At 64.0% G+C, this 54,456-nt stretch carries 51 protein-coding genes, 5 tRNA genes and 1 pseudogene; 33 read left to right on the top strand and 24 right to left on the bottom strand.

The window, feature by feature from the left end:
- Positions 1-22 precede the first annotated feature (22 nt).
- From htpX to BVH01_RS22590, 4 genes are all read right to left on the bottom strand, one after another.
- A complete protein-coding gene (gene htpX, locus BVH01_RS22605) occupies positions 23-895 on the bottom strand; it encodes a protease HtpX (RefSeq protein WP_075932467.1) in 873 nt (290 codons plus the stop codon).
- Between the two features lie 228 nt (positions 896-1,123).
- Positions 1,124-1,567 (bottom strand): hypothetical protein, encoded by a 444-nt coding sequence (locus BVH01_RS22600; protein WP_075932466.1) that lies wholly within the window; start codon positions 1,565-1,567, stop codon positions 1,124-1,126.
- A 2-nt stretch (positions 1,568-1,569) separates the two neighbouring features.
- Positions 1,570-2,316: an SDR family NAD(P)-dependent oxidoreductase gene (locus tag BVH01_RS22595; RefSeq protein WP_075932465.1), complete on the bottom strand. Its 747-nt coding sequence runs from the start codon at positions 2,314-2,316 to the stop codon at positions 1,570-1,572.
- A gap of 13 nt (positions 2,317-2,329) precedes the next feature.
- Positions 2,330-3,541, bottom strand: a complete 1,212-nt coding sequence (locus tag BVH01_RS22590) for a pyridoxal phosphate-dependent aminotransferase (RefSeq protein ID WP_075932464.1) — start codon at positions 3,539-3,541, stop codon at positions 2,330-2,332.
- Between the two features lie 147 nt (positions 3,542-3,688).
- On the opposite strand from BVH01_RS22590, the gene msrB reads away from it, so the two are divergent.
- The 3 genes from msrB to BVH01_RS22575 all read left to right on the top strand — a co-directional run bounded on the left by msrB (position 3,689) and on the right by BVH01_RS22575 (position 5,139).
- A complete protein-coding gene (msrB, locus tag BVH01_RS22585) occupies positions 3,689-4,087 on the top strand; it encodes a peptide-methionine (R)-S-oxide reductase MsrB (protein ID WP_075932463.1) in 399 nt (132 codons plus the stop codon).
- 118 nt (positions 4,088-4,205) lie between these two features.
- Positions 4,206-4,694 (top strand): glutathione peroxidase, encoded by a 489-nt coding sequence (locus BVH01_RS22580; protein WP_075932462.1) that lies wholly within the window; start codon positions 4,206-4,208, stop codon positions 4,692-4,694.
- The gene (locus tag BVH01_RS22575; protein WP_075932461.1) at positions 4,687-5,139 is read left to right on the top strand and encodes a MarR family winged helix-turn-helix transcriptional regulator; all 453 of its coding nucleotides are present in this window, start codon (positions 4,687-4,689) and stop codon (positions 5,137-5,139) included. Before BVH01_RS22580 ends, BVH01_RS22575 begins: the two co-directional genes overlap by 8 nt.
- Positions 5,140-5,157: 18 nt before the next feature.
- Here the strand turns inward: BVH01_RS22575 and BVH01_RS22570 are convergent, their stop codons facing one another.
- Positions 5,158-7,467, bottom strand: a complete 2,310-nt coding sequence (locus BVH01_RS22570) for a response regulator (RefSeq protein WP_075932460.1) — start codon at positions 7,465-7,467, stop codon at positions 5,158-5,160.
- Positions 7,468-7,568: 101 nt separating this feature from the next.
- On the opposite strand from BVH01_RS22570, the gene BVH01_RS22565 reads away from it, so the two are divergent.
- Entirely contained in the window at positions 7,569-8,459 is an 891-nt protein-coding gene (locus tag BVH01_RS22565; RefSeq protein ID WP_075932459.1) for an ATP-binding protein, read from the top strand.
- Positions 8,456-8,938: a GAF domain-containing protein gene (locus BVH01_RS22560; protein ID WP_075932458.1), complete on the top strand. Its 483-nt coding sequence runs from the start codon at positions 8,456-8,458 to the stop codon at positions 8,936-8,938. The genes BVH01_RS22565 and BVH01_RS22560 overlap by 4 nt, the downstream gene beginning before the upstream one ends.
- 32 nt (positions 8,939-8,970) lie before the next feature.
- Here BVH01_RS22560 and BVH01_RS22555 read toward each other — a convergent pair whose 3' ends face one another.
- Positions 8,971-9,741 (bottom strand): hypothetical protein, encoded by a 771-nt coding sequence (locus BVH01_RS22555; protein WP_075932457.1) that lies wholly within the window; start codon positions 9,739-9,741, stop codon positions 8,971-8,973.
- A gap of 303 nt (positions 9,742-10,044) precedes the next feature.
- Between BVH01_RS22555 and BVH01_RS22550 the strand changes: the two genes are divergently transcribed.
- From BVH01_RS22550 to BVH01_RS22535, 4 genes are all read left to right on the top strand, one after another.
- Positions 10,045-10,120: transfer RNA gene (locus BVH01_RS22550), tRNA-Glu, on the top strand.
- Between the two features lie 29 nt (positions 10,121-10,149).
- Positions 10,150-10,225, top strand: a tRNA-Gly gene (locus tag BVH01_RS22545).
- A gap of 46 nt (positions 10,226-10,271) precedes the next feature.
- Positions 10,272-10,347: transfer RNA gene (locus tag BVH01_RS22540), tRNA-Glu, on the top strand.
- Between the two features lie 13 nt (positions 10,348-10,360).
- Positions 10,361-10,436, top strand: a tRNA-Gly gene (locus tag BVH01_RS22535).
- A 99-nt stretch (positions 10,437-10,535) separates the two neighbouring features.
- Here BVH01_RS22535 and BVH01_RS22530 read toward each other — a convergent pair.
- Both BVH01_RS22530 and BVH01_RS22525 read right to left on the bottom strand, forming a co-directional pair.
- Complete coding sequence (locus BVH01_RS22530; protein ID WP_075932456.1) at positions 10,536-10,946, bottom strand: PA2817 family protein; 411 nt, start codon at positions 10,944-10,946, stop codon at positions 10,536-10,538.
- Positions 10,947-11,022: 76 nt separating this feature from the next.
- On the bottom strand, positions 11,023-13,470 hold the full coding sequence (locus BVH01_RS22525; RefSeq protein ID WP_075932455.1) for an acyl-CoA dehydrogenase: 2,448 nt from the start codon (positions 13,468-13,470) through the stop codon (positions 11,023-11,025).
- Positions 13,471-13,803: 333 nt separating this feature from the next.
- On the opposite strand from BVH01_RS22525, the gene BVH01_RS22520 reads away from it, so the two are divergent.
- The 3 genes from BVH01_RS22520 (at position 13,804) to BVH01_RS22510 (ending at position 16,273) form a co-directional block, all read left to right on the top strand.
- On the top strand, positions 13,804-14,424 hold the full coding sequence (locus tag BVH01_RS22520) for a glutathione S-transferase family protein (protein WP_075932454.1): 621 nt from the start codon (positions 13,804-13,806) through the stop codon (positions 14,422-14,424).
- Positions 14,425-14,555: 131 nt separating this feature from the next.
- Positions 14,556-15,488: an ABC transporter ATP-binding protein gene (locus BVH01_RS22515; protein WP_075932453.1), complete on the top strand. Its 933-nt coding sequence runs from the start codon at positions 14,556-14,558 to the stop codon at positions 15,486-15,488.
- Complete coding sequence (locus BVH01_RS22510) at positions 15,488-16,273, top strand: ABC transporter permease (protein ID WP_139315692.1); 786 nt, start codon at positions 15,488-15,490, stop codon at positions 16,271-16,273. The genes BVH01_RS22515 and BVH01_RS22510 overlap by 1 nt, the downstream gene beginning before the upstream one ends.
- Positions 16,274-16,304: 31 nt before the next feature.
- On the opposite strand, the gene BVH01_RS22505 is transcribed toward BVH01_RS22510, so the two are convergent.
- On the bottom strand, positions 16,305-17,276 hold the full coding sequence (locus BVH01_RS22505; protein WP_075932451.1) for a magnesium and cobalt transport protein CorA: 972 nt from the start codon (positions 17,274-17,276) through the stop codon (positions 16,305-16,307).
- Positions 17,277-17,365: 89 nt separating this feature from the next.
- Positions 17,366-18,055 carry a crotonase/enoyl-CoA hydratase family protein gene (locus BVH01_RS22500; RefSeq protein ID WP_075932450.1) on the bottom strand — a complete coding sequence of 230 codons (690 nt, stop codon included), beginning with the start codon at positions 18,053-18,055 and terminating at the stop codon, positions 17,366-17,368.
- Between the two features lie 334 nt (positions 18,056-18,389).
- Between BVH01_RS22500 and BVH01_RS22495 the strand changes: the two genes are divergently transcribed.
- From BVH01_RS22495 to efp, 4 genes are all read left to right on the top strand, one after another.
- Positions 18,390-18,479 (top strand) — tRNA-Ser (locus tag BVH01_RS22495).
- A gap of 184 nt (positions 18,480-18,663) precedes the next feature.
- Entirely contained in the window at positions 18,664-20,010 is a 1,347-nt protein-coding gene (locus BVH01_RS22490) for an MFS transporter (protein WP_075932449.1), read from the top strand.
- A 33-nt stretch (positions 20,011-20,043) separates the two neighbouring features.
- Positions 20,044-21,168: an elongation factor P maturation arginine rhamnosyltransferase EarP gene (gene earP / locus BVH01_RS22485; protein WP_075932448.1), complete on the top strand. Its 1,125-nt coding sequence runs from the start codon at positions 20,044-20,046 to the stop codon at positions 21,166-21,168.
- A gap of 46 nt (positions 21,169-21,214) precedes the next feature.
- A complete protein-coding gene (gene efp, locus BVH01_RS22480) occupies positions 21,215-21,787 on the top strand; it encodes an elongation factor P (protein ID WP_013791768.1) in 573 nt (190 codons plus the stop codon).
- Positions 21,788-21,877: 90 nt separating this feature from the next.
- Here the strand turns inward: efp and BVH01_RS22475 are convergent, their stop codons facing one another.
- The 3 genes from BVH01_RS22475 to BVH01_RS22465 all read right to left on the bottom strand — a co-directional run bounded on the left by BVH01_RS22475 (position 21,878) and on the right by BVH01_RS22465 (position 23,483).
- Positions 21,878-22,435, bottom strand: a complete 558-nt coding sequence (locus BVH01_RS22475) for a Smr/MutS family protein (protein ID WP_075932447.1) — start codon at positions 22,433-22,435, stop codon at positions 21,878-21,880.
- A gap of 46 nt (positions 22,436-22,481) precedes the next feature.
- Positions 22,482-22,805: a hypothetical protein gene (locus tag BVH01_RS22470; RefSeq protein WP_075932446.1), complete on the bottom strand. Its 324-nt coding sequence runs from the start codon at positions 22,803-22,805 to the stop codon at positions 22,482-22,484.
- Between the two features lie 78 nt (positions 22,806-22,883).
- Complete coding sequence (locus tag BVH01_RS22465) at positions 22,884-23,483, bottom strand: cysteine hydrolase family protein (protein ID WP_075932445.1); 600 nt, start codon at positions 23,481-23,483, stop codon at positions 22,884-22,886.
- A gap of 247 nt (positions 23,484-23,730) precedes the next feature.
- Here BVH01_RS22465 and prmB point away from each other — a divergent pair, with 247 nt between their 5' ends.
- A complete protein-coding gene (gene prmB, locus BVH01_RS22460; RefSeq protein ID WP_075932626.1) occupies positions 23,731-24,636 on the top strand; it encodes a 50S ribosomal protein L3 N(5)-glutamine methyltransferase in 906 nt (301 codons plus the stop codon).
- Positions 24,637-24,900: 264 nt separating this feature from the next.
- On the opposite strand, the gene cobF is transcribed toward prmB, so the two are convergent.
- The 5 genes from cobF to phhA all read right to left on the bottom strand — a co-directional run bounded on the left by cobF (position 24,901) and on the right by phhA (position 30,947).
- Positions 24,901-25,665, bottom strand: a complete 765-nt coding sequence (gene cobF, locus BVH01_RS22455) for a precorrin-6A synthase (deacetylating) (protein ID WP_075932444.1) — start codon at positions 25,663-25,665, stop codon at positions 24,901-24,903.
- A gap of 174 nt (positions 25,666-25,839) precedes the next feature.
- On the bottom strand, positions 25,840-28,107 hold the full coding sequence (gene ggpS, locus BVH01_RS22450) for a glucosylglycerol-phosphate synthase (protein ID WP_075932443.1): 2,268 nt from the start codon (positions 28,105-28,107) through the stop codon (positions 25,840-25,842).
- Positions 28,108-28,195: 88 nt separating this feature from the next.
- On the bottom strand, positions 28,196-29,485 hold the full coding sequence (locus BVH01_RS22445; RefSeq protein ID WP_075932442.1) for an MFS transporter: 1,290 nt from the start codon (positions 29,483-29,485) through the stop codon (positions 28,196-28,198).
- A 191-nt stretch (positions 29,486-29,676) separates the two neighbouring features.
- Positions 29,677-30,033: a 4a-hydroxytetrahydrobiopterin dehydratase gene (locus tag BVH01_RS22440; protein ID WP_075932441.1), complete on the bottom strand. Its 357-nt coding sequence runs from the start codon at positions 30,031-30,033 to the stop codon at positions 29,677-29,679.
- Positions 30,034-30,140: 107 nt separating this feature from the next.
- Positions 30,141-30,947 (bottom strand): phenylalanine 4-monooxygenase, encoded by an 807-nt coding sequence (phhA, locus tag BVH01_RS22435; protein ID WP_256562822.1) that lies wholly within the window; start codon positions 30,945-30,947, stop codon positions 30,141-30,143.
- A gap of 193 nt (positions 30,948-31,140) precedes the next feature.
- On the opposite strand from phhA, the gene BVH01_RS22430 reads away from it, so the two are divergent.
- The gene (locus BVH01_RS22430; RefSeq protein WP_075932439.1) at positions 31,141-32,694 is read left to right on the top strand and encodes a sigma-54-dependent transcriptional regulator; all 1,554 of its coding nucleotides are present in this window, start codon (positions 31,141-31,143) and stop codon (positions 32,692-32,694) included.
- Between the two features lie 45 nt (positions 32,695-32,739).
- Here the strand turns inward: BVH01_RS22430 and BVH01_RS22425 are convergent, their stop codons facing one another.
- From BVH01_RS22425 to BVH01_RS22410, 4 genes are all read right to left on the bottom strand, one after another.
- Complete coding sequence (locus tag BVH01_RS22425) at positions 32,740-33,402, bottom strand: DUF799 domain-containing protein (RefSeq protein ID WP_075932625.1); 663 nt, start codon at positions 33,400-33,402, stop codon at positions 32,740-32,742.
- Positions 33,403-33,407: 5 nt separating this feature from the next.
- Complete coding sequence (locus tag BVH01_RS22420; protein WP_027906510.1) at positions 33,408-33,755, bottom strand: DUF4810 domain-containing protein; 348 nt, start codon at positions 33,753-33,755, stop codon at positions 33,408-33,410.
- A 14-nt stretch (positions 33,756-33,769) separates the two neighbouring features.
- Complete coding sequence (locus tag BVH01_RS22415) at positions 33,770-34,438, bottom strand: CsgG/HfaB family protein (protein ID WP_075932438.1); 669 nt, start codon at positions 34,436-34,438, stop codon at positions 33,770-33,772.
- A 255-nt stretch (positions 34,439-34,693) separates the two neighbouring features.
- The gene (locus BVH01_RS22410) at positions 34,694-35,590 is read right to left on the bottom strand and encodes a LysR substrate-binding domain-containing protein (protein WP_075932437.1); all 897 of its coding nucleotides are present in this window, start codon (positions 35,588-35,590) and stop codon (positions 34,694-34,696) included.
- Positions 35,591-35,717: 127 nt separating this feature from the next.
- Between BVH01_RS22410 and BVH01_RS22405 the strand changes: the two genes are divergently transcribed.
- The 11 genes from BVH01_RS22405 to BVH01_RS22355 all read left to right on the top strand — a co-directional run bounded on the left by BVH01_RS22405 (position 35,718) and on the right by BVH01_RS22355 (position 48,268).
- Positions 35,718-36,545, top strand: a complete 828-nt coding sequence (locus BVH01_RS22405) for a MaoC family dehydratase N-terminal domain-containing protein (protein ID WP_075932436.1) — start codon at positions 35,718-35,720, stop codon at positions 36,543-36,545.
- A gap of 75 nt (positions 36,546-36,620) precedes the next feature.
- Positions 36,621-37,784: an acyl-CoA dehydrogenase family protein gene (locus tag BVH01_RS22400; protein ID WP_075932435.1), complete on the top strand. Its 1,164-nt coding sequence runs from the start codon at positions 36,621-36,623 to the stop codon at positions 37,782-37,784.
- Positions 37,785-37,794: 10 nt separating this feature from the next.
- Positions 37,795-39,144: an MmgE/PrpD family protein gene (locus tag BVH01_RS22395; RefSeq protein WP_075932434.1), complete on the top strand. Its 1,350-nt coding sequence runs from the start codon at positions 37,795-37,797 to the stop codon at positions 39,142-39,144.
- Between the two features lie 14 nt (positions 39,145-39,158).
- Complete coding sequence (locus BVH01_RS22390; RefSeq protein ID WP_075932433.1) at positions 39,159-40,361, top strand: CaiB/BaiF CoA-transferase family protein; 1,203 nt, start codon at positions 39,159-39,161, stop codon at positions 40,359-40,361.
- A 225-nt stretch (positions 40,362-40,586) separates the two neighbouring features.
- On the top strand, positions 40,587-41,411 hold the full coding sequence (locus BVH01_RS22385; protein ID WP_075932432.1) for a CoA ester lyase: 825 nt from the start codon (positions 40,587-40,589) through the stop codon (positions 41,409-41,411).
- A gap of 132 nt (positions 41,412-41,543) precedes the next feature.
- Positions 41,544-42,545: a TRAP transporter substrate-binding protein gene (locus BVH01_RS22380; protein WP_075932431.1), complete on the top strand. Its 1,002-nt coding sequence runs from the start codon at positions 41,544-41,546 to the stop codon at positions 42,543-42,545.
- 91 nt (positions 42,546-42,636) lie between these two features.
- On the top strand, positions 42,637-43,305 hold the full coding sequence (locus BVH01_RS22375; RefSeq protein ID WP_075932430.1) for a nitroreductase family protein: 669 nt from the start codon (positions 42,637-42,639) through the stop codon (positions 43,303-43,305).
- A gap of 316 nt (positions 43,306-43,621) precedes the next feature.
- Positions 43,622-44,089 (top strand): MarR family winged helix-turn-helix transcriptional regulator, encoded by a 468-nt coding sequence (locus tag BVH01_RS22370; protein ID WP_075932429.1) that lies wholly within the window; start codon positions 43,622-43,624, stop codon positions 44,087-44,089.
- A complete protein-coding gene (locus BVH01_RS22365; RefSeq protein ID WP_139317891.1) occupies positions 44,089-45,534 on the top strand; it encodes an efflux transporter outer membrane subunit in 1,446 nt (481 codons plus the stop codon). Before BVH01_RS22370 ends, BVH01_RS22365 begins: the two co-directional genes overlap by 1 nt.
- 9 nt (positions 45,535-45,543) lie before the next feature.
- The gene (locus BVH01_RS22360; RefSeq protein WP_075932428.1) at positions 45,544-46,737 is read left to right on the top strand and encodes an efflux RND transporter periplasmic adaptor subunit; all 1,194 of its coding nucleotides are present in this window, start codon (positions 45,544-45,546) and stop codon (positions 46,735-46,737) included.
- A gap of 1 nt (position 46,738) precedes the next feature.
- Positions 46,739-48,268, top strand: coding sequence for a DHA2 family efflux MFS transporter permease subunit (locus tag BVH01_RS22355; RefSeq protein ID WP_075932427.1), 1,530 nt, complete (start codon positions 46,739-46,741; stop codon positions 48,266-48,268).
- A 251-nt stretch (positions 48,269-48,519) separates the two neighbouring features.
- Here the strand turns inward: BVH01_RS22355 and BVH01_RS22350 are convergent, their stop codons facing one another.
- Together BVH01_RS22350 and BVH01_RS22345 are read right to left on the bottom strand one after the other, a co-directional pair.
- Positions 48,520-49,470: a hydroxymethylglutaryl-CoA lyase gene (locus tag BVH01_RS22350; RefSeq protein WP_075932426.1), complete on the bottom strand. Its 951-nt coding sequence runs from the start codon at positions 49,468-49,470 to the stop codon at positions 48,520-48,522.
- A gap of 75 nt (positions 49,471-49,545) precedes the next feature.
- Positions 49,546-50,751: a CaiB/BaiF CoA-transferase family protein gene (locus BVH01_RS22345; RefSeq protein ID WP_075932425.1), complete on the bottom strand. Its 1,206-nt coding sequence runs from the start codon at positions 50,749-50,751 to the stop codon at positions 49,546-49,548.
- Positions 50,752-50,930: 179 nt separating this feature from the next.
- Between BVH01_RS22345 and BVH01_RS22340 the strand changes: the two genes are divergently transcribed.
- The 4 genes and pseudogenes from BVH01_RS22340 to dctM all read left to right on the top strand — a co-directional run.
- Entirely contained in the window at positions 50,931-51,848 is a 918-nt protein-coding gene (locus BVH01_RS22340; protein ID WP_075932424.1) for a LysR family transcriptional regulator, read from the top strand.
- An 89-nt stretch (positions 51,849-51,937) separates the two neighbouring features.
- On the top strand, positions 51,938-52,942 hold the full coding sequence (locus BVH01_RS22335) for a DctP family TRAP transporter solute-binding subunit (protein WP_075932423.1): 1,005 nt from the start codon (positions 51,938-51,940) through the stop codon (positions 52,940-52,942).
- A gap of 279 nt (positions 52,943-53,221) precedes the next feature.
- The gene (locus tag BVH01_RS22330) at positions 53,222-53,854 is read left to right on the top strand and encodes a TRAP transporter small permease (RefSeq protein WP_075932422.1); all 633 of its coding nucleotides are present in this window, start codon (positions 53,222-53,224) and stop codon (positions 53,852-53,854) included.
- Positions 53,851-54,456, top strand: a pseudogene (gene dctM / locus BVH01_RS22325) (C4-dicarboxylate TRAP transporter large permease protein DctM); the annotation flags it as partial. The gene BVH01_RS22330 and the pseudogene dctM, both read left to right, overlap by 4 nt.

Genomic DNA, 54,456 nt, shown 5'->3' with positions numbered 1-54,456 from the left:
TCGCCTTTCCGTTGCGTTGCGATCAGGCCATGCGACGCAGGGCTTCGATGCGCTCTTCCAGCGGCGGGTGAGTCATCAGCAGGCCCGCCAGGCCGTTCTTCAGGCCACCGTTGATGCCGAAGGCGGTCAGGCTGTCGGGCATCTGCACCGGTACGCCCTGTTCGGCACGCAGGCGCTGCAGTGCGGCGATCATCGCGCCCTTGCCGGCCAGCCGTGCACCGGCTTCGTCGGCCTTGTACTCACGTTTGCGCGAGAACCACATGACGATGATGCTGGCCAGGATACCCAGTACCAGCTCGGCGAAGATGGTCGCCACGAAGTAGCCAATGCCGTGGCCGTCTTCGTTCTTGAGGATCGCCTTGTCGACGAAGTTGCCGAAGATGCGCGCGAAGAACATCACGAAGGTGTTCACCACGCCTTGAATCAGCGCCAGGGTGACCATGTCGCCATTGGCCACGTGGCCGATCTCGTGGGCCAGCACGGCGCGCACTTCATCGGGGGAGAAGCGCTCGAGCAGGCCCTGGCTGACGGCGACCAACGCGTCGTTCTTGTTCCAGCCGGTGGCGAAAGCGTTGGATTCGTAGGCGGGGAAGATGCCCACTTCTGGCATCTTGATGCCGGCATCGCGCGACAGTTCTTCGACGGTCTGCAGCAGCCACTGCTCGTGGCGGGTGCGCGGCTGGGTGATGATTTCGGTGCCGGTGCTCATCTTCGCCATCCACTTGGACAGGAAGAGCGAGACCAGCGAGCCGGCAAAACCAAAGACGGCGCAGAAGATCAGCAGGCTGCCGTGGTTCTGGCCGGTGAAGCGATCAACACCCAGCAGTTTGAGGGTGATGCTGGCGATAACCAGTACCGCCAAGTTGGTAGCCAGGAACAACATAATGCGCATCATGGTGTGAAACGACTCCTCACGGGAAAGACAGGCTCGATACGGCGGCTATATAAGGGCTCGCCCTGTGGTGATTCAACCGAGTCACTATTTCAAACTGTGTCGCCCGGCCTGACGGCGTGAAACGGCCGCGTGTGGGCGCCAATGCTTAGATGGGCATTTTCGCGTTTATTTCAATCGACAGGGAGAAAATCCGTCGCGATCGCGACGTCTTCGGCAGGTTGATCTCCCTCAATATGGCTGGGCGGAGCGCTGTTCGAACAGCTGACGAGTCAGCCGCGCAATCCGTTCACCATGTTGCTGGGCGAGTGCTTCACGCAATTGGAAAGCCAGGGTCGCCTGCACCCTATCCACCGCTGGCGGCAGTGCTTCGCCCTCGGTGATTGCCCGAGGAATGCCCCGCGACAAACGCAGGAAGCCCTTTTCGCTGAGCACCGCCTGGTCGAGCGCGTCGTAGCCGATGGTGGACTCGTAGCGCAGGTAACCTTCTTCAGCCAGCCACAGCAGCGCACCCAGGCACGCCTGATGACGTTTGCTCGGCAGGCCGAACTCATCCGGTTCTTCGCGGCCGATCAGGTCTTCCACGTACAGTGAGACCTTGCGCGGAAACGCCTGATAGAGCATCAGCAAGCCGCTGGCGGCATCCTTGTAGAAGTCGTCTATCTGCAGATCCATACTCACAGGGCCCTTGCCAGGAGCCAGGTGGGCAAGCAAGGCAGCAGGCGGCCGATCACTGCCCATGGCCAACCCGGAACGTATGCGCTACGGCTGCGCTTGCCGATATGGCGTGCGATCAGCCTGGCACCTTGGTCGACATCGATCAGAAACGGGCGTGGGCCGCTGTCCTGGTTGATCGGGGTGTCGATGTAGCCCGGCAGGATGGTAGTGGTGGCGATGTCGCTGCCATATAGCTCCAGGTCCAGTGACTGCATGTGGCTGATCAGCCCGGCCTTGCTCGCCGAATAGCCGGCGCTGGCGGGCAGGCCACGTTTGCCGGCGACAGAGGCGATGGCCACCAGATGACCATGACCCTGTCGGCGGAACAGTTCGGTGGCGGCGTCGAGGCACGCGATGGCGCCGATCAGGTTGGTTTCCAAGGTTTGCCGGTAGCGCTGGAAACGACCGCTGCCGGCTTTGCCGGCAAAACCGACGCCCGCATTGGCGATCACCCCGTCGAGGCCACCGAGGGCCTCCCTGGCGTGCTCGACGGCTAACTGGCAGGCTGCGTAATCGGTGACGTCCAGTTGCAACACGGCGATGCTGCGGCCATGGGCCTGACGAAGTTCGCCAGCCAGTAGCTGGAGGTTGTCCTCGCGACGCGCAGCGAGTGCCAGGTCGTAGCCCTGGCTGGCCAACTGGCGGGCCAGGGCCTCACCGATACCGGAGCTGGCACCGGTAAGCAGGTAGCGTCTGGCCTCAGCCATGGGTACATTCCTTTTATTGGCGATAGGTCTTGAGGAAGCTGCCGATGCGGCCGATCGCCTGTTCCAGGTCGTCGACGCGGGGCAGGGTGACCACGCGGAAGTGATCCGGCCACGGCCAGTTGAAGGCGGTGCCCTGAACGACCAGCAGTTTCTCGGAGAGCAGCAGGTCGAGAACGAATTTCTCGTCGTTGTGGATCGGGCAGACCTTGGGATCGATCTTCGGGAAGGCATACAGCGCGCCCATGGGCTTGACGCAGCTGACGCCGGGAATGTCGTTGAGCAGCTCCCAGGTGCGGTTACGCTGTTCCAGTAGGCGGCCCTGCGGCAACACCAGATCGTTGATGCTCTGGTAGCCACCCAGTGCGGTCTGGATCGCGTGCTGGCTTGGCACGTTGGCACACAGGCGCATGTTGGCCAGGATGTCGAGGCCCTCGATGTAGCTTTTCGCGTTGTGCTTGGGGCCGGAAATGATCACCCAGCCGGAGCGGAAACCGGCCACGCGGTAGGACTTGGACAGGCCGTTGAAGGTCAGACACAGCACGTCCGGCGCCAGGGAGGCGGTGGAGATGTGCTGGGCTTCGTCATAGAGGATCTTGTCGTAGATCTCGTCGGAGAAGATCACCAGATTGTGCTGGCGGGCCAGTTCGACGATATCCAGCAGCACTTCGCGCGAATACACGGCGCCGGTGGGGTTGTTCGGATTGATCAGCACCAGCGCCTTGGTGTTCGGGGTGATCTTGGCGCGCATGTCGGCGATGTCCGGAAACCAGCCGGCCTGCTCGTCGCACAGGTAGTGCACCGGCTTGCCGCCGGAGAGCGCCACGGCGGCGGTCCATAGCGGGTAGTCGGGCGCCGGGATCAGCACTTCGTCACCATTGTTGAGCAGGGCCTGCATGGCCATGACGATCAGTTCGGACACGCCGTTGCCCAGGTAGATGTCCTCGATGCCGACGCCTTCGATCTGCTTCTGCTGGCAGTACTGCATCACCGCCTTGCGCGCGCTGAACAGGCCCTTGGAATCGCTGTAGCCTTGCGCCGTGGGCAGGTTGCGGATCACGTCCTGGAGAATTTCCTCGGGGGCTTCGAAACCGAATGGCGCGGGGTTGCCGATGTTCAGCTTGAGGATGCGCTGGCCTTCCTCTTCCAGACGCTTGGCGTGTTTGAGCACCGGGCCGCGAATGTCGTAGCAGACGTTGGCGAGCTTGTTGGATTTGCTGACCTGCATGGTGAAGAATCCCGAATCGAAGAAAGGCGGCCTCTAAGGGGCCGAGGCGGCGGCGAGCCGTGGCGGGTTGAGGTGTCGAATCATACGTGTCAGCCTGAGTCGGGCAAAGATACAGATAGGGCTTTTTTATCCCGAGGAGGACGGCCTGTGAGCAAGCTCGAAAAACCACTGGAAACCTGGCGCGAGGAGCTGACGGACGCGCAGTTCAACGTCTGCCGTCTGGGCGGCACCGAACGGCCGTTCACCGGTGAGTACCACGACAGCAAGGTGCCGGGTGTCTATAAATGCGTGTGCTGCGGCACGCCGCTGTTCGACTCGGACGCCAAGTTCGACTCCGGTTGCGGCTGGCCGAGTTACTTCCAGCCGCTCAACGATCAGGTGATCACCGAGCTGGACGACTTCAGCCACGGCATGCACCGCATCGAAGTGCGCTGCAGCAACTGTGATGCGCACCTGGGGCATGTATTTCCCGATGGCCCGCGGCCCACCGGGCTGCGTTACTGCATCAATTCGGTATCGCTCAAGCACGTACCCCACGAGGCCTGAAGACAGATTCGCTATCAGGCTCGCCAATGGCGGGCCTGTTTTTTTATGAATTGAATTGTGTGCAATTAAATCGCTGGCTACTCTTTTCGCTTCACTCAATCAGAAGAGCCCTGACGCCATGAGCCAAGACCTGCTGGCCATTCCCTGCACCACCATCACGGGCGAACAGAAACGCCTGGGCGATTTCGGCGCCAAGGCCATTCTGGTGGTCAACACCGCCAGTCAGTGTGGCTTCACCCCGCAATACCAGGGGCTCGAAGCACTCTGGAAGCAGTACCGCGAAAAGGGCCTGATGGTGCTGGGCTTTCCCTGCAACCAGTTCGGCAAGCAGGAACCGGGTGACGAGCAGGCCATCTCCAGTTTCTGCGAGCTGAATTTTGGAGTGAGCTTTCCACTGTTTCGCAAGGTGGAGGTCAACGGCCCGGCGGCGCACCCGTTGTTCGTGCAGCTCAAACGCGAGGCACCAGGTTTGCTCGGCACCCAGCGGATCAAATGGAATTTCACCAAGTTCCTGATCAGTGGCGACGGTCGAGAGGTCACGCGGTACGCGCCGACCACCAAGCCTGAAGCCCTGCAGGCGGCGATCGACGCACTTACCAATGGATGACCTGAAGCTAGACCGTCAGCTGTGCTTCAAGCTTTACGCGGCGTCCCGTCAGGTGGTGCGAGCCTATAAGCCGATGCTCGATGGCCTGCAACTGACCTATCCGCAATACCTGGTGATGCTGGTGCTCTGGGAGTGGGACGAGTCGGCGCCCGCGCAGCCGACGGTCAAGGCCCTTGGCGAGCGCCTGTTGCTCGATTCCGGCACCCTGACGCCGCTGCTCAAACGGCTGCAATCGGCTGGGCTGGTGGAGCGTCGGCGTAGCGCCGCGGATGAGCGCGAAATGCACCTGTACCTCAGCGAGCAGGGGCGTGCGCTACGCAGTCGTGTGCCGATGCTGAAGCAGCAACTGCTGTGCGAGCAGGGCGTCGATACCAGGCAACTGGAACCCTTGCGCAGCCAGCTCGACGCACTGTTGCTGCGCCTGCGCGAAAGATTGTCCGAGTAGCAGAAGGCTGCTCGCCGTTCAGGCGGGCAGCCACTGGTCGAGCAGGGCGAGCAACTCTTCACGGCGGAAGGGCTTGGCCAGGTAATCGTTCATGCCCGCGGCCAGGCAACGTTGGCGCTCGTCCGACAGGGCATTGGCGGTCAGTGCGATGATCGGCAGCTGCTGCCAGGTCGGGTTTTCCCGAATGCGGCGGCTGGCCTCGTAGCCATCCATGACCGGCATGTTGCAGTCCATCAGCACCAGCGCGAACGCTTCTTCCTGCAGCCTGTCCAGGGCCTGCTGGCCATTGTTGGCCAGCACCACGTCGAGCCCCTGTTTGGCCAGCATGCCCTTGGCGACCAACTGGTTGACCGGATTGTCCTCGACCAGCAGCACGCGCGCCGCTTTGCGGTCGGTGGCGATTGGCATGGCAGCACCGGCGAGGTCGTCGGATGCACGCAGCAGCGCGTGATTCAGTGCCTGCAGCAGGTGCTGTCGGGTCAGCGGCCTGGCGACCTGTTCCAGCGGCGCGAGTGCCGCGGCCTGTTCGCTATCGAGGAAGCTGCCGTAGGCGGTGACCAGGATGATCGGCGTCGCCGTTTGCTCGCGCAGCTTTTTCATGCAAGTGGGGCAATCGCTGATCAATACGTCGGCGTCGAGCGCCTCGACACCCCCAGCGCTGTCGAGGCGGCGGTAGCTCAGGCCCCAGTTGCCGATCAGCAGCGGTAGCAGCTCGGCCAGGCCGGTTTCGGCGCCACAGATCGCCAGCACGCGTCCGCTCAGCTGCGGCGCAGGCGGCGCAGCGTCCAGGCTGGGCAGCGGCAAAATGGCGCTGAAGCGGCTGCCGCTACCCGGCGTGGACCGCAGCTCCAGCGTGCCGTCCATCGCCTCGCAGAGACGGCGCGTGAGCGCCAGGCCGAGCCCGGTGCCGCCGAACTGCCGGGTTATGTTGGCGCCGGCCTGGGTGAACGGTTGGAAGATGCGCGCCTGGGCATCCTCGGCGATGCCGATGCCGGTGTCGCAGACCTCGATACGGATGCATTCGCCCTCGGCGCCGATACGAATGTCGACGCGGCCTTCGCGGGTGAATTTCAAGGCGTTGGACAACAGGTTGCTAACGATCTGCCGCACCCGCGTTGGGTCGCCGAGTACCTGGGCCGGTAGCTGTGGATCGATCAGGCAGGTCAGCTCCACACCAGCCTGGGCGTTTTGCGACAGCAGGCTGGCGGTGCCTTCCACCAGCGCGCCGAGGTCGAAGGCGATACGCTCCAGCTCCAGCTGGCCGGCCTCGAATTTCGACAGGTCGAGAATGTCGTTGAGCAGGTCGACCAGCACCTTGCCGGAGTCGTGGGCGATGGACAGCTGCTGGCGCTGTTCGCTGTTCAACGGCCCTTCGAGCGACAGGGCGAGCATGCCCAGCAGACCGTTGAGCGGTGTGCGGATCTCGTGGCTCATGTTGGCCAGGAAGATCGAGCGCGCCTGGGCCATGGCCAGGGCGTCACGGCGGGCCTGCTCCAGCTCGTCGTTGGAGCGGCTGAGGCGGTTGTTGGCGGCTTTCAGCTCGACGGTCCTGGCCGAGACGATGGCCTCCAGTTCGCCCAGGTAGTCGGTAAGGCGGTCTTCGGCGGTGCGTCGTTGCTCGATCTCGGTGGCGATGCTGGCGAACTGGCGGTTGGCGACCTTGACCAGCACGCCGATCTCGTCGCGCTCATGACCGGGCGGACAGGGCAGCGGCGTGCGGTCGGGGGTGCGCAGGTCACGGCCGGCCAGCGCCTGAATCACCTGGGTGAGCGGCTTGGTGAGCATGAAGTAAAAGAGCACCAGCAGGATCACCGACAGCAGCAGGCTGCGGGTGAAACCATTGACCATGGTCAGCACCGAACGCTTGAGAAAGTTGCTGCCGAACGCGTAGGTGTCGATGTCGAGTTGCAGCATGCCGAGTTGTTCGTCTGGCGCGTGATCGACCGACAGTCGGGTCTCAAAATGGCGACTGCTGCCGAACAGGAAGTCGCTGAACAGCCGGTAACGGCTCTGCATGGATGGCTGAGCGGCGCTGGCCAGTACCTCGCCATTGCTGTCGACGATGCGCGCGCCGATCACCGCGGGGGAGCGGCGCAGGCCGACGACCAGCTCCTGGGCGAGTTCGGCATCGATGTTGTAGGCAATCCGCGCGGCAGGGTTGTGGCTGATCTCCATCAGCGCACGAATCTCGCGGTTGATGGCCGCGTCTTCGCTGGCATAATCGACGCCGATCTGCACCAGGCTGAGCAATGCGCCCAGAATGAACGCGACGAGAACGGTGAGGCCGGCCTGCTTGAATGACAGTCGCTGTCTGAGTGGTATTTCCATATTGGGGCGCTGTCTCGTTCCGATCGCTGCCCAAGCATAGTCGATCTGGCCTGTTTTTCGGCACACCTGCCTCACAGACTGAATACTCGAGGAGCTGCTACGTGGATTCCCGTATTACCGATTTTCTGGCTCGCGCCGAAAGCGTGCTGACCCGCATCGAGCCGCTGTTGCCGGCTGTTCGCGAACCGCTGGAATGGACCGATACCCTGGCCGCGCGCTGGCAGCGTGAAGGCCGTTCGGGCTACCTGCAGGCGCTCAAGGTGAGCCTGGACATGACTCTCAGCGACCTGATCGGCGTCGATACCCAGCGCGAGCAACTGGCGCGTAATACCCGGCAGTTCGTGCAGGGTATGCCGGCCAACCACGCGCTGTTGTGGGGCGCGCGCGGCACCGGCAAGTCGTCGCTGGTTCGCGCGCTGCTGGCCGAGCATGCCGGAGCCGGACTGCGCTTGATCGAGATCGAGCGTGATCACCTGGCCGATTTGCCGCGGGTGGTCGAGCAACTGATGAAGTTGCCACAGCGCTTCATTCTGTTCTGCGACGACCTGTCGTTCGAGGCGGGCGAGGGCGATTACCGGGTACTCAAGAGCGTGCTCGACGGCTCGCTGGAGCGTTCCCCGGAAAACGTACTGCTGTACGCCACGTCCAACCGTCGGCACCTGGTGCCGGAACGCGAGAGCGACAACGCCAACACCAAGATGGTCGACGGCGAGCTGCACCCGAACGAGGCCGTCGAGGACAAGATCGCATTGTCGGACCGCTTCGGCCTGTGGCTTTCCTTCTATCCCTTCACCCAGCAGCATTACCTCGACGTGGTACGCCACTGGATCGAGGTTCAGGCCGAGCAGGCCGGCCTGCAATGGCAGTGGAGCGAGGAGTTGGAAATACTCGCCGTGCGCTGGGCCACCGGGCGCGGCAATCGTAATGGCCGTTGTGCCTATCAGTTCGCCCGCCAGTGGGTCGGGCTGCAGCTACTGGAGACATCGCAATGATCGACTTGAGTCAAACCGGTTCCGGCCTGGACGGCTACGCCCTGCTGACCGCCCAGCTGGAGGCCTTGCTGTCCGGCGAGCGGGATTTCATCGCCAACGCGGCGCAGTTCAGTGCTTTCGTCTATCACGAGCTGGAGGGCCTCAATTGGGCCGGTTTCTATCTGGTAAAGGACGATGAGCTGGTGCTCGGCCCGTTCCAGGGCAAGGTGGCTTGCGTGCGCATCGCCTTCGGGCGCGGCGTGTGTGGCGCTGCGGCGGCATCGCGGCAAACCCAGCGGGTCGAGGATGTGCACGCCTTCCCTGGCCATATCGCCTGCGACAGCGCGTCCAACAGCGAGCTGGTGGTGCCGTTGCTCAAGGACGGCCGGCTGATCGGTGTGCTGGATCTGGATAGCCCGCGAACGGGGCGTTTCACCGAGGCGGATCAGCGTGGTATCGAAGGGCTGGCCGCCGTGCTGCTGCGCGCCAGTGATTGCTAGAAGAGCAGTGAGGCCTGAGAGGCGCAGGCCTCTCAGTCGTATAGCGCCTTCTTCTTCCAGTCGCCGTCGTCTTCCATCGACTTCAGCCCCTCGTCCAGCTCGCTGTTCGCATCGCCGCTAGGCGCCTGGGAGCTGACCAGCATTGCATTGACGCGTTCCAGCTGCTTCTGGAACTGCGCCAGGGTCGCCTGGTAGCGGGCGGCATCGGCCTGCTTCTGCAGAAATTGTACGCCACGCTCCAGGGCCAGCCGGGCGTGCCCGTTCTGTTGCTGCTGCAGCGCCTGTTTGGCCTGGTTGCCGTACAGGTCCACATACAGCTGCACCAGCATATGACGAATTTCCTTGGCCCACTTCTTGGCTTCGTCGACAGGTAGCTGGCCGGTCTGCGCAAGCTTGCCGACCTGGCCGTGGAGCGCTTCCAGCTGGGCGCGAACCTGGGTGGCCTTGGCGTCATCGGTCACGTGATAGGGCGCGTTGCGCACTGGAATGTCCGGGCCCATGGCGATCAGCTTGCGCAGCTCCTCGACCATGGTCGCGTAGGCGCTGTCCTGTTTGTCGACTTCCAGGATGCGCTCGGCGAACTGTAGTTGCAGGCTGCACAACAGCAGCTTGAGCTCGGGCGTCATGAACTGGCCGGCGAACTGTTCGTTGAGGTCGGCGATGCGCCGGTAGCGCTCGGCCAGGTCGGCTTTCAGGCGCGCCTTCTTGCGCTTGTTGTTTTCGGCCAGTTGATTCAGATAGGCCAGCAGCACCAACAGCGTGATACCGCCGATTATCGCCATGGTGATCACGAGCGAGGACATCGTCTAAACCTCTTCAAAGCCTTGGGGCAGGGCGCAGCGGCCCGCAAGGTGGCGCTGCCTGTCGCTATCAGTCATCTTACTCGCGTTCTGCCATCATTGCGCGGTCTGCGCGTTTCGCTTGTCGCATTAAAGCAGGCATGTTCGGCAGGCACTCTGCCGATGGTCTTGGAATCAGATTGAAGTCGTTGATTTTAAAAATTTTTATATGAGCTGTTGACGAGTGTTGAAAGGCTCCATAGAATGCGCGCCACTTCCACGGTAATGCTGAAAAGCACAGCGGGGAAGCCGGAAATTCCGGGCAATGTCCCCTTCGTCTAGTGGCCTAGGACACCGCCCTTTCACGGCGGTAACAGGGGTTCGAGTCCCCTAGGGGACGCCACTTCCAGAAGAAGTGGAGCAGCAAAGATTGCGGGAATAGCTCAGTTGGTAGAGCACGACCTTGCCAAGGTCGGGGTCGCGAGTTCGAGTCTCGTTTCCCGCTCCAGATTTCAGGTTCAGCGTGGCAGCTGAATCGTTGTAAGAAGTTCCAGGTCCCCTTCGTCTAGTGGCCTAGGACACCGCCCTTTCACGGCGGTAACAGGGGTTCGAGTCCCCTAGGGGACGCCAATTTGTTGTAAATGCGGGAATAGCTCAGTTGGTAGAGCACGACCTTGCCAAGGTCGGGGTCGCGAGTTCGAGTCTCGTTTCCCGCTCCATATAAACGAAAACGCCGCTCAATCGAGCGGCGTTTTCGTATCTGCGTTTTGGCGCAGAACAAAGCCCGTCAGCATCACTATTGCTGGCGGGCTTTTTCGTCAGTGGCGGCTGGTCGGTGCCGGCATGGCCAGCAGTTGCTTTTCCTGGTTCCAGTCGAACGGCTCGTCGTTCTCTTCGGCGTAGAAGCGGCGCTCGTCGAGCTGCTGGTACAGGTCGATCTCATCGTCCGGCATGAAGTGCAGGCAATCGCCGCCGAAGAACCACAGCAGGTCGCGCGGTACCAGGTGGGCGATCTGCGGGTAACGCTGGAAGATCTGGCTGATCAGTTCCTGGCCCAGGTACAGGCTGCGCTCCATGTCCACGGGCAGTTCGGCGAGCAACTCGTCGTAGCGCTCGAGAAAGTTGGCATGGCTGGCATCGAGGATCTGCTCGGCTTCACCCAGGGCAACGAGGATGGTGCGCAGGTGGTTGAGCAGGACGATGTGATGGTCGAGATGGGGATTGGCCATGTCCGGGTGATCCTGAAAGTAAAACGGGCGCCGGAGTATAAGGTCCATGGCGCCCGCTGTCGTCTCTGCCTTGCGATTACCTCACCTTGCCTTCGCTGGGCAGCAGATCCTCCTTGCTGAAGTCGTCGACGTCGATCACCACGCGGCGGGCCTGCTCGGCGCGCTGCAACTGTTGGCCTTCCTCGGCGCTGAGCACGCCGGCGGCGACTGCCGTTTCAATCTCGTTGTGCCCGGGCGCTTCACGCACTTGCCCAGCCTTGACGGCCTTGTGCAGTTTCTTCTGCAGTGGCGCAGCCTCCTGCAGCAGGTTGAAGGCGTGTTGCAGAGCACCGACCGGATCCTCGGGCGAGGTGGGGCGGAAGCAGCCTTCGAGCACGGCCTCGAGCGCCGGATTGCCAGCATTCTGGCCGATGATCGCGGCGACTTGCGCGTCGAGCTGATCGTCCGGGCCCTGGTGGCGGCGGCCGAAGGGGAATACCAGCACGCGCAAAGCGCTGCCCAGCAGGCGGTTGGGGAAGTTGCCGAGCAGCTCGTCGATGGCGGTTTCGGCCTTGCCCAGGCTCTCTTCCAGTGCCCAGTGCAGCAGTGGGCGTACGTGCTCCGGATAGTCCTGGTCGTGATAACGCTTGAGCGCCGCGGAGGCCAGATACAGATGGCTGAGTACGTCGCCCAGGCGGGCCGACAGGCGCTCGCGGCGCTTCAGTTCACCGCCCAGCAACATCATGCTGAGGTCGGCGAGCATGGCGAAGGCGGCGCTCAGGCGATTGAGGGCGCGGAAGTAAGGGCGGCTGATGCGGTCGCCCGGTACCTTGCCGAGCAGGCCCAGGCTGAGGCTCAGGATCAGCGTGCTGGCGGCGTTGCTGACGGCGAAGCCGATGTGTTGCATCAGCAGATCGTCGAATTCCAGCAATGCCTGGTCGCGGTCCTCGCGGCCGGCCAGGGCCATTTCCTTGAGCACGTAGGGATGGCAGCGGATAGCGCCTTGGCCGAAGATCATCAGGTTGCGCGAGAGGATGTTGGCGCCCTCGACGGTGATGAAGATCGGCGCGCCTTGCCAGGAGCGGCCCAGGTAGTTGCTCGGGCCCATGATGATGCCCTTGCCGCCGTGCACGTCCATGGCGTGGGTGATGCATTCACGCCCGCGCTCGGTCAGGTGATACTTGAGGATCGCCGACAGTACCGAGGGTTTCTCGCCCAGGTCGACCGCGTTGGCGGTGAGGATGCGTGCGCTGTCCATCAGCCAGGCGTTGCCACCGATACGTGCCAGAGCTTCCTGAATACCTTCGAAGGCCGACAGTGGCACGTTGAACTGCTCACGTACCTGGCTGTACTGGCCGGTGACCAGGCTGGTGTACTTGGCGGCACCGGTTCCGACTGCCGGCAGCGAGATCGAGCGGCCGACCGACAGGCAGTTCATCAGCATCATCCAGCCCTTGCCGAGGTAGTCCGGCCCGCCGATCAGGTAGTCCAGCGGGATGAACACGTCCTTGCCGCTATTGGGGCCGTTCATGAAGGCGGCGCCAAGCGGCAGGTGACGGCGGCCGATATCTACGCCGGGGGTATCGGTGGGAATCAGCGCCAGGCTGATACCGAGCTCTTCCTTGTCGCCGAGCAGGTGATCAGGGTCATAGGCCTTGAAGGCCACGCCGAGCAGCGTCGCTACCGGGCCCAGGGTGATGTAGCGCTTTTCCCAGTTCAGGCGCAGGCCGACGACTTCCTCGCCATTCCACTGGCCTTTGCAGATCACTCCGCTGTCGGGCATGGCGCCGGCATCGGAACCGGCCAGTGGGCCGGTCAGGGCGAAGCAGGGGATGTCGTCGCCGCGGGCCAGGCGCGGCAGGTAATGGTTGCGCTGTTCTTCGGTGCCGTAATGCAGCAGCAGCTCGGCCGGGCCGAGGGAGTTGGGCACCATCACGGTGGAGGCCAGGTCGCCGCTGCGGGTCGCCAGCTTCATCGCCACTTGCGAGTGGGCGTAGGCCGAGAATCCCTTGCCGCCGTATTCCTTGGGAATGATCAGGGCGAAGAAGCCATGCTGCTTGATGTGTTCCCAGGCTTCTGCCGGCAGATCCATGCGCTGGCCGATTTCCCATTCGCTGACCATGGCGCATAGCTCTTCGGTAGGGCCATCGATGAATGCCTGTTCTTCGGCGGTTAGCGTGGCTTTCGGGTAGGCCAACAGCTTGTCCCAATCCGGGCGACCGCTGAACAGCTCGCCGTCCCACCAGACGGTGCCGGCTTCGATGGCATCCTTCTCGGTATTGGACATCGGCGGCAGCACTTTCTGGAACCAGGCGAACAGCGGCTTGGTGAAGTGCTTGCGGCGCAACTCCGGTAGCGCCAGCGGGATGGCGACCGCTAGCCACAGCAGCCAGAAGATCACCAGCAGCCAGCCTGGTGCGTGGCTGTAGGCACCCATGATCAACAGATAGGCGGCAACGATTGCCAGGGCGGGCAGGGGAGCCGTGCGGCGGTGGGCCAAATAGGCCGTACCGATGACCAGAACGAGCAACCAGACAGCGAGCATGCAGAATCCTCCGTGATGGCGACAGCAGAACGGCGTGTGCCGCCATAATCGTAGTCGGCCCGTGCAAAAGCTGCCGACAGGGGCGTAACAGAGCACGTCCTGAAGGATCGTGACCCGTCGCGTTCCCGATAGTGACCCCGCTGTAGGCTGGCGAGTTCGTATAACAAATTGCATCCACGGATGACCTGTTGGTCAGCCCGTGAATCACGCTGGTCGTCTGCTCCATGAACGAGGTCGATAGCCAACATCACCGTGGCCGGCTTCCTTCTTGGCGACACAGTGGTAGGGTTGTCAGCCTCTCCGTTGGCAGGACTCTGATAAGGACGGTTGGTGATGCTGAAAATTTGGGGCCGCAAGAATTCCAGCAACGTACGCAAGGCGCTGTGGTGCGCTGAAGAAGCGGGCGTCGCTTACGAGCGAGTCGAGGCCGGTGGCGCCTTTGGCGTGGTCGATCAACCCGAGTACCTGGCGCGCAATCCCAACGGCCGCGTGCCGATGATCGAAGACGACGGCCTGGTGCTGTGGGAATCCAACGCCATCGTGCGTTACCTCGCCGCGGCCTATGCGCCGGGCTCCCTTTATCCTGAGGATCCTGTCAGCCGCGCCGGTGGCGACAAGTGGATGGACTGGACGACCTCCAGCTTCGCCGGTGAGTTTCGCGATCTGTTCTGGGGCACCTTGCGTACTCCGGTCGAGCGGCGCAACGAGGCCGTGATCGAAGCGGCCCGGCAGCGCTGTATCGAGGTGTTGGCGCTGCCCGAAAAGGCGCTGGGCGAGCAGCCTTACCTGTCCGGTGAGCGCTTCGCCATGGGCGACATTCCTCTGGGCAGTTTCATCTATGCCTGGTTCGAAATGCCCATCGAGCGGCCAGCGCAGCCCAACCTGCAGGCCTGGTACGCGCGACTGCGCGAGCGCCCGGCCTACCAGCGTGCAGTGATGACCGAGCTGACCTGAGGGCGCCTCTAAAAACCACCGGCGTCGTCACCGCCTATGTTTTAGCGATGCCCATGGGCGGGCAATTGCGTTGCAATGTTTGCGCTTTACCCCCATCTAAACCCTGTCTTTTTCATGCGTGCGTATCCTTTATGAGTACTGCTCTGTCGATCCGACAGCTGACCAAAACCTATGGCAACGGCTTCACCGCCTTGCACGGTCTCGATCTCGACGTCGCCGAGGGTGACTTCTTCGCCTTGCTGGGGCCCAACGGTGCCGGCAAGTCCACTACCATCGGCATTCTTTCCACTCTGGTGAACAAGTCCAGCGGCACGGTCAACGTGTTCGGCCATGACCTCGATGCCCAGCCCGCTGCGCTCAAGCGCTGCCTCGGCGTGGTGCCTCAGGAGTTCAACTTCAACCAGTTCGAGAAGGTCTTCGATATCGTCGTGACCCAGGCGGGTTACTACGGTATTCCCGCGCGCCTGGCCAAAGAGCGCGCCGAGCAGTACCTCACCCAGCTTGGGTTGTGGGAAAAGCGCGGCGTGGCGTCACGGGAGCTCTCCGGTGGCATGAAGCGCCGGCTGATGATCGCCCGCGCGCTGGTGCATGAGCCGCGCCTGCTGATCCTCGACGAGCCGACCGCGGGCGTCGACATCGAGCTGCGCCGTTCTATGTGGAGCTTTCTCACCGACCTCAACAAGCAGGGCATCACCATCATCCTCACCACCCATTATCTGGAAGAGGCCGAGCAGCTGTGCCGCAACATCGGCATCATCGACCATGGGCGGATCGTAGAAAACACCAGCATGAAGGCGCTGCTGGGCAAGCTGCACGTCGAGACCTTCCTGCTCGATCTCAAGCACGACCTGGCAGCCGTGCCAGCTCTTGCCGGCTACCCCGCCAAGCTGGTCGACCGCCACACCCTCGAGGTGCAGGTCGACAAGAGCCAGGGCGTCACCGATCTGTTCCGCCAGTTGGCGGCGCATGACATCGAGGTGCTGAGCCTGCGTAACAAGAGCAACCGCCTGGAGGAGCTGTTCGTGTCCCTGGTCGAGAAGAACCTGTCGAAGGTGGCCGTATGATGCACGAGCAGTCCGAGTTCAGCGCCAACCTGGTGGCCTTGCGCACCATCGTCTATCGCGAAGTGCGCCGCTTCATGCGCATCTGGCCGCAGACCCTGCTGCCGCCGGCGATCACCATGGTTCTGTACTTCGTGATCTTCGGCAACCTGATCGGCCGACAGATCGGCGACATGGATGGCTTCACCTACATGGAGTACATCGTGCCGGGTTTGATCATGATGTCGGTGATCACCAACGCCTACGGCAACGTGGTGTCGAGCTTCTTCGGCAGCAAGTTCCAGCGCTCGGTCGAGGAGCTGATGGTGTCGCCAGTCTCACCGCACACCATCCTCATCGGCTACGTCACCGGTGGCGTGCTGCGCGGCCTGGCGGTCGGCATCATCGTCACGCTTCTATCGCTGTTCTTCACCCATTTGCAGGTGCATCACCTCGGGTTAACGGTGCTGGTGGTATTGCTGACGGCGACCATCTTTTCCCTGGGCGGCTTCGTCAACGCGGTGTTCGCACGCAACTTCGACGACATCTCGATCATCCCGACCTTCGTGCTGACGCCGCTGACCTACCTGGGTGGGGTGTTCTATTCGATCAGCCTGCTGCCGCCATTCTGGCAGACGGTATCGATGGCCAACCCGGTGCTGCACATGGTCAACGCCTTCCGTTACGGCATCCTTGGTGTGTCGGATATCAGCATCGGCACCGCCATCGGCTTCATGCTGGTCGCCACGGCGGTGCTCTATGTGCTGTGCGTGCGCCTGCTGGTCAGCGGGCGCGGGATGCGTCAGTAAGCGGTTTGTCGCGGCAGGCTGCGGGCGAGCCCTACAGCCAGCCGTAATGGCGGAAGCTGGCGTAGAGCCCGGCACAACCTGCGCCGATCACGCCGAGTACGGCGAAATAGCCGTACTGCCAGGTCAGCTCCGGCATGTTGTGAAAGTTCATGCCGTAGATACCGGCCACGGCGGTAGGGAAGGCCAGGATCGCTGCCCAGGCGGCGAATTTACGCTGCACCACGCTTTGCCGGGACGACTCGAGCAGCAGGCCGATCTCGATGGCATGATCGGCCATCTCGCGCAGGTTGGTCAGGTCTTCGAGCAGGCGATTGACGTGAATCGCTACGTCGCGAAAGTACGGTCGCATGTTCTTGTCGATGAAGGGGAAGTCCAGGTGCTGCAGCTCCTGGCAGATCTCCGCGAGGGGCCCGATGTTGCGGCGCAGGCGTAGCAGGTCGCGGCGCAGTTGTTGGATGCGCACCACCTCGCTGTGGGTCATGGCGCATTCGAGTACCGTCTGTTCGAGCTGCTCCAACTCGCTGTAATAGGCGTCCATCAGCGGCCGGTAATTTTCGATGATGAAGCTGATCAGTGCGTAGAGCACGAAGTCTTCGCCGTGCTCGAGCAGCAGCGGCCTGGCTTCGCAGCGCTGGCGCACCTTGGAGTAAGGCGCCGAATCGCCGTAGCGGGCGCTGATCACGTAGCCCTTGCCGGCGAACAGCTGGGTTTCCACGAAGGTCAGCTCGCCGCCGACCTGCACGGGCGAATAGAGCACCAGAAACAGCGCGTCGCCGAAAATCTCCAGCTTGGGGCGGGTGTGGCGTTGCAGGGCATCCTCCAGGGCCAGTTCGTGCAGGTTGAACTGGCGCTGCAGGTTGCCGAGTTCCTGGCTGCCGGGATCGTGCAGGCCGATCCACACGAAGTGCTCGGGCTTGCCGGCCCATTCCCGACCCTCGTCAAGATGAATATCGCTGACCTTGCGGCCCTTGCTGTAAACCGCTGCTGCGACCACTTCGCCCATGGTGTGCCCCACGCCAGATTGGTGCTGGCAGCTTACCTGCTTATCTCGCCGCGCTCAGCAGCCGCGTGAGCGGTTTTTTCACGGCTGGCTTACAGCGAATGCTGCTTGTCCAGCTCGATCGCCTTATCGAGGGTTTCCAGTAGCGCTGCGCGCACCTTGAGCTTGGTCTTGCGGTGCGCGTTCATGTTGATCTTCTTGAACTGCGCCGCCACGGCCTGGGCGGTCGCCAGCAGTTGCTCGACCGGCACCACCTTGTCGAGGAAGCCGGCATCGACGGCGCCTTGCGGGTCGAACATCTCGCCGTTGATCACCGAGCGATGGAAGGCGGACTTGCGCAGACGATCTCGGGCCAGTTCGATGCCGACGTGGTGCATGGTCATGCCGATCTGCACTTCGTTGAGGCCGATGGTAAAGGCGCCTTCGACGCCGATGCGGTAGTCACTGGAAAGCAGCAGAAAGGCGCCCTTGGCCACTGCATGGCCGGGGCAGGCGGCGATGATCGGGTACGGATGGGCGAGCATGCGCCTGGCCAGCGTCGAGCCGGCGGCGACCAGGTCGATGGCATTCTGCGGGCCGGAGGTCATCACCTTGAGGTCATAGCCACCGGAGAGAATACCCGGCTGCCCGGTAAGGATGACGATGGCCTTGTCCTGGGTGGCCCGGTCAAGGGCCGCATTGAAGGCCTCGATCACCGCCGGCGAGATGGCATTGACCTTGCCGTTGTTGAGAGTCAGCGTGGCGATGCCGTCATCGAGTTGGTAGCTGATCAGGTCGCTCATGGTCGACTCCTTGTTGTGAAATGTGCGGCTGACGTTACCCATCCGCCGTGATCCGGTAAAGCACGAAGGGTGACCGTAGAGTCAGGGTGGCGGCAGGCAAACAGGCTGTCGCTCGATCGCGCCGATGATGGAGTGGACGGATCACCACTGCCCATATTTGCAGGCTGCTTTGCCCGGCGCCTGACGCTGCTGGGTGCCTTGCTCCGTCAACGGAGCAGGCTGGCTATTGTTCCCGATGGCTTAAGCGCATGAATCTTTTGAAAAAAGTTTTGCGTTTGGGCAAACCTTCGATTACATTAGCGCGCCTCGACAGACAGCGCGTCTGGCGAGATCCGGTGAAGTGTCCGAGCGGTTGAAGGAGCACGCCTGGAAAGTGTGTATACGAGAAATCGTATCAAGGGTTCGAATCCCTTCTTCACCGCCACTTTCGAACAAAACCAAAAACCCCGAAAGCCGAAAGGTTCTCGGGGTTTTTGGCGTTTGGCGTCCTTTCCTCGCATGTATCTTCACTCAGCCGAGCGTTGGGCGCTCGCGCGTGAGGGCCGGGTAACGGCAACAGCATTCTTTTCTCGATGCGCCTCTCTCGGCGTCATCGCTTCGAGGTTTTTATGTCGCAATTGCTTGGCATGGCGCTGGGGCCCTTGCTCGGTTTGTTCATCATCAGTATCGGTAACGGCTTCATATCATCGCTGACCACGCTGCGCCTGGACGCGGCCGGGGTGTCGGCGACGGTGATCGGTATCGTGTCGGCGTCCTATTTCATCGGCCTGACCCTGGGGGCGTTGTTCAATGACCGGCTGATCCTGCGCATCGGCCATATCCGCGCCTACAGCAGTTTCGCTTCGCTGACGGCGGTGAGCGTGTTGTTGCAGGGGCTGTTCTTCGACCCTTGGGCCTGGTTCGTCTTCCGGCTGATCGCCGGCTGGTCGATTCTCGGGGTGTTTCTCGTCGTCGAAAGCTGGATGCTCCTGGCGGGCGACCAGAAGGTGCGTGGTCGCCTGCTGGCGTTGTACATGATGGCGCTGTACGGCTCCGGCATGCTTGGCCAACTGCAGCTCGGCGCCATCGATGCCTGGGGCGAGACCGCGCCGTTCATGGTGGCGGGGCTCCTGGCGTCGTTGTCGGTGCTGCCCATGGGCATCATTCCGCGGGTCACGCCGCTGGTGGAAAAGGTCGAACCGCTGCTGCCCCATCAGTTGATCCGCATGACCCCGACCGGGGTGATTGGCTGCTTCGGCTCCGGTATCGCCATTGCGGCGGTCTATTCGCTGCTGCCGCTGTACCTGCAGCGCGTCGGCATGAGCGTCAGCGAGGTCGGGCAGATGATGGCCAGCGTGATTCTCGGCGCCATGCTGCTGCAATACCCGGTGGGGCGCTGGTCCGACCAGCATGATCGGCAGAGCGTGCTGATCGTGCTGAGCCTGTTCTGCCTGCTGATTTCGCTGGCGATCATGATTCTGCCGTCATCGCCGCTGCTGCTCATGGTGTTGCTGTTCCTGCTGGGGGGCGGGGTGTTCGCCGTCTATCCGGTGGCGGTCAGCCATGCCGCTGACCGGGCGCCGGCTGGCGCGCTGGTGCGCATGGTGCAGGGGCTGCTGCTGATCAATTCCCTGGGCTCGGCGATCAGCCCGCTGATGATTTCGCCGCTGATGGAGCACGACGGCGACGCCGGTTTGTTCCTGGCCTTCAGCCTGCTCAACGGTTGCCTGGTGCTGTTGTTTTTCTGGCGTCGCAAGCTGCGCCCGGCGCCGCAGCCTGTGGCACCATTCGAGCCGGCGACGCCCGCCTCGATGGTGGGTGCGGAGCTGCGGGTGACCGAGGACCTGGTCCAGGGCGCGCTCGAGCACGAGCGTATGGAGGACCTTTCCGACGTAGTGCCCGGTGTCGAGGTCGCCGAGCCGGTGGTCGATATGACGATGGACGCCCGGGAGCGCGAAGGTGGGCTTCAAGCCTGAAGGTGAAAAGCATCGAATGAGGGGCGTGCGGCCATGAAATGGGACATTTTTTGCCGCGTCGTCGATAACTACGGCGATATCGGCGTGACCTGGCGTCTGGCTCGGCAACTGGTGGCCGAGCAGGGCGCTGAAGTGCGTCTGTGGGTCGATGATCTGGCGGCGCTGGCGCGTATCTGCCCGCAGGCCGATGCTGATTCCGATTGCCAGCTACTGAGCGGGGTCGAGGTGCGCCATTGGCCGCAGACCTGTCAGGCTGTCGAGCCAGCGGATGTGGTGATCGAAGCCTTCGCATGCGATCTGCCAGACGACTACGTGGCGGCGATGGCCGCGCGCACGAGGCCCGTGCTCTGGCTGAATCTGGAATACCTGAGTGCCGAGAGCTGGGTCGAGGGTTGCCACGGCCTGCCGTCGATGCAGGGCAGCGGCCTGCAGAAGTTCTTCTTCTTTCCAGGCTTTACCGCCGGCACGGGCGGGCTGCTGCGCGAGAGCGGGCTGCTCGCTGCGCGCGACAGGCTGCAGAGAAGCGCCGAGGCGCGCGCGCGGTTTCTCGCTTCGCTAGGCGTCAGCCCTGGCGCCAGTGCCCGCTTGGTTTCCCTGTTTGCCTATGAAAACGCTGCGTTAGAGAGCTGGCTGGATGCCTTGGCGGGCGCTGATATCCCGACCCATCTGCTGGTGCCGGAGGGGCGGATTCTTGGCGACTTGCAGCATTGGGCAGGCTCGCCGCTCGAGCCCGGTCAGATCATACGGCGCGGCGCCTTGAGCGTGCAGCTGCTGCCCTTCATGCAGCAGGAGCAGTACGACGCGTTGCTCTGGTGCTGCGACCTCAACCTGGTGCGCGGCGAGGATTCCTTCGTGCGTGCGCAATGGGCGGGCCGGCCGCTGGTCTGGCACATCTACCCGCAGCAGGACGGTGCGCACCTTGAAAAGCTCGACGCTTTCATGGCCCTTTACTGCCAAGGGTTTTCAGGCGAGGCCCAGGCGGCTTTGCGCGCGGTGTGGCAGGCCTGGAACGCGGGAGAGGACATGGCGCCGGGCTGGGAAGCCTGGCTGCAATGCGCCGATGAACTGGCCGCCCACGCACGGGCGTGGGCCAGGCGCCAGGCGGTACGTGCAGATCTTGCCGCAGCGCTGGTGCAGTTTTACCGAAATTGGCTATGATACGCGGCCTCGAATTTTGTAAATCCATTCAGATCCGGATATTCGTATGAAAACCGCACAAGAAATGAAGCCTAACAGCGTGGCCCTGATTGATGGCCAGCCATGGCTGATCCAGAAGGCCGAGTTCACCAAGTCCGGTCGTAACAGCGCCATCGTCAAGATGAAGCTGAAGAACCTGATCAACGGCTCCAAGACCGAAACCGTCTACAAAGCCGACGACAAGATGGAGCCGGTCATCCTTGAGCGCAAGGAAGTGAACCTGTCCTACATCAGTGGCGACGACTACGTGTTCATGGATCCGGAGTACAACTCTTACGAGCTGCGCGCCGAAGACCTGGAAAGCGTTCTGCCGTTCATCGAAGAAGGCATGAACGACGTCTGCGAAGCCGTGTTCTTCGAAGGCAAGGTAATCTCCGTCGACCTGCCGACCACCATCGTGCGTCAGCTGGCCTACACCGAAGGTTCCGCTCGTGGCGACACTTCCGGCAAGGTGATGAAGCCTGCCAAGCTGAACAACGGTACCGAAGTGAAGGTTGCCGACTTCTGCGAAATCGGCGACTGGATCGAGATCGATACCCGTACCGGCGAGTACAAGTCCCGCGCCAAAGCGCCGGCCTGATTCAGCTCTGCGCTGTACTGAAAAACCCGGCCTGGCGCCGGGTTTTTTATGCGCTGCGATCAGCGCTTCGTGGGGAAGGCGATCGAGCGATCAGTCGTCACGACCATCCATCATGGTGCGCTTGAGCATCACATAGACCGCCCCCGTGCCCCCGTGCTTGGCCACGCAGGAGGCAAAACCCAGCACCTGCGGATGCTGGCGCAGCCAGGTGTTCACGTGGCTCTTGATCATCGGCTTGCGGCCATCGGTGCGTACCGCCTTGCCGTGGGTCACCCGCACGCAGCGGATTTCCAGCTTGGTGGCTTCGGCGAGAAACTCCCAAAGGGTGTCGCGGGCCTTCTCGACGCTCATGCCGTGCAGATCGAGGCTACCGTCGAAGGGAATCTGGCCGAGTTTGAGCTTGCGCATCTGGCCGTCCTGCACGCCGTTGCCCGCCCAGAAGAGCGCGTCTTCGGCGCCGACGTCGATGACGAACTGATCGGACAGGCCATCGACCTTGATGGTGTCGGTACGTTGCGTGGCTGCCTGGCGCAAGGTGGCCAGGCGCGCACGATCGCTCTTGGGCTTACCGGTGTCGGCGCGATCGTGCTTGATCGGCTTCACGCCTTGCAGCTGGGCTTTGAACAGGGAAAGGTCGTCGTCTTGCATGGGGCCTCCGCACGGGCGCCCAGTTTACCAAGCGGCGCAGGGCGGGTCAGTCGCGTTTCTTCATCAGCTGCGGAGACATCGCCAGGTCGGCCTTGCGCTGACGCATGCGGCGACGTGATTTGCGCCAGCCCACCACGCCGCCCCAGAACAGCAACAGCCCGAGCACCAGCAGCACGCTGGCGTCGGTGGTCGAATCGTTGAGGTTGCCCAGGGCCGGCGGGCGGCCCAGCATGGTCGAGGCGCCCGCCATCATGAGCAGAATGCCGAGTACCGCGATGAGCGCCGTCAGGTAAGCGGCGAAGCGCAACCGCAAGCTGCCCGGGCGCCTGGGGCGTAGTTGGCTGGCCTTGAAACCGTCTGTTTGCTTCATGCGCTAATTCCTTGAAGGATCTTCTCGCTATGACTGGCAGTGTAGTAGCGGGTTCAAAACAACGCGGCGCAGGGCGTTTTACAGCAGAGCGTTGGCGTCCGGCACCCAGGCAGCGAAGTTGTCGGCCAGGGCGATCATTTCCACGCGATGCATGTCGGCGGCGCTGATCACCTTGCCGTCGGGGGTCGGCAGGTCGCGGGTGGCGCAGGCGGCGTCCACCACTGTGCAGCGGTAGCCGTAATCCTTGGTGGCGCGGATGGTGGTGCTGATGCTCGAGTGGGTCATGAAGCCGCAGACGATCAGATCCAGGTGGCCGAGGGATTGCAGCTTCTCGTGCAGCTCGGTGCCGGAAAAGGCGTTCGGCATGCGCTTCTCGACGACGATCTCAGCGGGCAGCGGCGCCACTTCAGGCAGGTGATCGCCACGTGGGCCGCGCGGGTCGAGCAGGCCCCCGGGAATGCCCAAGTGCTTGATGTGCACGATGGCGCCGCCCTGGGCGCGCACGGCGTCCAGCAGCTTAGCGATCTCCACCAGCGCAGCATCGAGGCCGGGCAGTTGCACCACGCCGCTGCGATATTCTTCCTGTGCATCGATGACCAGCAGGGTCGCATTGCTCAGGTTGGCGGGGGCGTGGCCGCGGCCGGTGAGCTGATAGAACGTTTGCGGGTGGGACGACATGTACGACTCCTTGCTGGCGCGGTTAACGGTGCATATTGTCCGCCTCTACGACGCTGCTGTGAACCTCTCTGTTGGTTGTATTGCTGCCCACGAGCGCAGCGGTGCCAGCAGAATCGTTTCAGCTTGCCAGGGTGCGGAGGCGCGCGAAGGGCTGGCAATCCTCTGTCGGGCGCTGGAATGCCTGGGCCGGCCTGCTAAACTAACGCCTTTTGCCCGGAGCCATTCTGTGACCGATGCCCGCCCAGCCCTGAATACCCGCCTGCGCACGCTGCGTGACTACATTCGTTGGGCGGTGAGCCGTTTTCAGGCCGAAGAGCTGTTCTTCGGGCACGGCACCGACAATGCCTGGGACGAAGCCCGGCAGTTGGTGCTCGGCGCGCTGCACCTGCCTTGGGAAATCGCCGACGGCTATCTCGATTGTCGCCTGGAAGACGACGAGCACCTGCATCTGCAAACCTTGCTCAAGCGCCGTATCGAAGATCGGGTGCCCACTGCCTACCTGTTGGGCGAAGCCTGGTTCTGCGGTTTGCCGTTCATCGTCGACGAGCGCGTTCTGGTGCCACGCTCACCGATCGGCGAGTTGATCGAGCAGCGTTTCAGTCCCTGGCTGGCCGGCGAGCCCGCGCGGATCCTCGACCTGTGCACGGGCTCGGGCTGCATCGGCATCGCCTGCGCCTACGAGTTCCTCGACGCCGAAGTGGTGCTCGGCGATCTGTCCTTCGAAGCGCTGGAAGTGGCCAATCGAAATATCGAGCGTCACGGGCTCGACGAGCGCGTCTATACCGTGCAAGGCGATGGTTTCGCCGGCCTGCCGGGTCAGCGCTTCGACCTGATCGTCTCCAACCCGCCTTATGTGGACGCCGAGGATTTCGCCGACATGCCGGCCGAGTATCAGCACGAGCCGCAAATGGGCCTGGCCTGTGGCGACGATGGGCTGGATCTGGTGCGACGGATGCTCGCCGAAGCGGCCGATCATCTCACCGAGAAAGGCTTGCTGATCGTCGAGGTGGGCAACAGCCAGGTGCACGTCGAAGCGCTGTATCCGGAGGTGGATTTCGCCTGGCTGGATTTCGCCCGCGGCGGCCACGGCGTGTTCATGCTCTCGGCCGAACAGTGCCGCGAGCACCAGGCGCTGTTTCGCGAGCGCTGCTGAGGCGAATCTTCTTGATCGGCCAGCTCGAAACAAAAGTCGCCTGACCGGCCGCTACGTGGCGGGAGCGGCCGTTATCCGATCCATTGTGGGAGCCGCGACCTCGCGGCGAATCGCTCAGGCACCGCCGAAATAGGCAGTCAGGCTGCAATCGTTTCGCCCCGAGGTCGGGGCTCCCACAGGTTGGTTTGAGAGTCTGCTCCTGCCTTGTAGCGGTCGAACAGCCAAGCGACAGGCTGCAGACGGTCGATATCCGCGAGTCCGCGATCAGGCCTCCCGCCCGCCACGGCGCAGCAGATAACTGTCCATGATCCAGCCGTTGGCTTCACGCGCTGCCGCGCGGGTCGTGGCGATCTGCTCGGCCACCTCCGCCAGCTTGCCGGCGATCAGGATCTCGTCCGGCGTACCGACGTAGGCGCCCCAGTAGATGTGCAGGTCTTCGTCGATCACCTGGCGATAGCTGTCCTGGGCGTCGAGCATCACCACCACGCTGTCCACGCCCGCTGGCCAGCCTTCACGCAGGCGGCGGCCAGTGGTGATCTGCACGGCACGGCCGATCTGGTTGAGGGGAATGCGGTGACGCGCGGTGAGGGCTTGCACGCTGGTGATGCCGGGGATCACCTCGTAGGCGAGGGACCGGCCGCCAGCGATCACGCCATCGAGGATACGCATGGTGCTGTCGTACAGCGACGGGTCGCCCCAGACCAGAAAGGCGCCGGTTTCGCCCTCTTGCAGCTGGCCGAGCAACTGCTCGAACACCGCCTGCTTGTCGCGATTGAGGCTGTCGATGCTGGCGTCGTAGTTCGCCACGTCACGCTCGCGCTCCGGGTTGGTGGCTTCCAGAACGCGGTACTGGCGGCCCGGCGCGATATAGCGATCGAGGATAAGGCGGCGCAGGGCGATCAGCTTGTCCTTGGCTTCGCCCTTGTCGAGGATGAAGAACACGTCGGCGCGGTTAAGGGCCTTGATCGCCTGGGTGGTGAGGTAATCGGGGTCACCGGCGCCGATACCGATGATCAGGATGTCGTTCATGCTGCGCGTCTCGTACTTGCGATGGCGCGCAGCATATCAGTTCGTCATCACGACAGACCGTAGCCTGCTGCCGAGCGAAGCGATGCGCAGGGGCGGTATCTCGGCAGGCTGCACACTTCTGGCTGCAGATCCTTGCCCTGGGTATCGCTTCGCTCGACGCCAGGCTACTGGTGGTTAGCCAGCCGCCAGGCGCAGGACATTTTCCGCCTCATGCTCCGGCTCGGCGACGCCGGCCAGGAACTCGTCACCCCAGCGGCGGATGTCGTTGTAGCTGACGATATCGAACAGCTCGCGCAGCCGAGCCCGGGCTTCGGCCTTGGGCATGTTCAGCGCCAGGTAGCAGGTTTGCGCCAGGTCGGCGGTGTCGTGAGGGTTGGTCAGCAGGGCGCCCTTGAGTTCGGCGGCGGCACCGGCGAATTCCGATAGCGCCAGCACGCCCTGGCCGTCGGTCAGCCCCTGGGTGGCGATGAATTCCTTGGCCACCAAGTTGAGGCCGTCGCGCAGCGGGGTGATCCACATCACGTCGGCCATGGCGTACCAGGCCACCACCTCGTCGAACGGGAAACTGCGGAAGAAGAACTGCACGGGCGTCCAGCCGACCCGTGCGAAGCGGCCGTTGATGCGCCCCACCGCCTGTTCGATCTGCGATTGCAGTTCGTCGTAGATGGTCATCTCGCGCGCTGCCGGTACGCAGATGCTGACCAGGGTGATTTTCTTGTGCAGCTCCGGGTTGTCGGCCAGCAGGCGCTCGTAGGCCTGCAGTTTCTCCAGGATGCCTTTGGTGTAATCCAGGCGCTCGACCGACAGGATCAGCTTGATGCCGCTCAGCTCATCGCGCAGGTTGGCCATCTGCTCGCGGGTCTTGTCCTGGGCCAGGGCGTTGCGTACCCGGTCGATATCCAGGCCGACCGGATGGGCGCCGAGCTTGACCACCCGGCTGCCGGTGTCCACCGCGGTGGTCATTCGCTCCAAGCCAACGGCGCAGCCGTAGGTGACGAAGCGCGGCGCGCAGTTCTGCCGGCTGACGGTCTGCAGCGGCGTGACGCCACGGGCCACGTCGACGAAGTTCTCCACCTGGCGCGGGATATGAAAGCCGATGTAATCGCACTGCAGCAGGCTGCCGATGATCTGCCGGCGCCACGGCAGCACGTTGAACACGTCCGCCGAAGGGAAGTAGGTGTGGTGAAAGAAGGCGATGCGCAGGTCCGGGCGCAGCTCGCGCAGGTAGCCCGGCACCATCCACAGGTTGTAGTCGTGCAGCCACACCACGGCGCCTTCCGCGGCTTCCTTGGCGGTGCGCTCGGCGAAGGCGCGGTTGACCTTGAGAAACACCTGCCAGTCATCCTCGTCAAAGCGCGCGCGCTCCCAGAAGGTGTGCAGCGTCGGCCAGAAGGCTTCCTTGGAGAAGCGCTTGTAGAAGATGTCGACTTCCCGCTTGCTCAGCGCCACCCGGGCAGCGGTGAGTTTCGGGTAGCGCTCGGCATCCACGGTGGTGTGGGTTTCGAACGGCTCGTCGCCGCCTTCGTCGACGGCCCAGGCGACCCAGGAACCCGGGCGCGAGTCGCCGAAGAAACTCATCAGGGTCGGGATGATGCCGTTGGGCGAAGTGGGGCGTCGGCGCTGCACCTTGCCGTCCGCGCCGCGATGTTCCTCGTAGGGCAGGCGGTGATAGACCATCACCAGCTCGGCGCGACCCGGCTTGGTGGCGGTGCGTTTTTCCGCGGCGATGCCGTGCTCGCCAAGAAAGCCGAAATGCACGAAGGCCTGCAGAATGCCGCCGCAGCCGGGGCGGTCCGCATGCAGGATCCACGACTGATGCTCGGTGGCCTTGATCAGGTTGGGCTCGGATTCGCCCACGCAAACGCCCTTGTAGGTGCCGTCGAGCATGTTCAGGTCATTCAGGGTGTCGCCGCAGGCCAGCACCTCGCCGTCATCGAGCCCCAACCAGCCGACCAGCGCCTTGAGGCTGGTGCCCTTGTTGACGCCCTTGGGCAGAAAGTCGAGGTAGCGATCCGCGGAATACAGCAGATCGCAACCTAGCGTTTCTGCGACCTGAGCCAAGGTCGGATCGGCGGCCTGCTCGGGCGTGCAGAAGTACGAGCAGCGGCGCGCCTGAGGCACGTCCTGGCGTTCCAGGCCGAAGCCTTCCAGTGCCTGGGCGACCTGGCTTTCGCCGGGCCAGCGGGCGTCGACCCGGCCCTGCAGCTGCTGGATCGGTTGCAGGCTGTCGCCATGCACGAAGGTGGCGCCGACGTCGGCGATGATGAAGTCCGGTTGCGGCAGGGTGGGGTCGGCGAGCAGCGGCAGGACCGCTTCGAGGCTGCGCCCGGTGACGTAGGCCAGCTGGATTTCCGGGTGGGCGGCGATGGTTTGGTAGAGGCTCAGGCGGTCCTCGGGATCACCGGCCAGAAAGGTTCCATCGAGATCGGTAGCAAGTAGCATGGGCTGTCTCCCTGTCAAAGCGCCGGCATCGACCGGCGAGCAAAACGGGCACCTTGTTGGCGCCTCTGTTATGTAGGCGTGCGTGTGCCTACGACGAAGTGGTGACGGGCTCCCGCTCGTCACCGGTGTGATCGTTGTCCGAATCGACGTCATCCGCAGACGGCGGGGCATCGGGCATCAGCTCCAGCACGGTGTGGCTGGTGCGCAGCATCGGCACGAAGTGCGCCTGTTCACCGGCGACCAGGTCGCTGACGTGACGCAGGCGATAGAAGGTGTAGGCCGCCAGCAAGCCCAGGGTGGCGGCGAAGTACAGCGGCAATGCCGCCGCGCCGCTGTATTGCATGAGCAGGCCGGCGAGCAGCGGGCCGCATACCGAGCCGATGCCGTTGACCATCAGCAGGCTGCTGGAGCCGGAAAGGATTTCGTCGCTGTGCAACTGGTCGATCAGCTGCGCCACGGCGATGGGGTAAATGGCGAACGACAGCCCGCCGAACAGGAACATCAATCCCAGCAACGGGCGGCCAGCGGGCAGCAAGCTCATCACCAGGGCGACGATGACCGCCGTGCTGACCACCCAGAACAGCACCCAGCGCCGGTCGTGGGTATCGGAAAAGCGCCCGATCGGCCATTGCAGCAGCGCGCCACCGAGAATGGTCGCGCTCATCATCAGGCCGACCCCGGCGGCGTCGAAGCCGTTGAGGCTGGCATACACCGGCGCCATGCCCCAGAACGCACCCAGTGCCAGGCCGGAAAGGCCGGCCGCGGCAATCGACAGCGGCGCGATGCCGACGATGGCACCCAGGTTGGTGTGCAGGGTATCGGGCACGTTGGGCTGCGCCTGGCGGGTCAGGGTGATGGGCATAAGCGCTGCGCTGATCAGCATCGCCGCCAGGGCGAACAGCAGGAAGTCAGCCGGGTCGGCCAGGTTCAGCAGTTGCTGGGCGGCCGCCAGGGCGCCTAGGTTGACCGCCATGTACACGGCGAACATCTGCCCGCGCTTGTCGTTGGGAACCTGGGCGTTGAGCCAGCTCTCGATGACCATGTACAGGCTGACCAACGCCAGGCCGTAGAGCACCCGCAAACCGAGCCACACCCAGGGGTCGACGATCAGCACATGGAGCAGGGCGGTGATGGCGGCCAGGGCGGCGCAGAAGGAGAAGGCACGGATATGCCCAACGCGACGCACCAGCGGAATCGCCAGCCAGGTGCCGAGCAGGAAACCGACGAAGTACCCGGACATGATCAGGCCGAGCATTCCGGTGGAGTAGCCTTCGGCGACGCCACGCAGAGTCAGTAGGGTGTTGAGCAGACCGTTGCCGAGGAGGAGTAACGCGACCCCACCCAGCAACGAGCTGATAGGGGCAATCAAGGACCACATGGCGAACAACCCTAGGGAACTATGCCGGTGATGGCAAGCAGGAAGCGCGCCAGTGATCTCTGAGGTTGTTTTATATCTATATGATATTTAAGGTGTATTTTTTCCGACGAACGGTCTTTCGGTTTTTCGGAGCAGTGAAAGGCACCAGCTCGGTGCGTACGCGAGCGAATTTTTCCCGTTTACGGGGCATCTCACTTGCGCCCTTCGGCCACCCTCGCCAGCTCGTCGGTGCGTGCCGCCATGACGAAATCGTTGCGGTGCAGGCCCTTGATCGAATGGCTCCACCAAGTGACGGTGACCTTGCCCCATTCGGTGAGTAGGGACGGGTGGTGGTTCTCGCTCTCGGCGATTTCGCCCACCGCATTGGTGAAGGCCAGCGCATGCTTGAAGGTGCGAAAGGCATAGGCGCGCTCGAGCTGCATCACGCCGTCGCGAACCTCGATGTTCCAGTCCGGGATTTCCTTGATCAGCTGTGCCAGTTCGGCCTCGCTGACTTTGGGCGCATCGGCGCTGCAGGCTTCGCAAGTGGCTTTGGACAGTGCGGTCATGGGGTTTCCTCGAGTTCACAGGTGGTAGATGAGCATCTGGCGGCGGCGCCTCGCCCGGGCTTGGCTGGCGCAGAAGTGCCGCCGCGCAGCAGATCGTGAGCAGGTTGTCAGGCCGCCTTGGGCGGAAATTTCGGTGCATGCAGACCGAGCACCATGGCCTCGTGCACCAGGCTCATGATGTCCTGTTGCGCCAGGGCGAACAGCCGTTGCAGATCCGGCAGCACGAAGTACAGCGGCTGCAGGATGTCGATGCGATAGGGCGTGCGCATCGCCTCCAAGGGGTCGAACGGCTGGTGCTCCGGCTCGCCGGATAGACAATACACCGCTTCTCTGGGCGAGGAGAGAATGCCGCCGCCGTAGATGCGTCGGCCGGCCGGGGTATCGACCAGACCGAACTCGATGGTCATCCAGTACAGGCGTGCCAGGAATACCCGTTCCTGCGGGCTGGCGGCCAGCCCCAGGCGCCCGTAGGTATGGGTGAATTCGGCGAACCAGGGATTGGTCAGCAGCGGGCAGTGGCCGAAGATCTCGTGAAAGATATCCGGCTCCTGCAGGTAGTCCAGATCCTCCACCGTGCGGATGAAGGTGGCCACCGGAAACTGCTTGTTGGCGAGCAGTTCGAAGAAGCGCTGAAAGGGAATCAGCGCCGGCACCTGGGCGACCTGCCAGCCGGTGGCGGCCTGCAGCACGCGGTTGATGTCCGGCAGTTGGGGAATCCGGTCACGGGGCAGGGCGAGCTTGTCGATGCCGTCAAGATACTCCTGGCAGGCGCGGGGCTCGATCACCTTGAGTTGGCGTTCGATGAGGGTCTGCCAGGTGCGATGCTCGACCTCGCTGTAGTCAATGAAGCCGTTCGCGTCAGGCTGCCTGGCAACGTACTGGCTGGCTTTCATCTTGGTGATCTCCCTGCACATCCGTTCTGGTCGTGGCTGGCCTGAGCATGCCCCACGCACGCTTGCCTTGCGCGGCTGCGCGCGACCGGCGCGAGCGGGTGGATGGCGGTTTTCGTAAAGAAAGCATTACGTCACGCGGGAAAGCCTGTTCCTGGCTTGGCAGCTTCCTCTAGACTGGCAAGAAACCTTGACGAAAATAACAAGAGCGGCCGTCATGCGTATCAAGATCCATTGCCAGAACCGTGTGGGCATCCTGCGTGACATCCTCGAACTGCTGGTCGACTACGGCATCAACGTCGCCCGTGGCGAGGTTGGCGGTGAACAGGGCAACGCCATCTACCTGCATTGCCCCAACCTGATCAATCTGCAATTCCAGGCCCTGCGCGCCAAGTTCGAGGCCATCACCGGTGTGTTCGGCGTCAAGCGTGTGGGGTTGATGCCCAGTGAGCGCAGGCACTTGGAACTAAACGCGCTGCTCGGCGCCCTGGAATTCCCGGTGCTGTCCGTCGACATGGGCGGCAGCATCGTCGCCGCCAATCGGGCCGCAGCAGCGCTGCTCGGCGTGCGCGTGGACGAGGTGCCGGGCATCGCGCTGTCGCGCTACGTCGAGGATTTCGATTTGCCGGAGCTGGTGCGGGCCAATCGCTCGCGCATCAACGGGCTGCGGGTGAAAGTCTGCGGCGATGTGTTTCTCGCCGATATCGCGCCGCTGCAGAGAGAGCACGAAGACAGCGAAGCCATGGCCGGCGCAGTGCTGACCCTGCACCGCGCCGACCGCGTTGGCGAGCGTATCTATCAGGTGCGCAAGCAGGAGCTGCGTGGCTTCGACAGCATCTTCCAGAGCTCCAGGATGATGGCGGCCGTGGTGCGCGAGGCGAGGCGCATGGCGCCGCTGGATGCACCGCTGCTGATCGAAGGCGAAACCGGAACCGGCAAGGAGTTGCTGGCCCGCGCCTGCCACCTGGCCAGCCCACGCGGGCAGTCGCCATTTATGGCGCTCAACTGTGCCGGTTTGCCAGAGTCGATGGCCGAAACCGAGCTGTTCGGCTACGGCCCCGGCGCCTTCGAGGGCGCCCGCGCCGAAGGCAAGCTGGGTCTGCTGGAGCTGACCGCAGGCGGCACACTGTTTCTCGATGGCGTCGGCGAAATGAGCCCGCGTCTGCAGGCCAAGCTGTTGCGCTTCCTGCAGGATGGCTGCTTCCGGCGAGTCGGCAGCGACGAGGAGGTCTACCTGGACGTCCGGGTCACCTGCGCCACCCAGGTCGACCTTTCCGAGCTGTGCGCTCGCGGTGAATTCCGGGAAGACCTTTACCACCGGCTCAACGTGCTGAGCCTGCACATCCCGCCGCTGCGTGAATGCCTGGATGGCCTGCAGCCTCTGGCCGAGCATTTTCTCGACCGCGCCAGCCGACAGATCGGCTGCCCGCTACCAGGCCTGGCGCCCGCCGCGCTGGATAAGCTCGGCCGTTACCATTGGCCGGGCAATGTTAGGCAACTGGAGAACGTGCTGTTCCAGGCGGTGTCGCTGTGCGAGGGCGCGGTGGTCAAGCCTGAGCATATTCGCCTGCCGGGTTACGGCGCGGCGCAGCCGCTGGGCGACTTCTCGCTGGAAGGCGGGCTGGACGCCATCGTCGGGCGTTTCGAGAAAGCCGTGCTGGAGCGCCTGCACGGCGAATTCCCGAGCAGCCGCCTGCTCGGCAAGCGCCTGGGCGTGTCCCACACCACCATCGCCAACAAGCTGCGCGAACATGGGGTGGGCAAGGAGTAGAAAGAAGAGAAACGAGCCCGGTGGTACGGGCTCGTGTGGCGGGCCTTAGCGAGCGCTGACGGGCCGCGCGCGGGGGCCGGGCAGAATGCCGTTGACCGGGTTGCTGCTCAGCAGGCGGGCACTGGTGATGCTGGCGATTTCATGGCCGCGATCGTTCAGGCTGTTCATCACCTGATTGACCAGCGCGGTGATCAGGATGCCGGCCAAGCCGCCGCCGCTGTTCTGCTGCTGCTCGGCGCTGCTGGCCCGGGCGATGCCTTTCCACAGCTCCTTGCCGGTGCGCAGGTCGACCAGGGTGGCGCTGGCGGCCACCGCCACCTCGCTGCTGATCACTTTGTAGCTGCTGCCGTACTCGGTCACGTCGATGTACAGCACGGTGTCGGCACCGAAGATCTCGTAGAGCTTCTGCGGCGGGACTTCGCGAATTTCTTCGGCGTTGGCCATGCCGTTCTGCTTGAAGGTCTCGTTGACCACTGCCACCGGCAGCACGTAGTAGCCGGCCTCGCTCAGGGGCGCGGTGATCAGCGAGTACATGCTGAAGGTGGCCTTGATGTCCGGCGACTTGTTGACTGGCGGCAGCACCAGTATGGACGCCGGGCTGCTTTCCTTGAAGGCGCTGTAGTCGTAGGGCTGCTGGGTGGCGCAACCGGCCAGCAGGGCGAGCGCGGCCAGTGCCGCTAGGGTTCTGAGAGAGGTCAGTAGAGGCATGTCGGTCACTTGGCCATATTGCGCATCAGAAAGTCCATGTACTGCGCGGACTCGGGGAACAGGGCTTTCTCGGTTTCGAATTGCTGGCGTACCTGATCGGGCTTGCCGATCTCCGCGTAGAGCATGCCGAGGTGGGCATGGAAGCCCGGTGGCAGGGTGCGGTCAGCGGCGCGCGCCTTCTGTGCGCTGGCTTCCAGCGCGGCGATCTGCTCCTCGGTGCCGGTGGTGTTCTCGAAGCGCTGGTAGACCTGCTGCTGGTAGCCCTCCCAGTAGTAGAGGGATTTGGGTTGCTGCGCGCAGCCGCCCAGTAGGGCGGCGGCCAATACGGTGGTGAGCAGAAGTGGAGATTTCATCGTTCGCCCCTCGCTCACTTGACCGGGCGCCAGGCGCCGCTGTCGACGCCGCTGACCAGCTTGTTGACGGCCTCGCGAATCGCCAGGTCGAGCACTTTACCGTTGAGGGTGGAGTCGTAGCTGGCGGTGCCGCCGAAGCCGATGATCTCGCGGTTCGACAGGGCGTATTCGCCGGCGCCCTGGCTGGAATACACCACTTCGGAGGTGGCGACATCGACGATGTTGAGATTCACCTTGGCGTAGGCGATCTGCTGTTTGCCGCGGCCTAGGATGCCGAACAGCTGGTGGTCACCGACTTCCTTGCGGCCGAACTCGGTCACGTCACCGGTGACCACGAAGTTGGCGCCCTTGATCTGCTGAGCCTGCTTGGAGAAGCCCGACTCCTGCTGCAGTTCGCTGAGGTTGTCGCGATCCAGCACGTTGAAGCGATTGGACTGCTGCAGGTGGGTGATCAGAATGGTCTTGGCTTGCCCGCCAAGGCGGTCGACGCTGTCGCTGAAGATGCCGCGCAGGTAGCTGGAGCGGTTATCGAACTTGCCGACGGCGATTGGGCTGCGCGGGCCGCTGTACTGGCTGGTAGCGGTGTTGACCTTGGCGACTTCCAGCGTGCGCGAGCTTTCGGTGGCGCAGCCGGTGAGCAGTACGAGCATGCCGGCGAGGCCAGCGGTAATGATCTTGTTCATACGAATCTCGTTTGCAGAGTGGGCAGGCAAGCCTGTAACGGGCAGGAGTTGTCGGCCGGACACTTTCACGAGGGATGACGCATGGGACGGACTTGCGGCGGCGGCGCGGGGCGCTTGAAGAGTCGATCCATGACGCTGACCCTGGAAGGGGCGCGGGTTGCTTCCTGCGGCGGCGATTCTAGAGGTCAGCCCGGCGTTTTGCCAGCAACGCCGCTCACCAGTGTGATGAGATTCGCTTCGTGGCGCCTTGCCAGGTCAGCCGGACTCGGTCTGCGGCAGCAAGGTTGCGATCAACGCCCGCACGCTGCCCGGCAGCGCCTCCAGATCGCGTACCAGCATGCTGCGTTCGCGCACGGCCCAAGGCTCGTCGAGTTCGATGGTGTGCAGTTTCATGGTGCGACGGTGCCGGCTGGCGGCGGACTCGGGGATGATGCCGATGCCGACGTTGGCCTCGACCATGCGGCAGATGGCTTCGAAGCTGGACATCTGAATGCGCAGCGACAGGGTGCCGCCCAAGGTCTCGACATGCTCGCGCAAAAAGGTCAGCAGGGTGCTGCCGTCGTGCAGGCCGATGTGCTGGTACTGCAGCGTATCGCGCAGGTTGACGCGTTCTCGGCCGGCCAGCGGATGGCCGGCCGGCACTACCAGCACCAGGCGGTCGGTGCTGAAGTGCAGCACCTGCAGGCCGGCCGCTTCCACCGGGCCTGCGATGATGCCCAGGTCGGCGCCGCCGTCGATCACGCCACGCACGATATCGCGGCTCAGGCGCTCCTGCAGGTCCACCGTCACGCCGGGGCGTTCGGCAAGGAACCCAGCCAGCACCTCGGGTAGGAATTCTGTCACTGCCGTGGTGTTGGCGAAGATGCGGATATGCCCGGCCGAATCGCTGCCGTATTCGGTGAACTCGCTTTTCAGGTAATCGACCTGGCGCATGATCAGCCGCGCGTGCTGCAGCAGACGCTGGCCGGCCGGCGTCAGCTCGACGCCGCGGCTGTCGCGGTACAGCAGGCGAGTATCCAGCTGGCCTTCCAGCGCCTTGATGCGCGCGCTGGCCGCCGCTGGCGACAGGGAGGCACGGCGTGCGCCCTGGGTCAGGCTTGGCGATTCGGCGATATGGATGAAGAGGCGCAAGTCTGGCAGGTCGAAGTGCATGGCGGCTCTAGGGCGAGTTGGAAAATGGCGTTCAGCATAGCCGAACGCCGGCTTAAATAAATGCGGATTCTCGGAACGTTCATCGGATTGCATGCTGCCTGCACTCCAAGAACAGCCGGGATCGACCATGAGTGACTCTGCCTTCGCCGCCTGGATCGGCCGCACCGAAGAAGCCCACGATCAATTGAGCCGCAATCTGGTCAAGCGCATCGCCGCGACCCTGGGCGAGAACACCCCCGCCCATGGCGAAGCGCTGCCGCCGCTCTGGCATTGGGCATTCTTCCAGGAGCCCATCGCCGAGAGCGGCCTGGGCGGCGACGGGCACCCGGCACGCGGTGGCTTCCTGCCACCGGCGGACAATCGCAATCGCATGTGGGCCGGTGGACGCGTCGAGTTCATCACGCCGCTGCGGGTCGGCGGCGAGGCCACCCGGGTCTCGACCATCAAACACATCGAGGAAAAGCACGGGCGCACCGGCGCGCTGCTGTTCGTCACCGTGCAGCACGACTACCTGCAGGACGGCGAACTGGCGATCCGCGAGGAACAGGACATCGTCTACCGCGAGCCGAGCCCACCCAAGGGCGGTGCCGGTGAAGCGCTGCCAGTCGGTGACTGGCGCGAAGGCGTGGTGCCGAGCCCGACGCTGCTGTTTCGCTACAGCGCGGTGACCTTCAACGGCCATCGCATCCATTACGACTGGCCCTACGTCACCGAAACCGAAGGTTACGCCGGCCTGGTCGTGCATGGCCCGCTGATCGCCACCCTCAACCTGCGCGCGTTCTGCCGCGCCCAGCCCCAGGCGCGGCTGCGCCGTTTCGCCTACCGCGGCCTGCGCCCGCTGGTTGCGCCCGACCCCTTCGAGGTGGCCGGGCGAGTCGATGAGCCGGGCAGGGCGCAGTTGTGGGCGGGTAATGCCGCGGGCATGGCCCAGCAGGCCGAAGTGGAATTCGAATGATTGAGCCGAGGGTGGATCACGCTTCACCGATCCACCGCTATCGGCCGCGAAAACAACAAGAATCGAGGAACTGAGATGACCCCGCAGCAGAGCGAAGAACTGAATTTCATCCGCGAAGGCGTACGTGGCCTGTGCGCCGAATTCCCGGCCGAATACTGGCGCAAGATCGACGAGGAGAAGGGCTTTCCCGAGGCCTTCGTCAGCGCCATGACCGAAGCCGGCTGGCTATCGGCGATGATCCCGGAAGAATACGGCGGTTCCGGCCTGGGCCTGGCCGAGGCATCGGTGATCCTCGAGGAAGTGAACCGCTGCGGCGGCAACTCCGGCACCATCCACGGGCAGATGTACAACATGTTCACCCTGCTGCGTAACGGCAGCGACGCGCAGAAAAGCTACTACCTGCCGAAGCTGGCCAGCGGCGAGCTGCGCCTGCAGTCCATGGGCGTGACCGAGCCGACCACCGGCACCGACACCACCAAGATCAAGACCACCGCCGTGCGCCAGGGCGACAAGTACGTGATCAACGGCCAGAAGGTGTGGATCTCGCGCATCCAGCACTCCGACCTGATGATCCTGCTGGCGCGCACCACGCCGCTCGCCGAGGTGAAGAAGAAATCCGAAGGCATGTCGATCTTCCTGGTCGACCTGCGCGAGGCCATCGGCAACGGCCTGACCGTGCAGCCGATCGCCAACATGGTCAACCACGAGACCAACGAGCTGTTCTTCGACAACCTGGAAATTCCCGCCAGCAGCCTGATCGGCGAAGAGGGCAAGGGCTTTCGCTACATCCTCGATGGCTTGAATGCCGAGCGCACGCTGATCGCTGCCGAGTGCATTGGCGATGGTCGCTGGTTCATCGAGAAGGCCAGTGCCTACGCCCGTGATCGGGTGGTGTTCGGCCGCCCGATTGGCCAGAACCAGGGCGTGCAGTTTCCCATCGCCAAGGCCCACATCGAAGTGGAGGCCGCCGACCTGATGCGCTGGCGCGCCTGCGAGCAATACGACCGCGGCGAGAACGCCGGGGCCAGCGCCAACATGGCCAAGTACCTGGCGGCGGAGGCTTCCTGGGCGGCGGCCAACGCCTGCCTGCAGACCCACGGCGGCTTCGGCTTTGCCAACGAATACGACGTCGAGCGCAAGTTCCGCGAGACCCGCCTGTACCAGGTGGCGCCGATCTCCACCAACCTGATCATGTCCTACGTGGCCGAGCATTTGCTCGAGCTGCCGCGCAGCTTTTGAGGAGCCTGTCATGAGCCATACCCAAGCCTTGGCAAGTTTCCTCGCCGAGTTGCGTTACGACGATCTGCCTGACTACGTGCTCGATCGCACCGAAGACCTGTTCCTCGACTGGCTGGGTTCGGCCCTGGCCAGTGAAGGTGCAAGGCCGATCCCGCTGTTCGAGGCCTACGCGCAGAAGATGGGCCCGGTCGATGGCCCAGCGCGCATTCTGGTCAACGGGCGCGGCACCTCGGCGTACTTCGCCGCGCTGGTCAACGGCGCGTCGTCGCACCTGGTGGAGCAGGACGACCTGCATAACAGTTCGGTGCTTCACCCGGCCACGGTGGTGTTCCCCGCGGCCCTGGCGGCTGCGCAGGATCTCGGCAAGTCCGGCCGCGAGCTGTTGCTGGCCTCGGTGGCCGGTTACGAGGCAGGCATCCGCATCGGCGAATTCCTTGGCCGCTCGCACTACCGCATCTTCCACACCACGGCGACGGTCGGCACCCTGGCCGCCGCCGTGGCCGTGGGCAAGTTGCTGCACTTCGACCAGAAGCAGTTCGTGCATCTGCTCGGCAATGCCGGCACCCAGGCCGCCGGGCTGTGGGAGTTCCTGCGCGACGCCGCCGACTCCAAGCAACTGCACACCGCCAAGGCTGCCGCCGATGGCCTGCTGGCCGCGTATTTCACTGAGCAGGGCCTGACCGGCGCGCAGAATATTCTCGAGGGCGAGCAGGGCATGGCCGCCGGCATGTCCAGCGACGCCGAGCCGAGCAAGCTGTCGGATCGCCTCGGCAGCCGCTGGGCGCTGGTCGAAACCTCGTTCAAGTTCCACGCCTCCTGCCGGCATACCCATCCAGCCGCCGATGCGCTGCTCGATCTCATGCAGCGCGAAGGCCTGCGCCATGGCGATATCGCCAAGGTCATCACCCATGTGCACCAGGGCGCCATCGATGTGCTCGGGCGTGTGGTGGTACCGCAGACCGTGCACCAGGCCAAGTTTTCCATGGGCACCGTGCTCGGCCTGATCGCCGTGCATGGCAAGGCGCAGCTCACCGAGTTCGAGAACCTGTCGCTCACCGATGACGACGTCGCCGAGTTTCGCGACAAGGTCAGTATGCGCCTCGACCCCGAGGTGGACGGCGCGTATCCGGCGCGCTGGCTGGGGCGCGTCGAGGTGGTCACCACCGACGGTCGCACCCTGCATGGCGCCATCGACGAGCCCAAGGGCGATCCGGGCAACACCCTCAGCCGCACGGAGCTGGAAGACAAGTTCCGCCGCCTGCTGGCCTTCGCCGGCAAACGAGGCAGCGATGAGGCGGGCGAGCTGATCGCCAGGGTCTGGCGACTGCGTGAGACCGACGACCTGAGCAACCTGGCCTGACCGAGGACGCGCATATGAACAACGCACAACAACCCCGGCCACTGGACGGCATCACCGTGGTCAGCCTGGAACATGCCATTGCCGCGCCGTTCTGCACCCGCCAGCTCGCCGACATGGGCGCTCGGGTGATCAAGGTCGAGCGGCCGGGCAGCGGCGACTTCGCCCGCGGCTACGACGAGCGCGTCAACGGCCTGGCCTCCCACTTCGTATGGACCAACCGCTCCAAGGAAAGCCTGACCCTGGACCTCAAGCAGGACGACGCCGGCGATGTGCTCGACAGCCTGCTGGCCAAGGCCGATGTACTGGTGCAGAACCTTGCGCCGGGTGCGGCGGCACGCATGGGGCTGTCGTTCGACAAGCTGCACGCGCGGTTTCCGAAGCTGATCGTCTGTGACATCTCCGGCTACGGTGAGGGCGGCAGCTACGAGAAGAAGAAGGCCTATGACCTGCTGATCCAGAGCGAGGGCGGTTTCCTGTCGGTGACTGGCGGCGCGGGTGACGACCAACTGGCCAAGGCCGGTTGCTCCATCGCCGATATCGCCGCCGGTATGTATGCCTATAGCAATATCCTTTCGGCCCTGCTGCTGCGCGGCAAGACCGGGTTGGGCAGCCGCATCGACGTGAGCATGCTCGAGAGCCTGGTCGAGTGGATGGGTTATCCCCTGTACTACGCGTACGACGGTGCCACGCCGCCGCCGCGTGCCGGGGCCGCCCACTCGACCATCTATCCCTACGGCCCGTTTCCCGCCGGTGATGGCGGCACGGTGATGCTTGGCCTGCAGAACGAGCGCGAATGGCAGGCGTTCTGCGAGCGGGTGCTGTTGCAGCCCGAGCTGGCAGGCGACGAGCGTTTTTCAGCCAATTTCAAACGCTCGGCCAACCGCGAGGTGCTGCGCGGCATCATCGTCGAGACCTTCGCGGCGCTGAATGCCGAGCAAGTCATCGAGCGGCTGGAACAGGCGCAGATCGCCAATGCCCACGTCAATGACATGGCCGGCGTCTGGGCCCATCCGCAGCTGAAGGCCCGCGACCGCTGGCGCCAGGTCGACAGCCCTGCCGGCAGCTTGCCCGCGCTGCTGCCGCCGGGCAGCAACAGCGCCTTCGCCCCGCGCATGGACCCCGTGCCCGCGCTCGGCGAGCACACCGACGCCTTGCTCGCCGAGCTGGGTTATGGCGAGGCGCAGATAGCAGGATTGAAGGTGAGCGGGGCGGTTTGACGTTGGTCGGTATCTAGAGAAGGCGGCCTTTCGTAGGGTGGACCGGGGCGCGTAGCCGACGCTTCACCTACGCGGCCCGACCCGTCCACCGCTCTGCGCTCGTAAAGGTGGACAAAAAGAGCGTTGTCCACCCTACGCAGGGAGCGTCCGCTTCTACCTTACAACCGCCGCTATCGCCCAGCATTCCCCTTTGTTCATTCACATTCACGTCAGGGGTCGGCTTCCATGACCACACAAATCATTCGTACCGCGCTGTTCGTTCCCGCCTCACGACCCGAGCGCATCCCCAAGGCCCTGGGCGCTGGCGCCGACGTGGTCATCGTCGACCTCGAAGATGCAGTACAGGAAAGCCTCAAGGTCGAAGCGCGGGACAACCTCGAGCGCTTTCTGGCGGGCCACCCGGAAGCGCGCCTGCTGGTGCGTATCAACTCACCCGAACACGCAGGGCATGCCGCCGACATCGCACTGTGCCAGCGCCATGGCGGGGTGATCGGCGTGTTGCTGCCCAAGGTGGAAAGTGCCGCGCAAGTGGCGCGCGTCGCCGCGGTCGGCAAGCCGGTCTGGCCGATCATCGAAAGCGCGCGCGGCCTGCACGAATTACCGGCCATCGCCGCGGCATCGGGCGTCGAACGCTTGTCCTTCGGCGGCCTGGATCTGGGCCTGGATCTAGGCCTGAACAGCGGCACGGCGGCGGCCGAGCGCCTGCTCGACCAGGCCCGCTACGCGATCTTGTTGCACAGCCGCCTGGCCAATCTGGCGGCGCCGCTCGATAGCGTGTTTCCGGCGATTCAGGATCAGGCCGGCCTCGACCGCGCCAGCCGGGACGCCCGCGACATGGGCTTCGGCGGCCTGCTGTGCATCCACCCCAGCCAGGTCGCAGTGGTGCATCAGGCCCTGGCGCCCTCGGCCGAAGAGCTGGATTGGGCGCGCCGGGTGCTGCAGGCCGGAGAGGGTGGCGACGGGGTGTTCGTGGTCGACGGTCAGATGGTCGACGCGCCAGTGGTCGGGCGCGCCCGGCGCATCGTCGCGCGGGCCGGCGGCGCGGGTTGATCCCGCGGGCGGCGTTCGGCACTGCCGAACGCGGCTTTGCACAATCACGAATTCCGCGCCGACCGCGGCGCGTTGTAAACAGGCAACAGGCTCGTTCACTACCTACTTACAAAAACAAAATGAGGTATACCCATGCTCAAGCTTTCTCTCAAGGCGCTGGTCTGCGCCGTTTCGCTGTCCGTTGTCGGTGGGCTGCACGCCGCTGCGCAAGCACCGATCAGCATCAAGTTCGCCCACGTGGTCGCCGAACACACGCCCAAGGGGCAGGGCGCGCTGATGTTCAAGAAGCTGGCCGAAGAGCGCTTGCCGGGACGCGTCAAGGTCGAGGTCTACCCGAACTCCTCGCTGTTCGGCGATGGCAAGGAGATGGAGGCGCTGCTGCTCGGTGACGTGCAGTTACTGGCGCCATCGTTGGCCAAGTTCGAGCATTACGCCAAGCCGATCCAGATCTATGACCTGCCGTTCCTGTTCGACAACATGGAGGCGGTCGACCGCTTCCAGGCCAGTGAGCAGGGCAAGGCGCTGCTGACCAGCATGGAAGGCAAGGGCATCACCGGCCTGGCCTACTGGCACAATGGCCTCAAGCAGCTTTCCTCGAACAAGGCGATGCACGAGCCCAAGGATGCCCGCGGCCTGAAGTTCCGGGTGCAGGCTTCGGCGGTGCTCGACGAGCAATTCAAGGTGCTGCGCGCCGCGCCGCGCAAGATGAGCTTCGCCGAGGTCTATCAGGGCCTGCAGACCGGTGTGGTCAACGGTACCGAGAACACCTGGTCGAACTACTTCAGCCAGAAGGTCCATGAGGTGCAGCCGTTCTTCACCGAATCCAACCACGGCCTGATCGATTACATGGTGATCACCAACACCAAGTTCTGGAATGGCCTGCCGGAAGACGTGCGCAGCGAGCTGGACAAGATCATGGTCGAGGTTACCGCCGAGGTGAACCGTCAGGCCGATGATCTGAACAAGGAAGCCCGCGCGGCCATCGTCAAGGCCGGCACCAGCGAGATCATCGAGCTGACCCCTGCGGAGCGCGAGAAGTGGCGCGAAGCCATGCGCCCGGTCTGGAAGAAGTTCGAGGGCGAGATCGGCGCCGACCTGATCAAGGCGGCCGAGGCGTCCAATCAGGCGCAGTGATCACTAGTTGAATCGCGCACAACAAAGGCCGCTTCCCTCGGGAGGCGGCCTTTGTTTTGATGGCGACGTTAACCACAAGCGAGGAGAGCGGATGAAGGTCAGCCAGGCTTTGCGTGAGCGTCGCAGCGTGCGCGCCTTTCTCGACCGGCCGGTGCCGCCGGCTTTGCTGTGCGAGCTGCTGGAACAGGCTGCGCGAGCGCCTTCCAGCGGCAACCTGCAGCCTTGGCGTATCCATGTGTTGCAAGGCGATGCGCTGGCGCGTTTCGTCGAGCATATCGCTCAGCGATTGGCGAATGACCCAGAGCCCGATCCGGCGGACTACGCGGTGTATCCGCAGCCCTTGCAGGAGCCTTACCGCACCTCGCGCTTCGAGGTGGGCGAGCAGATGTATGCGCTGCTGGGCATCGGCCGCGATGACAAACCCGCGCGCCTGGCCTGGTTCGCCCGCAACTTCCGCTTCTTCGACGCGCCCTGTGCGTTGTTCTTTTCCGTGGACCGTTGCATGGGACCGGGGCAGTGGGCCGATCTGGGCATGTACCAGCAGAGCCTGATGCTGCTTTTCAAGGAGCACCGCCTGGACAGCTGCCCGCAAGCCTGCTGGGCGCGCTATCACCTGAGCGTCGAGGCGTTTCTACAGATCCCGGCCGAGCACATGCTGCACTGCGCCATCGCCGTGGGCTATGCCGACCCCGAGGCGCCGGTCAATCAACTGATCAGCGAACGCCTGCCCCTGGAAGCGTTCTGCACTTTCGTGGAGTGAGCAGGGCAGAGCGACCAGGGAATGGCTGTGGCTGAACTGATCCCCGGGTGTCGCTTCGCTCGACGCCGGGCTACCCGATCGTAGCCTTGCGAAACCCAGGGCAATCGCCACTGTTCCAACTCCCTCCATACCCCCCGTAAAAATCGCCCCCCACAAATCCCCTGAACCCACCCAGCCCCCAAACAGTCCTTTCAAAACCCCTGAATATTTCAAAGTATTTCTGAAATTGATAACAAGTATTACGAAATGTAATTGGGTTGATCGCTGCCTGGGCAGTAATCTGCAGGGCATTCACTGCCTGGGCAGGTAATTCCTCATGCCGCATTTCGACCGCGAACGTTTTTCGCTGCAGCACTCACCCGGCCACCTGATCGCGCTGACCAATCAGCTCAAGGACCGCCTGCTGGAGCGCCACCTGGTGGACCACGACGTGACTGCCGCGCAGTTCAAGGTGGTGCTGCTGATCAGCCAGAGCCGCGCGAGTACACCGGCCGACCTGGTGCGCCTGCTCAGCCTCGACAGCGGGGCGATGACCCGCATGCTCGACCGCCTGGAGCAGAAGGGCCTGCTGACCCGCGAGCGCAGCGTCGAGGATCGCCGCCAGGTGCGCCTCACCCTTACCGAAGCCGGCATTGCGCTGGGCGTGCGAGTACCGCAGATCGCCGCCGACGCCACCAACGAGCTGACCGGCTGCCTGACCCGCGCCGAGCTCGACGAACTACAACGCCTGATGAAGAAGATGCTGATGGCCGCCGACGCCTTGCCGCAGCTGCCAGGAGAATGATGAACACCATGCCGTTGCGTACTTCCCTGTCCCTGATTTTCAGCGCCCTGTTGCTGGCGGCCTGTGCCTCGCAAGACGGCCTGCACACTGAGGGCCACACCCTCGACGCCGCCAGCCTGCAAGGGCAGACCTTCACCGGCAAGCTGTCGCCGGCTGCCTGGCCGGCGAGCGACTGGTGGAACCGCCTGGGCGATCCGCAGCTCGATGCGCTGATCGCTGAAGCCCTGCGCAGCAACCCCGATCTGCAGGTCGCCGATGCCCGCGCCCGCCAGGCCAACGCCGCGGTGTTGGCCGCCGATGCGCAGCGCCAGCCGACCCTGGATGCCAACGCCGGCGTGACCCGCTCACGCCTGGCACGGGTCGACGACCCCAGCGGGCAGGGCAGGCGCTACAGCACCCTGCGCGACCTGTCGCTGGAGGGCGGCTACCACTTCGACCTGTGGGGCGGTGATCGTGCTGCCTGGGAAGCGGCCATGGGCCGTGCCCGCGCCAGTGAGGTGGATCGCCAGGGTGCCCGCCTGACCCTGGCCGCCGAGGTGACCCGCGCCTATAACGATCTCGGCCTGGCCTACGCCACCCAGGACCTCGCCGAGCAGGACCTCAAGCGCAGTCGCGACATGCTCGACCTGGCGCGCAGCCGGGTCGATGCCGGCCTCGATAGCGAATACCAATTGCAGCAGACGCAAAGCCTGGAGGCCGCCGCCGAAGCCAGCCTGACCGCTGCGACCCAGGCGGTCGACAGCGCACGCATTCGCCTGGCGGTGATGCTCGGCCAGGGTCCGGATCGCGGCGCCACGCTGCCACGCCCTCAACTGATCGCTCCGGCGGCAGTGAGCCTGCCGGCCAACGTGCCCGCCGAGCTGCTCGGCCGTCGCCCGGATCTGGTCGCTGCGCGCTGGCGCGTCGAAGCCGCCACCCGCGACATCGACGCCAGCAAGGCCGATTTCTACCCCAACCTCAACCTGAGCGTGGCGGCGGGCAGCAAGTCGCTGCTTGGTGATGCGGTGTTCGGTGGCGCCAGCCGCTTCTTCAGCGTCGGCCCGGCGCTGAGCCTGCCGATCTTCGACGGTGGTGCGCGCCGCGCTGCCTTGGCCGGGCGCAACGCCGACTACGACGTAGCCGTGGCCCAGTACAACCAGACCCTGGTTGGCGCCCTGGGCGATATCGGCGACGGCATCAGCCGCATCCGCTCCCTGGAGCAGCAGATCGAGCAGCAGCAGCGGGCTCGCGATATCGCCCGCAGTTCCTACGACATCGCCATGCAGCGCTACGCCGATGGCATCGGCAATTACCTCGATGCGCTGAGCGTCGAGCAGCAACTGCTGCAGAGCGAACGGCAACTGGCCAATCTGCGTGCCGAGCGTATCGACGCCTCGGTGCTGCTGATGCAGGCCCTCGGTGGTGGCTTCGAAACCGCCGCTCCGTCATCCACTTCCGCACGCTGAGTACTTGTCATGACCGACTCTCAAGCCACTCCTGCCGCCGCCAACTCGGGCAAGCGCAAACGCCTGCTGATAGGCCTCGCGGTCATCGTCGTGCTGTGCAGCGCGGCCATCTTCGCCTACCACGAACTCTACGGGCGCTTTTACGAAGAGACCGACGACGCCTACGTAGGCGGCAACCTGGTGCAGATCACCCCGCAGATCACCGGCACCGTCACGCGCATCGCCGTGGACGACGGCGACTATGTCGAGGCCGGCCAGCCCTTGGTCTGGCTCGACCCCGCCGATACCGAAGTGGCCCAGCAGAGCGCGGAGGCCAACCTGGCGCGCACCGTGCGCCAGGTGCGCGGTTTGTACAGCAACGTCGACAGTTACAAGGCCCAGGTGGCCTCGCGCAAGATCGACGTGCAGCGTGCCAAGGCCGACTACCAGCGCCGCGTGACCCTGGCGAGCAAGGGTGCGATCTCCCGTGAAGAGCTGGCCCACGCCCAGGACACCCTGAACAGCGCACAGAGCGCCCTGACCTCGGCCCAGCAGCAACTCGACACCAACCAGGCACTGGTCGACGACACCGTGATCGCCTCTCATCCGGACGTGAAGAGCGCCGCCGCGCAACTGCGCCAGGCCTTCCTCAACAACGCCCGCAGCACCTTGGTGGCACCGGTCAGCGGCTACGTGGCGCGCCGCTCGGTGCAGGTCGGCAGCCGTATCCAACCCGGCACCGCACTGATGGCCGTAGTGCCGCTGCACGAGGTGTGGATCGACGCCAACTTCAAGGAAACCCAGCTGCGCGAGATGCGCATCGGCCAGCCGGTGACCGTCGAGGCCGACCTGTACGGCGACGACGTGACCTACCAGGGCCACGTGGAAAGCCTCGGCGTCGGCACCGGCAGCGCCTTCTCGCTGCTGCCGGCGCAGAACGCCAGCGGCAACTGGATCAAGATCGTGCAGCGCCTGCCGGTGCGCATCCGCCTGGACGACGAGGCGCTGGACAAGCACCCGCTGCGCATCGGCCTGTCCACCACGGTCACCGTCGACCTGCATGACCAGAGCGGCGCCCAACTGACCAACCAAATGCCCAAGGAGGCGCGCTTCAGCACTGCGGTGTACGACGCCCCGCTGGGCCAGGCCGACGTGCTGATCGAGCGCATCATCCACGACAACGGCCCGCAGAGCACCAACGCCACGCCGGCGAAGCAGGGCTGACATGAGCGACGCCAATTTCCGCCCGGCCAGCATGCTGCTGGCCACCATCGGCATCTCCCTGGCGACCTTCATGCAGGTGCTCGACACCACCATCGCCAACGTCGCCCTGCCGACCATCTCCGGCAACTTGGGCGTCAGTTCGGAGCAGGGCACCTGGGTGATTACCTCGTTCGCGGTGTGCAACGCCATCGCCTTGCCGCTGACCGGCTGGCTGGCGCGGCGCTTCGGCGAGGTGAAGCTGTTCCTCGCTGCGGTGGTGCTGTTCGTGATCACCTCGTTCCTGTGCGGCATCGCCCGCTCGATGCCCGAACTGGTGGTATTCCGTGCCCTGCAGGGGCTGGTCGCCGGCCCGCTGTACCCGATGGCGCAGACCTTGCTCCTGGCGATCTTTCCCAGCGCCAAACGAGGCATGGCCCTGGCGTTGCTGGCGATGGTCACGGTGGTGGCGCCGATCATCGGGCCGATCGCCGGTGGCTGGATCACCGACAGCTACAGTTGGCCGTGGATCTTCTTCATCAACGTACCGATCGGCATCCTCGCCACCCTGGTGGTCTGGACGCAGATGCGCAACCGCCCGGAAACCACCGAGCACCAGCCCATCGACTACGTCGGGCTGATGCTGTTGGTGCTCGGCGTCGGCGTGCTGCAGGTGGTGCTCGACAAGGGCAACGACCTGGACTGGTTCGAGTCGACCTTCATCCAGATCGGTACCGCGATCTCGGTGGTGTCGCTGGTGGCCCTGGTGATCTGGGAACTGACCGACAAACACCCGATCATCAACCTGCGCCTGTTCATGTACCGCAACTTCACCTTCGGCACCCTGGCCCTGGTGCTCGGCTACTCGGGCTTCTTCGGCATCAACCTGCTGCTGCCCCAATGGCTGCAAACCCAGCTGGGCTACACGCCGATCTGGGCCGGGCTGGCGGCGGCGCCGATCGGCATCCTGCCGTTGTTCCTGTCGCCACTGGTGGGCAAATACGCGCACAAGTTCGACCTGCGCCTGTTGGCCGGCGGCTCGTTCCTGGTGATCGGCACCTCGTGCTTCATGCGCGCCTCGTTCAACACCGAGGTGGATTACCGGCACATCGCCGAGGTGCAGGTGTTCATGGGCCTGGGGATCGCGCTGTTCTTCATGCCGACCACCAGCATCCTGCTCTCCAGCCTGCCACCCAAGGACATCGCCGACGGCTCGGGCCTGGCCACCTTCCTGCGCGTACTGGGCGGCAGCTTCGCTTCGTCGCTGACCACCTGGATCTGGCACCGCCGGGAGATCTACCATCACGCCCAGTTGACCGAGCACGTCACGGCTTATGACCCGGCCACCCACCAGTACCTGGAACAGCTCGGCGGCGCCTCGCAATCGGCCTACATGCAGATCGACCGGGTGGTGGAAAGCCAGGCCTACATGCTTTCCACGGTGGACTACTTCACCCTGATGGGCTGGCTGTTCTTCGGCCTGATCCTGATCATCTACCTGGCCAAACCACCGTTCTCGGCCAAGGGCGCGGCAGAGTCGGGTGGTGGGCACTAATGACTGACTGCTTGCAGGCGTCGTGGTGAGCATGACCGGGTAGCCCGGGCTGAACGACGTGATACCCGGGGCTGGTTTCCTGGGTATCGCTGCGCTCAACCGCAGGCTACGGATTGATCGTGGCTTGCCTGGGATCACGGCTCTGTATCAACGATTCGCCACGAGGTCGCGGCTCCTACACGATCGCAAGCACCCTGGCGCCAGTGTAGGAGCGCCGCCCCGGCGCGAAAGCGATGCCAGCCATCGCGCGACTACCGGGTGGTGCCACTCTCTACCGATTCACTCATCCATTTCGGCTTCGGATAACGACGGTCCGACTTGCCGGCCTTGAGAATCGCGCCAGGCACGTCGTGGCCGATCAGCTCGGGCAGGGTGGCGGCGGCCTCTAGCAGGGCATCGAGGTTGACCCCCGTCTCCAGGCCCATGCGCTGGAGCATGTGTACCAGGTCCTCGGTGCAGATATTGCCGCTGGCGCCGGGCGCATAAGGGCAGCCGCCGAGGCCGCCGAGGGAGGCGTCGAAGCGGTCGATGCCGGCGTTCAGGGCTGCCAGGGCATTGGCCAGGCCCATGCCGCGGGTGTTATGAAAATGTGCGGTAAATACCGCTTCGGGCCAGCGCTGAAGCGCCGTGCGGCAGATGCGTTCGACCTGGGCCGGGTCGGCCATGCCGGTGGTGTCGCAGAGGGTCACGCCCTGCACGCCGATCTCCAGCAGGCGCTGGGTCAGCTCATGCACCCGCGCCTCGGGCACTTCACCCTCGAACGGGCAGCCGAAGGTGGTCGACAGCGAGGCGTTGATGAACACCCCACTGCCGCGGGTGACCTCGATGATTTCGCGAAACTGGGCGAGCGACTGCTCCGGCGTCATGCGCAGGTTGGCCAGACCATGGGTGTCGCTGGCCGACATCACCAGGTTGATCTCGTCCACTTCGCAAGACAGCGCCCGCTCGCAGCCACGCACGTTAGGCACCAGCACGGTGTATTCCACGCCTGCCACGCGCTGGATGCCGCGCATCACTTCTTCGGCATCGCGCAGATTGGGGATGGCCTTGGGCGATGTGAAGGAGGTGACTTCGATCTTCGCCAGGCCGGTTTGCGACAGCCTGTCGATCAGGGCGATCTTGGCGTCGGTGGGCACGAAGGCCGCTTCGATCTGGAAGCCGTCGCGGGTGGCGACGTCCTGGATATAAAGGCGTTTGGTCATGGGAAATCCTCGGGGGATAGCCGCAAGCCACAAGCTGCAAGTAGCTTGCTTGCCGCTTGAAGCTTGCAGCTGTTGTTAGATGATGCCGCGCTCGCGCAGACCAGCGACCTGTTCGGCGCTCAGGCCAAGCCCGGCGAGGATGTCGTCGTTGTGCTCGCCGAGCTGCGGGCCGCCAACGCCAATGCGCCCCGGCGTGCGGCTGAGTTTGGGTAGTACGCCTGGCACCTTGAGCGGGCCGACGGGCGTCTGCACCGTCTCGATCATCTGCCGTGCCAGGTAGTGGGGGTCCTGCACGATATCGGCGGCGGTGTAGGGGTAGCCGGCCGGCACGCGGGCGCCCTTGAGCGCTTCGATCACCTCGTCGCGGCCACGCCCGGCCGTCCATTCGCCAATGGCGGTGTCGATCAGCTCGGCATGCTGGCTGCGCCCGTCGTTCTGCGCCAGGCGCGGGTCGCTGCCCAGATCGTCACGGCCAATCAGGGTCATCAGGCGTTTGTAGATGCTGTCGCCATTGCCGGCGATCAGCACGTAGCTGCCATCGTTGCACGGGTAGGAGTTGGACGGCGTGATGCCGGGCAGGGCGCTGCCGGCTGGCTCACGGATATAGCCGAAGGCGTCGTATTCGGGCACCAGGCTTTCCATCATGGCGAACACCGATTCGTACAGCGCCACGTCGATTTCCTGGCCTTCGCCGCTGCGGCCCCGCTCCTGCAGGGCCAGCAACACGCCGATCACGCCATACAGCGAGGACAGCGAATCGCCGATGCTCACCCCGACGCGCACCGGCGCTTGCCCGGCATAGCCGGAGAGATGGCGCAGGCCGCCCATGGCTTCGCCGATCACCCCGAAACCGGGCAGGTCGCGGTAGGGCCCGGTTTGTCCGTAGCCGGAGATGCGCAGCATGATCAGTCGCGGGTTGATCGCCTTCAACGCGTCATAACCCAGGCCCCAGCCTTCCAGCGTGCCGGGGCGAAAATTCTCCACCAGAATGTCGGCCTCGGCCACCAACTGGCGGACGATGTCCTGGGCTTCGGCCTGCTTCAAGTCGAGGGTCAGAGAGCGCTTGTTGCGCGACTGCACATGCCACCACAGCGAGGTGCCGTCCTTGATCTTGCGCCACTTGCGCAGCGGGTCGCCGACGCCAGGCGGCTCGATCTTGATCACGTCGGCACCGAATTCGCCGAGCAGCTTGCTGGCGAACGGGCCGGCGATGAGCTGGCCCATTTCGATGACCTTGAGGCCGGCCAGGGCCATGGGTGCAACGGTTGTGTTGGCAGGCATGTGCGGTTTCCCGATGACTTGGGTTCGATGGCGCCGAGCATCGCCCACCACGCGGCTTGCCGCAATCAGTCAATCGTCAAGTCTGGCTTCGTGCGACGCGAAGGCATATGGTGCCGCCATCGGTTCACGGCCCGTGTCGCGAGCCAGCCTCTTTCGCCAACCACGAAGCGGAGCCCGCCATGCGCGTGGATTTCACCACCCTCAAGTTGTTCGTCGCCATCGCCGATGAGCGCAGCCTGACCCGCGCCGCCGAACGCGAGCACCTGGCGCTGGCGGCGGTGAGCAAGCGCATCAGCGACCTTGAAGCGCACCTGCGTACGCCCTTGCTGTATCGCCAGCCCAAGGGCGTGGCGCTGACGCCGGCCGGCGATGCGCTGCTGCACCATGCGCGCAACCTGCTGGACAACATCCAGCACATGCAGGCCGACCTCAGCGAGTTCAGTGAAGGCATCAACGGCCATGTACGCATCCACGCCAATACCTCGGCGGTGATCGCCTTTCTGCCCGAGGATCTGGCGGCCTTCAGCGCCCAGCACCCGCAGATTCGCATCGACCTGGAAGAGCGCGTCAGCAGCGAAATCATCCACGCGGTGCGCGAAGGGCTGACCGATATCGGTATCTTCGCCGGCCACGTACAGGCCGCTGGCGTGCAGGTGTTTCCCTACCGTCATGACCGCCTGGTGCTGGTGGTGCCGAGCGAGCATCCGCTGGCGGCCCGCGAGCGGGTGACGCTGTCGGAAACCGTCGGCTACGACTTCATCGGCCTGCAGAAGGAGGCCTCGCTGCACAGCCTGCTCAGCGAAGCCGCGCAGCAGGCGGGTGTGCACCTGCGGGTACGCATCCAGGTGCGCAGCTTCGAGGCCATCTGCCGGATGATCCATACCGGGCTGGGCATCGGCGTGCTGCCCGAGCAGGCGGTGCGTACCTACCTGCCGAGCATGGCGGTGCGCGCGGTGGCGATCAAGGATGGCTGGGCGGTGCGCGAGCTGAACATCTGCGTGCGCCAGTACGACAGCCTGTCGCTGATCGCCCGGCAGATGGTCGATCACCTTGCCTTCGGCAATGGCGAAGGCAGGCTTGGCCAATCAAGAATTTAGTCGGCCTTGGGGCTCAAGTAGAGTTCGTCGCGAACAAAGGCATCCGGTGGGCCAGGCCTGCCGTACCAATAACAACAGGAGATCGCCTCATGTCGCGCTTATTCTGCCGCAGCCTGTCCTGCGTGCTGCTGTCCACCGCCATGGCCTTCGGCGCCGCCGTTCAGGCCGAGGAAATCGTCATCAAGTTCGCCCATGTCGCCTCCGACCAGACGCCCAAGGGGCAGGGCGCGCGCATGCTGCAGAAGCTAGTCAAGGAGCGCCTGGCCGGCAAGGCGCGGGTGGATGTCTACCCGAATTCCTCGCTGTTCGGCGATGGCAAGGAGATGGAAGCGCTGCTGCTTGGCGACGTTCAGTTGCTGGCGCCGGCTCCGGTGAAGCTGGAGAAGTACCAGCCGCGGGTGCAGATCTTCGACCTGATGTTCCTGTTCGACAACTCGGCGGCCTCGCAACGGTTCGAGCGATCGCCGAAGGGCCAGGAGCTGCTGCACAGCCTGGAGAACAACGGCATTCTCGGCCTGGCCTACTGGCTCAACGGCATGCGCCAGTTCACTGCCAACAAGCCTTTGCACGTGCCAGGTGATGCGCGCGGCCTGAAGTTCCGCGTGCAACCTTCCGACCTGCAGGCCGCGCAGATCAGCGCACTGCGCGCGGTGCCGCGCAAGATGGCCTTCGCCGAGATCTACCAGGGCCTGCAGACCGGGGTGATCAATGCCTCCGACAATCCCTGGTCGAACATCTACAGCCAGCGCCACTTCGAGGTGCAGCAGTACATGATCGAGTCCAACCATGCGGTCGGCAATTACATGCTGATCACCAACGCCAAGTTCTGGAACGGCCTGCCCGAGGACGTGCGTGGCGAGCTCAAGACCATCATCGACGAAGTCACCGCCGAGGTGAATCGCCAGGCCCTGGCGCTCAACGAGAAGGACAAGCAGCAGATCCTCGCCGGCGGCAAGCATGAGCTGATCGTGCTGACCGACGAAGAACGCGCGCAATGGCGCGAGGTGATGCGGCCGATCTGGAAGGAGTACGAGGGCAAGATCGGCAGCGACCTGATCGAGGCGGCCCAGGCCGCCAACGCTGCGGGGCAGTAGGGCTTCGATGCGGGTGACATCCATCGATCATGGATGTCGCCTGCGCGGCCTGACCCTTTCTGCGTGCTCGTAGGAAGGGTCAGATTCATGCCTGGCTAGGCACGTCACGGCTGAAGCCACTCCTACCAATAGCCTGCACGCTGCCTCCAGCCCTTTACCTGCAGCCTATTCACCCAGGCCGAAGGCCGCGTTTACCAATCGTGAATATTCGCCTCGCCAGGCCGGGGTTAGAGTCGGCTTGCCAAAACAATTACAACAACCCTCCCTGGGAGACCGCTGATGAATGCGTTGCAGCGCCTGTGGAATCGCCTCGAGGAAGCCGCCGTGGCGTTCCTGCTCGCGGCGATGACCCTGGTCACCTTCTCGTATGTGGTGTTCAACAACCTCTACGGTGTTTTCTACGCCCTGGGCGATGCGCTGCCGTTCGGCGGCGATGCCATGTTCGCCATTGGCGACGGCATCCTCTACGTCGCCCAGGAAATGACCTGGAGCGTGGCCCTGACCAAGGCCATGTTCGGCTGGCTGATCTTCGTCGGCCTGGCCTGGGGCGTGCGCATCGGTGCGCACATCGGCGTCGACCTCTTGGTGCGCCTGTTCAAACCCTCGCTGCAGAAGGCCGTGGCGATTCTCGCGCTGCTCATTTGCCTGGCCTATTGCGCGCTGATGGCCTACTCCAGCGAGCAGTGGGTCGCGGTGCTGTTCAACATCGGCACCGGCGCCGAGGATCTGGACCGCTTTGGCGTGCAGCAGTGGCACATCGTGATGATCGTGCCCATCGGCTTCACCCTGATGTTCCTGCGCTTCGCCCAGGTGCTGGTGCGCGTGATCCAGAACAAGCAGATCGGTTTCGGCGGCCATGGCGAGCTCGATGACGCCATCAAACTCGCCGAAGAGACGGAGACCAAACGATGACCATCGCCTTTCTGTTCATCGCCCTGTTCGTGCTGATGTTCATCGGCATTCCGGTGGCGATTTCCCTGGGTTTGTCCGGGGCCATGACCATCCTGTTCTTCAGCAACGACTCGGTGCGTTCGCTGGCGATCAAGCTGTTCGAGACCAGCGAACACTACACGCTGCTGGCCATTCCGTTCTTCCTGCTGTCCGGCGCGTTCATGACCACGGGCGGTGTGGCCCGCCGGCTGATCGATTTCGCCAACGCCTGCGTCGGCCATATCAAGGGCGGCCTGGCGATTGCCGCGATCCTGGCGTGCATGCTGTTCGCTGCGCTGTGTGGCTCGTCGCCAGCCACGGTGGCGGCGGTCGGCTCGATCGTTATCGCCGGCATGGTGCGCTCGGGCTACAAGAAGGAGTTCGCCGCGGGCATCGTCTGTAACGCCGGTACCCTGGGCATCCTGATTCCGCCGTCGATCGTCATGGTGGTCTACGCCACCGCCACCGAAACCTCGGTGGGCAAGCTGTTCATGGCCGGTGTAGTGCCGGGGCTGCTGTTGGGCGTGTTCCTGATGATCACCATCTACATCATCGCCCGGGTCAAGAACATGCCGTCGCTGCCA

The organism is Pseudomonas sp. PA1(2017) (assembly GCF_001945375.1).
Classification (GTDB): domain Bacteria; phylum Pseudomonadota; class Gammaproteobacteria; order Pseudomonadales; family Pseudomonadaceae; genus Aquipseudomonas.
Note: the sequence above shows the minus strand (reverse complement) of the source record. Positions and strands in the feature narration are given on the sequence as shown.

Excerpts from the sequence above, each read along its gene's own strand:
- htpX (WP_075932467.1), bottom strand. The coding sequence starts at position 895 with ATGATGCGCATTATGTTGTTCCTGGCTACCAACTTGGCGGTACTGGTT.
- BVH01_RS22600 (WP_075932466.1), bottom strand. The coding sequence starts at position 1,567 with ATGGATCTGCAGATAGACGACTTCTACAAGGATGCCGCCAGCGGCTTG.
- BVH01_RS22595 (WP_075932465.1), bottom strand. The coding sequence starts at position 2,316 with ATGGCTGAGGCCAGACGCTACCTGCTTACCGGTGCCAGCTCCGGTATC.
- BVH01_RS22590 (WP_075932464.1), bottom strand. The coding sequence starts at position 3,541 with ATGCAGGTCAGCAAATCCAACAAGCTCGCCAACGTCTGCTACGACATT.
- BVH01_RS22580 (WP_075932462.1), top strand. The coding sequence starts at position 4,206 with ATGAGCCAAGACCTGCTGGCCATTCCCTGCACCACCATCACGGGCGAA.
- BVH01_RS22575 (WP_075932461.1), top strand. The coding sequence starts at position 4,687 with ATGGATGACCTGAAGCTAGACCGTCAGCTGTGCTTCAAGCTTTACGCG.
- BVH01_RS22570 (WP_075932460.1), bottom strand. The coding sequence starts at position 7,467 with ATGGAAATACCACTCAGACAGCGACTGTCATTCAAGCAGGCCGGCCTC.
- BVH01_RS22560 (WP_075932458.1), top strand. The coding sequence starts at position 8,456 with ATGATCGACTTGAGTCAAACCGGTTCCGGCCTGGACGGCTACGCCCTG.
- BVH01_RS22555 (WP_075932457.1), bottom strand. The coding sequence starts at position 9,741 with ATGTCCTCGCTCGTGATCACCATGGCGATAATCGGCGGTATCACGCTG.
- BVH01_RS22530 (WP_075932456.1), bottom strand. The coding sequence starts at position 10,946 with ATGGCCAATCCCCATCTCGACCATCACATCGTCCTGCTCAACCACCTG.
- BVH01_RS22525 (WP_075932455.1), bottom strand. The coding sequence starts at position 13,470 with ATGCTCGCTGTCTGGTTGCTCGTTCTGGTCATCGGTACGGCCTATTTG.
- BVH01_RS22520 (WP_075932454.1), top strand. The coding sequence starts at position 13,804 with ATGCTGAAAATTTGGGGCCGCAAGAATTCCAGCAACGTACGCAAGGCG.
- BVH01_RS22515 (WP_075932453.1), top strand. The coding sequence starts at position 14,556 with ATGAGTACTGCTCTGTCGATCCGACAGCTGACCAAAACCTATGGCAAC.
- BVH01_RS22510 (WP_139315692.1), top strand. The coding sequence starts at position 15,488 with ATGCACGAGCAGTCCGAGTTCAGCGCCAACCTGGTGGCCTTGCGCACC.
- BVH01_RS22505 (WP_075932451.1), bottom strand. The coding sequence starts at position 17,276 with ATGGGCGAAGTGGTCGCAGCAGCGGTTTACAGCAAGGGCCGCAAGGTC.
- BVH01_RS22500 (WP_075932450.1), bottom strand. The coding sequence starts at position 18,055 with ATGAGCGACCTGATCAGCTACCAACTCGATGACGGCATCGCCACGCTG.
- BVH01_RS22490 (WP_075932449.1), top strand. The coding sequence starts at position 18,664 with ATGTCGCAATTGCTTGGCATGGCGCTGGGGCCCTTGCTCGGTTTGTTC.
- earP (WP_075932448.1), top strand. The coding sequence starts at position 20,044 with ATGAAATGGGACATTTTTTGCCGCGTCGTCGATAACTACGGCGATATC.
- efp (WP_013791768.1), top strand. The coding sequence starts at position 21,215 with ATGAAAACCGCACAAGAAATGAAGCCTAACAGCGTGGCCCTGATTGAT.
- BVH01_RS22475 (WP_075932447.1), bottom strand. The coding sequence starts at position 22,435 with ATGCAAGACGACGACCTTTCCCTGTTCAAAGCCCAGCTGCAAGGCGTG.
- BVH01_RS22470 (WP_075932446.1), bottom strand. The coding sequence starts at position 22,805 with ATGAAGCAAACAGACGGTTTCAAGGCCAGCCAACTACGCCCCAGGCGC.
- BVH01_RS22465 (WP_075932445.1), bottom strand. The coding sequence starts at position 23,483 with ATGTCGTCCCACCCGCAAACGTTCTATCAGCTCACCGGCCGCGGCCAC.
- cobF (WP_075932444.1), bottom strand. The coding sequence starts at position 25,665 with ATGAACGACATCCTGATCATCGGTATCGGCGCCGGTGACCCCGATTAC.
- ggpS (WP_075932443.1), bottom strand. The coding sequence starts at position 28,107 with ATGCTACTTGCTACCGATCTCGATGGAACCTTTCTGGCCGGTGATCCC.
- BVH01_RS22445 (WP_075932442.1), bottom strand. The coding sequence starts at position 29,485 with ATGTGGTCCTTGATTGCCCCTATCAGCTCGTTGCTGGGTGGGGTCGCG.
- BVH01_RS22440 (WP_075932441.1), bottom strand. The coding sequence starts at position 30,033 with ATGACCGCACTGTCCAAAGCCACTTGCGAAGCCTGCAGCGCCGATGCG.
- phhA (WP_256562822.1), bottom strand. The coding sequence starts at position 30,947 with ATGTGCAGGGAGATCACCAAGATGAAAGCCAGCCAGTACGTTGCCAGG.
- BVH01_RS22430 (WP_075932439.1), top strand. The coding sequence starts at position 31,141 with ATGCGTATCAAGATCCATTGCCAGAACCGTGTGGGCATCCTGCGTGAC.
- BVH01_RS22425 (WP_075932625.1), bottom strand. The coding sequence starts at position 33,402 with ATGCCTCTACTGACCTCTCTCAGAACCCTAGCGGCACTGGCCGCGCTC.
- BVH01_RS22420 (WP_027906510.1), bottom strand. The coding sequence starts at position 33,755 with ATGAAATCTCCACTTCTGCTCACCACCGTATTGGCCGCCGCCCTACTG.
- BVH01_RS22415 (WP_075932438.1), bottom strand. The coding sequence starts at position 34,438 with ATGAACAAGATCATTACCGCTGGCCTCGCCGGCATGCTCGTACTGCTC.
- BVH01_RS22410 (WP_075932437.1), bottom strand. The coding sequence starts at position 35,590 with ATGCACTTCGACCTGCCAGACTTGCGCCTCTTCATCCATATCGCCGAA.
- BVH01_RS22405 (WP_075932436.1), top strand. The coding sequence starts at position 35,718 with ATGAGTGACTCTGCCTTCGCCGCCTGGATCGGCCGCACCGAAGAAGCC.
- BVH01_RS22400 (WP_075932435.1), top strand. The coding sequence starts at position 36,621 with ATGACCCCGCAGCAGAGCGAAGAACTGAATTTCATCCGCGAAGGCGTA.
- BVH01_RS22395 (WP_075932434.1), top strand. The coding sequence starts at position 37,795 with ATGAGCCATACCCAAGCCTTGGCAAGTTTCCTCGCCGAGTTGCGTTAC.
- BVH01_RS22390 (WP_075932433.1), top strand. The coding sequence starts at position 39,159 with ATGAACAACGCACAACAACCCCGGCCACTGGACGGCATCACCGTGGTC.
- BVH01_RS22385 (WP_075932432.1), top strand. The coding sequence starts at position 40,587 with ATGACCACACAAATCATTCGTACCGCGCTGTTCGTTCCCGCCTCACGA.
- BVH01_RS22380 (WP_075932431.1), top strand. The coding sequence starts at position 41,544 with ATGCTCAAGCTTTCTCTCAAGGCGCTGGTCTGCGCCGTTTCGCTGTCC.
- BVH01_RS22375 (WP_075932430.1), top strand. The coding sequence starts at position 42,637 with ATGAAGGTCAGCCAGGCTTTGCGTGAGCGTCGCAGCGTGCGCGCCTTT.
- BVH01_RS22370 (WP_075932429.1), top strand. The coding sequence starts at position 43,622 with ATGCCGCATTTCGACCGCGAACGTTTTTCGCTGCAGCACTCACCCGGC.
- BVH01_RS22365 (WP_139317891.1), top strand. The coding sequence starts at position 44,089 with ATGAACACCATGCCGTTGCGTACTTCCCTGTCCCTGATTTTCAGCGCC.
- BVH01_RS22360 (WP_075932428.1), top strand. The coding sequence starts at position 45,544 with ATGACCGACTCTCAAGCCACTCCTGCCGCCGCCAACTCGGGCAAGCGC.
- BVH01_RS22355 (WP_075932427.1), top strand. The coding sequence starts at position 46,739 with ATGAGCGACGCCAATTTCCGCCCGGCCAGCATGCTGCTGGCCACCATC.
- BVH01_RS22350 (WP_075932426.1), bottom strand. The coding sequence starts at position 49,470 with ATGACCAAACGCCTTTATATCCAGGACGTCGCCACCCGCGACGGCTTC.
- BVH01_RS22345 (WP_075932425.1), bottom strand. The coding sequence starts at position 50,751 with ATGCCTGCCAACACAACCGTTGCACCCATGGCCCTGGCCGGCCTCAAG.
- BVH01_RS22340 (WP_075932424.1), top strand. The coding sequence starts at position 50,931 with ATGCGCGTGGATTTCACCACCCTCAAGTTGTTCGTCGCCATCGCCGAT.
- BVH01_RS22335 (WP_075932423.1), top strand. The coding sequence starts at position 51,938 with ATGTCGCGCTTATTCTGCCGCAGCCTGTCCTGCGTGCTGCTGTCCACC.
- BVH01_RS22330 (WP_075932422.1), top strand. The coding sequence starts at position 53,222 with ATGAATGCGTTGCAGCGCCTGTGGAATCGCCTCGAGGAAGCCGCCGTG.